This window comes from Croceibacterium selenioxidans (assembly GCF_018599195.1).
In the GTDB taxonomy this organism is placed as follows: Bacteria; Pseudomonadota; Alphaproteobacteria; order Sphingomonadales; family Sphingomonadaceae; genus Croceibacterium_A; species Croceibacterium_A selenioxidans.
The window spans coordinates 344,270-400,832 of record NZ_JAHFVK010000002.1 but is presented as its reverse complement, the minus strand read 5'-3'; the positions used below and the strand labels follow the sequence as shown (position 1 = coordinate 400,832).

Annotated in this window: 55 protein-coding genes (2 of these 55 cut by a window edge); 20 read left to right on the top strand and 35 right to left on the bottom strand. The window is 64.1% G+C overall.

Annotated elements, in window-relative coordinates:
* A protein-coding gene (locus tag KK137_RS10675) for a Xaa-Pro dipeptidase (protein WP_214536419.1) crosses the window boundary here: on the bottom strand, positions 1–682 show its 5' portion. It extends 572 nt beyond the left edge of the window; the window shows 682 of its 1,254 coding nt (coding positions 1–682); the start codon lies at positions 680–682; its stop codon lies off the left edge, out of view.
* Positions 683–700: 18 nt separating this feature from the next.
* Positions 701–1,438, bottom strand: a complete 738-nt coding sequence (gene ubiG / locus KK137_RS10670; protein ID WP_214536418.1) for a bifunctional 2-polyprenyl-6-hydroxyphenol methylase/3-demethylubiquinol 3-O-methyltransferase UbiG — start codon at positions 1,436–1,438, stop codon at positions 701–703.
* Positions 1,439–1,489: 51 nt separating this feature from the next.
* Between ubiG and KK137_RS10665 the strand changes: the two genes are divergently transcribed.
* Entirely contained in the window at positions 1,490–2,758 is a 1,269-nt protein-coding gene (locus tag KK137_RS10665) for an aspartate kinase (RefSeq protein WP_338028047.1), read from the top strand.
* A 40-nt stretch (positions 2,759–2,798) separates the two neighbouring features.
* Here the strand turns inward: KK137_RS10665 and KK137_RS10660 are convergent, their stop codons facing one another.
* Both KK137_RS10660 and katG read right to left on the bottom strand, forming a co-directional pair.
* Positions 2,799–3,194 (bottom strand): cupin domain-containing protein, encoded by a 396-nt coding sequence (locus KK137_RS10660; RefSeq protein WP_214536417.1) that lies wholly within the window; start codon positions 3,192–3,194, stop codon positions 2,799–2,801.
* Positions 3,195–3,306: 112 nt separating this feature from the next.
* Entirely contained in the window at positions 3,307–5,490 is a 2,184-nt protein-coding gene (gene katG, locus KK137_RS10655; protein ID WP_214536416.1) for a catalase/peroxidase HPI, read from the bottom strand.
* A gap of 302 nt (positions 5,491–5,792) precedes the next feature.
* Here katG and KK137_RS10650 point away from each other — a divergent pair, with 302 nt between their 5' ends.
* Positions 5,793–6,803, top strand: coding sequence for an NAD(P)H-dependent flavin oxidoreductase (locus KK137_RS10650; protein ID WP_214536415.1), 1,011 nt, complete (start codon positions 5,793–5,795; stop codon positions 6,801–6,803).
* A gap of 39 nt (positions 6,804–6,842) precedes the next feature.
* Here KK137_RS10650 and KK137_RS10645 read toward each other — a convergent pair whose 3' ends face one another.
* Positions 6,843–7,553: an alpha/beta fold hydrolase gene (locus KK137_RS10645; RefSeq protein ID WP_214536414.1), complete on the bottom strand. Its 711-nt coding sequence runs from the start codon at positions 7,551–7,553 to the stop codon at positions 6,843–6,845.
* A 254-nt stretch (positions 7,554–7,807) separates the two neighbouring features.
* A complete protein-coding gene (gene ligM, locus KK137_RS10640; protein ID WP_214536413.1) occupies positions 7,808–9,220 on the bottom strand; it encodes a vanillate/3-O-methylgallate O-demethylase in 1,413 nt (470 codons plus the stop codon).
* A gap of 128 nt (positions 9,221–9,348) precedes the next feature.
* On the opposite strand from ligM, the gene KK137_RS10635 reads away from it, so the two are divergent.
* Complete coding sequence (locus KK137_RS10635; protein ID WP_214536412.1) at positions 9,349–9,750, top strand: VOC family protein; 402 nt, start codon at positions 9,349–9,351, stop codon at positions 9,748–9,750.
* A gap of 501 nt (positions 9,751–10,251) precedes the next feature.
* Here KK137_RS10635 and KK137_RS10630 read toward each other — a convergent pair.
* The 10 genes from KK137_RS10630 to KK137_RS10585 all read right to left on the bottom strand — a co-directional run bounded on the left by KK137_RS10630 (position 10,252) and on the right by KK137_RS10585 (position 21,308).
* Positions 10,252–10,677, bottom strand: a complete 426-nt coding sequence (locus KK137_RS10630) for a flagellar basal body L-ring protein FlgH (RefSeq protein WP_214536411.1) — start codon at positions 10,675–10,677, stop codon at positions 10,252–10,254.
* An 81-nt stretch (positions 10,678–10,758) separates the two neighbouring features.
* Positions 10,759–11,658 (bottom strand): TauD/TfdA dioxygenase family protein, encoded by a 900-nt coding sequence (locus KK137_RS10625; protein WP_214536410.1) that lies wholly within the window; start codon positions 11,656–11,658, stop codon positions 10,759–10,761.
* Positions 11,659–11,661: 3 nt separating this feature from the next.
* Positions 11,662–12,906 (bottom strand): MFS transporter, encoded by a 1,245-nt coding sequence (locus KK137_RS10620; RefSeq protein ID WP_214536409.1) that lies wholly within the window; start codon positions 12,904–12,906, stop codon positions 11,662–11,664.
* Positions 12,907–13,017: 111 nt separating this feature from the next.
* A complete protein-coding gene (locus KK137_RS10615; RefSeq protein WP_214536408.1) occupies positions 13,018–14,025 on the bottom strand; it encodes a zinc-dependent alcohol dehydrogenase family protein in 1,008 nt (335 codons plus the stop codon).
* 145 nt (positions 14,026–14,170) lie between these two features.
* Entirely contained in the window at positions 14,171–14,944 is a 774-nt protein-coding gene (locus tag KK137_RS10610) for a glutathione S-transferase family protein (RefSeq protein ID WP_214536407.1), read from the bottom strand.
* A gap of 3 nt (positions 14,945–14,947) precedes the next feature.
* Complete coding sequence (locus tag KK137_RS10605) at positions 14,948–15,694, bottom strand: SDR family NAD(P)-dependent oxidoreductase (RefSeq protein WP_250893821.1); 747 nt, start codon at positions 15,692–15,694, stop codon at positions 14,948–14,950.
* Positions 15,694–16,155, bottom strand: coding sequence for a protein tyrosine phosphatase family protein (locus KK137_RS10600; protein ID WP_214536406.1), 462 nt, complete (start codon positions 16,153–16,155; stop codon positions 15,694–15,696). The genes KK137_RS10605 and KK137_RS10600 overlap by 1 nt, the downstream gene beginning before the upstream one ends.
* Before the next feature lie 236 nt (positions 16,156–16,391).
* The gene (locus tag KK137_RS10595) at positions 16,392–17,264 is read right to left on the bottom strand and encodes an amidohydrolase family protein (RefSeq protein ID WP_338028045.1); all 873 of its coding nucleotides are present in this window, start codon (positions 17,262–17,264) and stop codon (positions 16,392–16,394) included.
* 238 nt (positions 17,265–17,502) lie between these two features.
* Complete coding sequence (locus KK137_RS10590; RefSeq protein ID WP_214536404.1) at positions 17,503–19,017, bottom strand: aldehyde dehydrogenase family protein; 1,515 nt, start codon at positions 19,015–19,017, stop codon at positions 17,503–17,505.
* 128 nt (positions 19,018–19,145) lie between these two features.
* Positions 19,146–21,308 carry a PQQ-dependent dehydrogenase, methanol/ethanol family gene (locus KK137_RS10585; RefSeq protein WP_214536403.1) on the bottom strand — a complete coding sequence of 721 codons (2,163 nt, stop codon included), beginning with the start codon at positions 21,306–21,308 and terminating at the stop codon, positions 19,146–19,148.
* 219 nt (positions 21,309–21,527) lie between these two features.
* Here KK137_RS10585 and KK137_RS10580 point away from each other — a divergent pair, with 219 nt between their 5' ends.
* On the top strand, positions 21,528–22,658 hold the full coding sequence (locus tag KK137_RS10580; protein WP_214536402.1) for a 5-methyltetrahydropteroyltriglutamate--homocysteine S-methyltransferase: 1,131 nt from the start codon (positions 21,528–21,530) through the stop codon (positions 22,656–22,658).
* Positions 22,659–22,760: 102 nt separating this feature from the next.
* On the top strand, positions 22,761–23,918 hold the full coding sequence (locus KK137_RS10575; RefSeq protein ID WP_214536401.1) for a DUF418 domain-containing protein: 1,158 nt from the start codon (positions 22,761–22,763) through the stop codon (positions 23,916–23,918).
* Positions 23,919–23,965: 47 nt separating this feature from the next.
* Here KK137_RS10575 and KK137_RS10570 read toward each other — a convergent pair whose 3' ends face one another.
* The 4 genes from KK137_RS10570 to KK137_RS10555 form a co-directional block, all read right to left on the bottom strand.
* Complete coding sequence (locus KK137_RS10570; protein WP_214536400.1) at positions 23,966–26,314, bottom strand: TonB-dependent receptor; 2,349 nt, start codon at positions 26,312–26,314, stop codon at positions 23,966–23,968.
* Positions 26,315–26,531: 217 nt separating this feature from the next.
* Positions 26,532–27,665, bottom strand: coding sequence for an amidohydrolase family protein (locus tag KK137_RS10565; protein WP_214536399.1), 1,134 nt, complete (start codon positions 27,663–27,665; stop codon positions 26,532–26,534).
* 33 nt (positions 27,666–27,698) lie between these two features.
* Complete coding sequence (locus KK137_RS10560; RefSeq protein ID WP_214536398.1) at positions 27,699–28,133, bottom strand: nuclear transport factor 2 family protein; 435 nt, start codon at positions 28,131–28,133, stop codon at positions 27,699–27,701.
* Positions 28,134–28,254: 121 nt separating this feature from the next.
* A complete protein-coding gene (locus KK137_RS10555) occupies positions 28,255–28,953 on the bottom strand; it encodes a nuclear transport factor 2 family protein (RefSeq protein WP_214536397.1) in 699 nt (232 codons plus the stop codon).
* 74 nt (positions 28,954–29,027) lie between these two features.
* Between KK137_RS10555 and KK137_RS10550 the strand changes: the two genes are divergently transcribed.
* From KK137_RS10550 to KK137_RS10530, 5 genes are all read left to right on the top strand, one after another.
* The gene (locus KK137_RS10550) at positions 29,028–29,957 is read left to right on the top strand and encodes an SDR family NAD(P)-dependent oxidoreductase (protein WP_214536396.1); all 930 of its coding nucleotides are present in this window, start codon (positions 29,028–29,030) and stop codon (positions 29,955–29,957) included.
* Between the two features lie 117 nt (positions 29,958–30,074).
* Entirely contained in the window at positions 30,075–30,956 is an 882-nt protein-coding gene (locus KK137_RS10545; RefSeq protein ID WP_214536395.1) for a dienelactone hydrolase family protein, read from the top strand.
* A 236-nt stretch (positions 30,957–31,192) separates the two neighbouring features.
* Positions 31,193–32,080 (top strand): dienelactone hydrolase family protein, encoded by an 888-nt coding sequence (locus tag KK137_RS10540; RefSeq protein WP_214536394.1) that lies wholly within the window; start codon positions 31,193–31,195, stop codon positions 32,078–32,080.
* 50 nt (positions 32,081–32,130) lie between these two features.
* Positions 32,131–33,381 carry a serine hydrolase domain-containing protein gene (locus tag KK137_RS10535; RefSeq protein WP_338028042.1) on the top strand — a complete coding sequence of 417 codons (1,251 nt, stop codon included), beginning with the start codon at positions 32,131–32,133 and terminating at the stop codon, positions 33,379–33,381.
* Positions 33,382–33,447: 66 nt separating this feature from the next.
* The gene (locus KK137_RS10530; RefSeq protein ID WP_214536393.1) at positions 33,448–33,849 is read left to right on the top strand and encodes a GFA family protein; all 402 of its coding nucleotides are present in this window, start codon (positions 33,448–33,450) and stop codon (positions 33,847–33,849) included.
* 362 nt (positions 33,850–34,211) lie between these two features.
* On the opposite strand, the gene KK137_RS10525 is transcribed toward KK137_RS10530, so the two are convergent.
* The 5 genes from KK137_RS10525 to KK137_RS10505 all read right to left on the bottom strand — a co-directional run bounded on the left by KK137_RS10525 (position 34,212) and on the right by KK137_RS10505 (position 38,668).
* Positions 34,212–37,295, bottom strand: coding sequence for a TonB-dependent receptor domain-containing protein (locus tag KK137_RS10525; RefSeq protein ID WP_214536392.1), 3,084 nt, complete (start codon positions 37,293–37,295; stop codon positions 34,212–34,214).
* Positions 37,296–37,573: 278 nt separating this feature from the next.
* Complete coding sequence (infA, locus tag KK137_RS10520; RefSeq protein ID WP_214536391.1) at positions 37,574–37,837, bottom strand: translation initiation factor IF-1; 264 nt, start codon at positions 37,835–37,837, stop codon at positions 37,574–37,576.
* Between the two features lie 79 nt (positions 37,838–37,916).
* A complete protein-coding gene (locus KK137_RS10515; protein WP_214536390.1) occupies positions 37,917–38,114 on the bottom strand; it encodes a hypothetical protein in 198 nt (65 codons plus the stop codon).
* A gap of 36 nt (positions 38,115–38,150) precedes the next feature.
* Positions 38,151–38,402, bottom strand: a complete 252-nt coding sequence (locus tag KK137_RS16750) for an MbcA/ParS/Xre antitoxin family protein (protein ID WP_338028041.1) — start codon at positions 38,400–38,402, stop codon at positions 38,151–38,153.
* Complete coding sequence (locus tag KK137_RS10505) at positions 38,399–38,668, bottom strand: hypothetical protein (protein ID WP_214536389.1); 270 nt, start codon at positions 38,666–38,668, stop codon at positions 38,399–38,401. Before KK137_RS10505 ends, KK137_RS16750 begins: the two co-directional genes overlap by 4 nt.
* Positions 38,669–38,916: 248 nt before the next feature.
* Here KK137_RS10505 and KK137_RS10500 point away from each other — a divergent pair, with 248 nt between their 5' ends.
* Entirely contained in the window at positions 38,917–39,597 is a 681-nt protein-coding gene (locus KK137_RS10500) for an HPP family protein (protein ID WP_214537468.1), read from the top strand.
* A 3-nt stretch (positions 39,598–39,600) separates the two neighbouring features.
* Here the strand turns inward: KK137_RS10500 and KK137_RS10495 are convergent, their stop codons facing one another.
* From KK137_RS10495 to KK137_RS10455, 9 genes are all read right to left on the bottom strand, one after another.
* On the bottom strand, positions 39,601–40,404 hold the full coding sequence (locus KK137_RS10495) for a CmcJ/NvfI family oxidoreductase (protein WP_214536388.1): 804 nt from the start codon (positions 40,402–40,404) through the stop codon (positions 39,601–39,603).
* Positions 40,401–41,402: an aldo/keto reductase gene (locus KK137_RS10490; protein ID WP_214536387.1), complete on the bottom strand. Its 1,002-nt coding sequence runs from the start codon at positions 41,400–41,402 to the stop codon at positions 40,401–40,403. The genes KK137_RS10495 and KK137_RS10490 overlap by 4 nt, the downstream gene beginning before the upstream one ends.
* 182 nt (positions 41,403–41,584) lie before the next feature.
* A complete protein-coding gene (locus KK137_RS10485; RefSeq protein WP_214536386.1) occupies positions 41,585–41,953 on the bottom strand; it encodes a hypothetical protein in 369 nt (122 codons plus the stop codon).
* Positions 41,954–42,047: 94 nt separating this feature from the next.
* Positions 42,048–43,004 carry a Gfo/Idh/MocA family oxidoreductase gene (locus KK137_RS10480; protein WP_214536385.1) on the bottom strand — a complete coding sequence of 319 codons (957 nt, stop codon included), beginning with the start codon at positions 43,002–43,004 and terminating at the stop codon, positions 42,048–42,050.
* Positions 43,005–43,121: 117 nt separating this feature from the next.
* The gene (locus KK137_RS10475; protein WP_214536384.1) at positions 43,122–44,015 is read right to left on the bottom strand and encodes a class III extradiol dioxygenase subunit beta; all 894 of its coding nucleotides are present in this window, start codon (positions 44,013–44,015) and stop codon (positions 43,122–43,124) included.
* A gap of 1 nt (position 44,016) precedes the next feature.
* Positions 44,017–44,436 carry a protocatechuate 4,5-dioxygenase subunit alpha gene (gene ligA / locus KK137_RS10470; protein WP_214536383.1) on the bottom strand — a complete coding sequence of 140 codons (420 nt, stop codon included), beginning with the start codon at positions 44,434–44,436 and terminating at the stop codon, positions 44,017–44,019.
* Positions 44,433–44,747 carry a DUF2218 domain-containing protein gene (locus KK137_RS10465; protein ID WP_214536382.1) on the bottom strand — a complete coding sequence of 105 codons (315 nt, stop codon included), beginning with the start codon at positions 44,745–44,747 and terminating at the stop codon, positions 44,433–44,435. Before KK137_RS10465 ends, ligA begins: the two co-directional genes overlap by 4 nt.
* Positions 44,748–44,760: 13 nt before the next feature.
* Complete coding sequence (locus tag KK137_RS10460) at positions 44,761–45,786, bottom strand: amidohydrolase family protein (RefSeq protein WP_214536381.1); 1,026 nt, start codon at positions 45,784–45,786, stop codon at positions 44,761–44,763.
* Between the two features lie 21 nt (positions 45,787–45,807).
* On the bottom strand, positions 45,808–46,617 hold the full coding sequence (locus KK137_RS10455) for an NAD(P)-dependent oxidoreductase (protein WP_214536380.1): 810 nt from the start codon (positions 46,615–46,617) through the stop codon (positions 45,808–45,810).
* A gap of 132 nt (positions 46,618–46,749) precedes the next feature.
* Between KK137_RS10455 and ligK the strand changes: the two genes are divergently transcribed.
* The 3 genes from ligK to KK137_RS10440 all read left to right on the top strand — a co-directional run bounded on the left by ligK (position 46,750) and on the right by KK137_RS10440 (position 49,497).
* On the top strand, positions 46,750–47,424 hold the full coding sequence (ligK, locus tag KK137_RS10450) for a 4-carboxy-4-hydroxy-2-oxoadipate aldolase/oxaloacetate decarboxylase (protein WP_214536379.1): 675 nt from the start codon (positions 46,750–46,752) through the stop codon (positions 47,422–47,424).
* A gap of 142 nt (positions 47,425–47,566) precedes the next feature.
* Positions 47,567–48,631: a 4-oxalomesaconate tautomerase gene (locus KK137_RS10445; protein WP_250893819.1), complete on the top strand. Its 1,065-nt coding sequence runs from the start codon at positions 47,567–47,569 to the stop codon at positions 48,629–48,631.
* The gene (locus KK137_RS10440; protein WP_214536378.1) at positions 48,628–49,497 is read left to right on the top strand and encodes an amidohydrolase family protein; all 870 of its coding nucleotides are present in this window, start codon (positions 48,628–48,630) and stop codon (positions 49,495–49,497) included. The genes KK137_RS10445 and KK137_RS10440 overlap by 4 nt, the downstream gene beginning before the upstream one ends.
* On the opposite strand, the gene KK137_RS10435 is transcribed toward KK137_RS10440, so the two are convergent.
* Positions 49,482–50,795, bottom strand: coding sequence for an MFS transporter (locus KK137_RS10435; protein WP_214536377.1), 1,314 nt, complete (start codon positions 50,793–50,795; stop codon positions 49,482–49,484). The two genes, KK137_RS10440 and KK137_RS10435, sit on opposite strands and share 16 nt — an antisense overlap.
* Positions 50,796–50,962: 167 nt before the next feature.
* Here KK137_RS10435 and KK137_RS10430 point away from each other — a divergent pair, with 167 nt between their 5' ends.
* The 6 genes from KK137_RS10430 to KK137_RS10405 form a co-directional block, all read left to right on the top strand.
* Complete coding sequence (locus KK137_RS10430) at positions 50,963–51,730, top strand: MipA/OmpV family protein (RefSeq protein WP_214536376.1); 768 nt, start codon at positions 50,963–50,965, stop codon at positions 51,728–51,730.
* A gap of 87 nt (positions 51,731–51,817) precedes the next feature.
* Positions 51,818–52,276 (top strand): hypothetical protein, encoded by a 459-nt coding sequence (locus KK137_RS10425; protein WP_214536375.1) that lies wholly within the window; start codon positions 51,818–51,820, stop codon positions 52,274–52,276.
* 37 nt (positions 52,277–52,313) lie between these two features.
* Positions 52,314–52,748, top strand: a complete 435-nt coding sequence (locus KK137_RS10420; protein ID WP_214536374.1) for an META domain-containing protein — start codon at positions 52,314–52,316, stop codon at positions 52,746–52,748.
* 291 nt (positions 52,749–53,039) lie between these two features.
* Entirely contained in the window at positions 53,040–54,707 is a 1,668-nt protein-coding gene (locus KK137_RS10415) for a ShlB/FhaC/HecB family hemolysin secretion/activation protein (RefSeq protein ID WP_214536373.1), read from the top strand.
* Between the two features lie 32 nt (positions 54,708–54,739).
* On the top strand, positions 54,740–55,435 hold the full coding sequence (locus KK137_RS10410; protein ID WP_214536372.1) for a hypothetical protein: 696 nt from the start codon (positions 54,740–54,742) through the stop codon (positions 55,433–55,435).
* On the top strand, positions 55,432–56,563 hold the 5' end (the start) of the coding sequence (locus KK137_RS10405) for a hemagglutinin repeat-containing protein (RefSeq protein ID WP_214536371.1). The gene runs 9,332 nt beyond the window's last position; the window shows 1,132 of its 10,464 coding nt (coding positions 1–1,132); its start codon is at positions 55,432–55,434; its stop codon lies off the right edge, out of view. Before KK137_RS10410 ends, KK137_RS10405 begins: the two co-directional genes overlap by 4 nt.

Here is a 56,563-nt window from a genome sequence, read left to right as displayed (position 1 = left end):
TGGCGCGCAGCTCTTCCTCGGTGAGCTGTTGCTGGCCGGGTTCGGTATTGCGCGAGAACACACCGCCGGTGGCGCAGACCTTGATCACTTCGGCCCCATACTTGCGCTGCTCACGCACGTGGGCGCGCAGCTCTTCCGGACCGTCGCCCGCGCCAGGGCTCTTGGCGTGGAAGCTCGGCGGCAGGTAGGTCTCGTCGCAATGACCGCCGGTCGCGCCGAGCGCGTAGCCCGCGTTGACGATGCGCGGACCGGGCACCCAGCCTTCACCGATCGCCTGGTCGAGCCCGGCGATGTTGTAGTCTTCGTCCCCCACGTTGCGAACCGTGGTGAAGCCCGCATGCAGCATGCGGCGTGCGTTCTCTACCGCGAGCACGGTCCAGAACCGGTCGGTGAATTGCAGCGCGTTGTAGCCACCGTACTCAGGCCGCCCGTCGAGGTGCACGTGCATGTCGATGAGGCCGGGGAGGATGGTCTTGCCCGGAAGGTCGATCACCGTGGCGCCCGCCGGCGCGGGGCCGCTGGCGATTTCCGCGACTCTTCCGTCCTCAATCCGGATCAGGGGCGCTTCGACATAGCGGCCACGCTCGACGTCGAGCAGGCGTCCTGCGCTGACGTAGACGGTCTCTGCCTGGGCGGCACTGGCCAGGCCTAGGGCGGTCAGCCCAGCTATCAGGTAACGCATGCTGGAAAGCCCCCCGGTTTATGCCCTCGTAGCGGTGACGATATAGTTGAGTGAGAGATCGGTCGAGAGGTGCAGCCCCTTCAACGGCGAAAACGCGATCCCGCGCGGCTCGCTCATCGTGAGGCCGGTTCCGGCGAGCAGTTCGCGCAGGTCTTCGGGCGTGACGAAATCGTCCCAGTGGTGCGTTCCGCGGGGAACCATGCCGACGGCTTCCGCGACGCCGATCAACAGCAGGCGAGATTGCGGCGTGCGGTTCGGGGTCGAAAGAACCATCAGCCCGCCGGGCGCGAGATGGCTGGCAAGAGATCCGATAAAGGCGGCCTTGTCGGCCACGTGTTCGATCACTTCCATCGAGGTGACGAGATCGAACTGGCCGAGGCCAAGGGAGGCGAGTTCGCCCGCCATGTAGCGAATATCGAGCCCCGCACCTTCGCAATGTAGGGCCGCCGCTTCGACATTCTCAGGCGCCGCGTCGACCCCTGTCACGTCCGCGCCGAGCCGGGCGAGCGGTTCGCACAACAGGCCCGCACCGCAACCGACATCGAGCGCGCTCTTGCCCGCCAGCGGCTTCAGGCTGGTCGAATTGCCGTCCCAGTGCCGGTCGATCGCCTCGCGCAGAAAGGCCAGGCGCACCGGGTTGAGGCGATGCAACATGGCCGAGCTGCCCTTGGGGTTCCACCAGTCCTTGGCGAGCGCAGCGAAGTGCGCGGCTTCGTCCGGACGGATGGTTGCATTTGCGACAGTTGCATCAGGCATCGCTCACCCCTAACAGCGCGCGGAACTTGAGACCAGCAGGAGCGCAGATACGTGGCCCGCATTGTGATGAAATTCGGCGGCACCTCTATGGCCGGGACCGAGCGCATCCGCCGCGTGGCCAACATCGTGCGCAAGCAACAGGCCGCCGGACATCAGGTTGCAGTGGTCGTTTCGGCCATGGCCGGTGAGACCGATCGCCTGGTCAACTTCTGCCGCGAGGCGAATCCGCTTTACGATCCGGCCGAATACGACGTCGTCGTCGCCAGCGGCGAGCAGGTGACCAGCGGCCTGCTCGCGCTGACGCTGCAGGCCATGGGCTGCAGGGCGCGTTCCTGGCTTGGCTGGCAACTGCCGATTCACACCGCCGAAGCGCATGCCAAGGCGCGAATCATGGACATTGATGCCGAGACTTTGATCGAGGCCATGGAGGGCGGCGAGGTCGCCGTCATCCCCGGCTTCCAGGGTCTTTCCGCCGAGGGTCGCATCACCACTCTTGGCCGGGGCGGCTCGGACACGTCGGCTGTCGCTGTGGCAGCCGCGCTCAAGGCCGACCGGTGCGACATCTACACCGACGTGGATGGTGTCTACACCACCGACCCGCGCATCGTCGCTCGGGCGCGGAAGCTCAAATACGTCACTTACGAGGAGATGCTCGAGCTGGCCTCTGTCGGCGCGAAAGTGCTGCAGACGCGGTCGGTCAGCCTGGCGATGAAGGAAGGGGTGCGCGTTCAGGTGCTCTCGAGCTTCATCGACGAGGATGCCCCGCCGGCAGACGACCTGCCCGGCACGATGATCGTCTCCGACGATGAAATGGAAGGTTTGCAGATGGAAAGCCAGCTGGTCACCGGCATCGCGCACGACAAGAACGAGGCGAGGGTAGTGCTCACGCGCGTGCCCGACAAGCCGGGCGCCGTGTCGCATATCTTCAGCCCCTTGGCCGAAGCGGCGATCAACGTCGACATGATTATCCAGAATGTCGGCCGCGATAAGGGCGAGACGGACGTGACTTTCACCGTTCCGCAAGCCGACCTCGCCCGCGCCCAGGCCATGCTCGAGGACAAGCGCGAAGCGATCGGTTTCAATCGCATCATCACCGACAGCAAGGTGGCCAAGATTTCGGTCGTCGGCGTCGGCATGCGCAGCCACGCGGGCGTTGCGGCGACCATGTTCCGCGCGCTGGCCGACCGCGGCATCAACGTGCAGGCGATCTCAACCAGCGAGATCAAGATCAGCGTGCTGATCGACGAGGACGAGACCGAGCTGGCCGTCCGTGTGCTGCACACCGCTTACGGCCTCGACGCGGACGAACCTGCGGAATGAGCCAGTCCCCCTCCCGCTTGCGGGAGGGGCGTAAGCGACGCTACTCCGTCGTCTTCCCGTCGAAGTGCTCGTGCGCCTTGTGCGCATCCTCGCAAGTCACGTGCACCGTCTTGTCGATATGCTCGGGCGGACCGTAGATCGTGTAGAGCTTGAGCGGGGTCGACCCGGTCGCCTTGACGTTATGCCGCGCACCTTGTGGCACGATCACCGCATCGTCATCCTTGACCGCGTGGTCGACGCCGTCGATGGAGACGACGCCCTCTCCACTTTCGATGCGAAAGAACTGGTCGCGGTCGTGGTGGACTTCCGCACCGATCTCTTCCCCGGGATTGATCGACATCAGCACGAGCTGGATGTTGTGCCCGGTATAGATAACCCGGCGGAAGTCGGTGTTATCAATCGTCAGCTTCTCGATGTCGTCGACGAACCCCTTCACGCGAAATCTCCTGTCTGGTCGTGCAGGGAATATGCAGCAGGCGCCGGAATGGTTCCGGAAGGGCGGGCCAAACCCCCTCCCGCAAGCGAGAGGGGGACAGAGCGCCTTAGGCTCAGTCGAAGCGGCCCGCGTTCATCACCTTGGTCCAGGCCTTGACGAAATCCTTCACGAACTTCTCCTGGCCACCCTTCTCGGCATAGACCTCGGCGACGGCACGCAGCTCGGAATTGGAGCCGAAGACCAGGTCGGCGCGGGTCGCGCGCCAGGTCTCGTGTCCGCCCGCGCGATCGGTGGCGACGTATTCCTCGTCGTTCGAGCCATCGACCGCCTTCCATACGTTGGTCATGTCGAGGAGGTTGACGAAGAAGTCGTTTGTCAGCTGACCCGACCGCTTGGTGAAGTGGCCATGGCCACGCTCGCCGTGATTGGCGCCGAGAACACGCAGGCCGCCAATCAGTACGGTCATTTCCGGCACCGACAGTCCGAGCAGCGAGGCGCGATCGATCATCATCTCCTCGGTCTTCACTGCCAGCCTCTTGGGCAGGTAGTTGCGGAAAGCATCGGCTTGCGGCTCCATGACCTCGAAGCTTTCAACGTCGGTCTGTTCGGCGGTCGCATCGCCGCGGCCGCCCGTGAAGGGGACCTCGACACTGGAGCCCGCATCGCTGATGGCCTTTTCCAGGCCGACCACGCCGCCAAGCACGATCGCGTCAGCCATCGACAGGCTGCCGCGCAGGCTGTCGAGCGTGCCGAGCACCTTGGCGAGCATTTCGGGCTCGTTGACTTCCCAGTCCTTCTGCGGGGCAAGCCGGACGCGCGCGCCGTTCGCGCCGCCACGGAAGTCCGACTTGCGATAAGTGCTGGCCGAGGCCCAGGCGGTCTTGATCAGCTGGCTGACGGTGAGCCCGCTCGCGGCGATCTTTTCCTTCACCGCCCTGATTTCGACATCCGAAGGCCTCGAACCCGCCGGGACCGGATCCTGCCAGATCAGGTCTTCGGCCGGGACTTCGGGACCGAGATAGCGGGCCTTGGGGCCCATGTCGCGGTGGGTCAGCTTGAACCAGGCCCGGGCGAAGGCGTCCTTGAAGGCCTCGTGATCGTTGCGGAACTTCTCGCTGATCGCGCGGAACTCCGGGTCGATCTTGAGCGCCATGTCGGCCGTGGTCATCATGGTCGGAACCTTGATGTTGGGGTCCCACGCCGCGGGCGCCATGTCCTCCGGCTTCTGGTTCACCGGCTGCCACTGCTGCGCACCGGCGGGCGAGCGGACCAGTTCGTAGTCATAGTCGAGCAGGAGGCGGAAGTAGTTCTCGCTCCACTGCGTGGGGGTGTTGACCCATGAGCCTTCGATGCCGCTGGTTACGGCGTGCTGCCCGATGCCGCCACTCTCGTGACTGCTGACCCAGCCGAAGCCTTGTGCGGCCAGATCGCCACCGGCCGGAGCCGCGCCAAGCAGCGAAGCATCGCCATTGCCGTGTGCCTTGCCGAAGGTGTGGCCGCCCGCCGTGAGCGCCACGGTCTCCTCGTGGTTCATCGCCATGCGGTGGAAGGTTTCCTTGATGTCGCGCGCCGACTGGAGCGGGTCGGGATTGCCGCCAGGGCCTTCCGGATTGACGTAAATGAGTCCCATCTGGATCGCGGCCAGCGGACCTTCGATTTCGTGCAGCTCCTTTTCGGGGTCGATGCGGGTCTGCACGCCTTCGTTGACCCATTTGTCTTCCGAGCCCCAGTAGATGTCGCGTTCCGGCTCGAACACATCGGGACGGCCGCCGCCAAAACCGAAGACCGGGCCGCCCATGCTCTCTATCGCGACATTGCCGGTGAGGATGAACAGGTCGGCCCAGCTGATATTCTTGCCGTACTTCTGCTTGATCGGCCACAGCAGGCGCCGGGCCTTGTCGAGGTTGCCGTTGTCGGGCCAACTGTCGAGCGGGGCGAAGCGCTGCTGCCCGCTGTTGGCGCCGCCGCGACCATCCGCCGTGCGATAAGTCCCCGCCGCGTGCCAGGCCATGCGGATGAAGAACGGGCCGTAGTGACCATAGTCCGCCGGCCACCAGGGCTGGCTGTCGGTCATCAGCGCCGTCAGGTCGGCCTTCAGCGCCTTGTAATCCAGGGCGTTGAACGCTTCGGCATAGTCGAAATCTTCGCCCAGCGGGTTCGACGGCCCGTTGGGGTTAAGGATTTCGGTGGCCAGCATTTCGGGCCACCAGTCCCGGTTGGTGCGGCCGAGCAAGCTGCGTACTCCGCCCGAATGTCCCATCGGGCAACCGTCGATTGAGCCTGTCTTTGCATCCATGATCCGTCTCCTCTGAGTGGCGATTCTTTTGTCGAGGCTAGCTCCGCCTTTGCATCGAGCGAAGCGATTAACTTGCGTCACCGAGTGCGGAAAAAGCGATTAATCGTGGAGCAAGCTTCTCACATCCCCCTCCCGCTTGCGGGAGGGGTTAGGGGTGGGTGGGTGTGCGGCGCAGGCGACGCTTGGCCAGACAGGCCCACCCCCGGCCCATCCCGCGAGCGGGAGGGGAGTTGCCAGCGCCGTCCGGCACCGCGCATTTCACCGCGCTTGCAGCAAAAGCGAACGCCCACTAAGCGGCGCCGATGACTGCCTATCCCAAGACTTCAGCCCTGATGCGCCGTGGATCAGAGTTCCTCGGTAGCGAACATGCCATCTTGTGCGGCGCCATGAGCTGGGTCTCCGAACGCAACCTCGTTTCGGCGATCAGCAACGCGGGCGGGTTCGGGGTAATCGCCTGTGGCGCAATGACGCCCGAGCTGCTCGACGCGGAGATCGCCGCGACCAAGGCGCTCACGGTAAAGCCGTTCGGCGTCAACCTGATTACAATGCACCCGGACCTGTTCGAATTGATCGAGGTCTGCGGCAAGCATTCGGTTGGTCACGTGGTACTCGCCGGGGGCATCCCGCCGAAGGGCAGCGTCGAGGCGATCAAGGCGTTCGGCGCCAAGGTCATCGTGTTCGCGCCGACACTCGCGCTCGCGAAGAAGCTGCTCCGCTCCGGCGGTGACGCGCTGGTGATCGAAGGCATGGAGGCCGGGGGCCACATCGGTCCGGTTGCGACGAGCGTGCTGGCTCAGGAGTTCCTTCCGGAACTCGCCGAAGAGCATGTGGTCTTCGTCGCCGGCGGCATCGGCCGGGGAGAGGCGATGGCGGGCTACCTGGAGATGGGCGCGGTCGGTGTCCAGCTCGGCACCCGTTTTGCCTGCGCGACCGAATCCATCGCGCATCCCGACTTCAAGAAGGCCTTTTTCCGCGCCAACGCCCGTGACGCGGTGGCCAGCGTCCAGATCGATCCGCGCCTGCCGGTCATCCCGGTCCGCGCGCTCAAGAACAAGGGCACCGAAGAGTTCACCGCGAAGCAGCGCGAAGTCGCCAACCTGCTCGACGCGGGCTCGGTCGACATGGGCGAGGCGCAGCTGCTGATCGAACGTTTCTGGGCCGGGGCCCTGCGCCGCGCGGTGATCGATGGCGATGTCGAGAACGGCAGCCTCATGGCGGGCCAGTCCGTCGGCATGGTCAGCAAGGAAGAACCGGTTCCCGAAATCATCGCCTCTCTGATGGCCGAGAGCGAAGCGGCGCTGAACCGGCGATAATTGCCCTCCGCTTCAGGGAGGGCAGCGACGGGCTGGTCGCTAGGAGCGGGCCGGCGCGGGCGCGGGGACGAGCGCCAGATCCAGCAGGATGTCGCGCAGCTGCTCGGGCTGATCGGCCATGACGAAATGGCTCGAATGGCTGTCGTGGTACTCCCAGCCGCCTTCCGCCTGGACCTGATCGCGGAAGCGGCCGAAGGGTGAGGGCTCCCAGTTGCTGGCGAAGATATAGGCCCGGCGGGGGATCTTTTCTTCTTCGCCCGTGAGGCGCACAGCTTCGGTCAGGGTGAGAAGTGGGTGGCGGCCGATCTGGCCAGGCACCGGCTCGAAATCGACCGAACCGATCGGGGCAACCAGACCGGGCGTGTATTTCTGGCTGTCGATGTACCAGTTGTGCTCGTACTCGCCGGTAATGTCCCACAGCGATTGGCCGTCTGCCGGCAGGAACGCATCGATATAGGCGATCGCGTCGATCTTCGACCCGAGCCGGGCGGCCACACCCGTGATGACCATGCCGCCATAGGAATGGCCGGCCAGGATGAAGCGCTTGAAACCCGCGTCCGCGATCTGCTCGCAGACGTCGCTGATATGGTTGGATAGCGTAATGCCCGGATGGAGTTGGGCGGAACGCGTACCCAGGCCGGTGAGAGCCGCAACCAGGACCCGGTGGCCTGCCTCGCGCAGGTCGCCCGCCAATTGCTCATAGCCATGCCCACCGCCCCAGGCGCCGTGGACCAGCACATAGTTCGCCATCGCACGCTCCTCACTTACCATCCCCCCTGCGGGGGAGGAGCCGTCCCAGGAATAGTGCAGGAGCCGGAACAGGCTCGACGCGGCCCGCGCGCCGAACCTTCCCGCCATCCCGTGGATGCCCCGCCGTAACATGCCTTGATGACGGCTGTTGCCAAGGGGGACTTACCCCCAAAGCAATGGCCCATGAACCCGGGGGTCCATGGGCCATCTTCGGGTAAGGCCTCGGGGGGGAGTGAGGCCTCGCCTAGCTCTGGTTAGGCCGGAACGGCGTTCCGGCTGGTGCGCCAGCCCGTGGCGTAGGTGTCAGCCGCCATCTTGCCGTACGGAACCGGCGAAGCGATCGCACGGACGTTGAGCTGCTTGTGCGGCTCGACCGTGGTCTTCTTGGTGCCGCCGTTTTCCTCACCCCACACAACGTGGAGCTCGGTGCCGAGCGGGATTTCGTGATCGATCGTCGCCAGGCTGAGCGCCTTCTTCTCGTTGTACGAGTAGCCGGTGAACAGGGACAGGCCGACAACGTTGCCGTCGGCGTCCACGACCTTGTCGTAGTTGCTGTTGGCGTAGTTCGCGAGCGGAAGGTCGAAGAACTTGTACTGTTCGCCCTCTGGGTCGAACATCGAGCCCTGGATCTTCTTCATGTCGTCCGCGCTCCACTCGAGCGTGACCTTCTTGCGCTGGGTCGACGGATCGATCTTCTTCAGCGCGTCGGCGCCGATGAAGTCGTGGTCGAACTTCACGAACGGGCCGTAGCCGAGTTCCCACGGGTTCAGGTAGTAGTCTTCGATCGACTTGCCGACGAACGAACCACCGATCGCGCCGGTAGCTTCATAGCTGTCGGCACCGAGCCACTCGCGGTAATCCTTGAGTTCGTCGCCGGTGTAGATCGGAGGCAGCGGGCTCGGGATCCAGCCCGATTCCAGCGTGTTCGACGGATAGGCGCGCGAACCGACGGCGATCAGGCCGAATTCTTCACCAGCCTTGAGGATTTCGTCGCGGATGTAGTCCTGGTCTTCGTACGGACCCCAGAGCTCGAGGCCCGGCGAACCGGCCATGCCGTGACGCAGCGTGCGAACGGTCTTGTTGCCGATCTTCATCGAGCTCATGTTGAAGAACTTGAGCTTGTCGAGCTTTTCGCCGTTGAGCTTCTCGATCACGTCCCAAGCGCGCGGGCCCTGGATCTGGAAGCGCCAGGAGATGCGGTTGACCGGCTTGCCCATCGGGCGGCTCGGCGAGCGCGGATCGTTGATGATGTCGACGTTGTAGCCGCCCTTCTGGGCCTGGAACATCAGCCAGTTGGCAGCCGGCGCGCGGCCGACGTAAACGAACTCTTCTTCAGCCAGGTAGAAGATGATGCCGTCGCCGATGACGTGGCCGGCCGGGGTGGTCGGAACGTACTGCTTGGCCTTGTTGACTTCCCAGCCAGCGGGCGAGTTGACCATCGTGTCCGAAAGAAGCTTCAGCGCATCCGGACCCTTGATGTAGAGGTCGAACATGTGGTGCGACTGGTCGAACAGAACGGCGCTGTGCTGCCAGGCCCACTGTTCCGAACGCCAGTTGGAAAATTCGGGTGCAACGACCGGATAGACGTAAGCGCCGATCTGGGAATTGCGCAGCTTCGCCACGATATCAGGCGTATTCTGCAGGATCTGCTCAAGATTCTGGGCCATCAGAGTTCCTCTCATCTGTGAATGAATCACGTATGCGAAAATTGTATGCGCCGCATACAATATTGGGCTAGGCACGCAAGCGGAAAGCGGCTCTCCGATGCGAGAGGGCTGCGAGAGGACGAAGTGGCATGAACGTCGAAGCGCTCGATCACGTGAACATCATCACCGATAGGCTTGATGAGACGGCAGAATTCTACGGAAAGCTGCTCGGCCTGGTCCGCAAGGACGCGCCCCCGCCCCTCACTCCGGAGACGGCGACCTGGATGTTCGATGCCGGGAATCGGGCGATTATCCACATCAATTCGCTCGACTGTTATCGCACTTACGATCGCGAGGTGGAGCCGGGCTCGCTGACGGGAGCGCTGCATCACGTGGCGCTGAAGTGCGTCGGATATGACGAGGTGAAGGGGAGGCTCGACGCGATGGGAGCGGAGTATCAGGAGAACCTGGTGAGCGCGATCAACCTGCGGCAGATCTTCACGCCTGATCCGAACAACGTGCTGCTGGAGCTGAACTTCTTCGCCGATTAAGGCGTGCGCACTTGACATTTATAACCATATCGGTTACACGCTCCGCCGTCAGAATGCCACTGACACCAGCGACGGGTGCGGGAGCGGTTAGCGCTTCGCTTTCTCTCCCGCGCAAGGCCGGCGCCCTTTCCGACATCGTCAGAGGGTGTCCGTAGGATACGGGGATGACAACCGCTGGCGGGATCTGCGAGCCCTAACCGCCAGCACCTCGGGTCCGACAGGGCCGAGCAGCGAGGTTTGCCGCAGCCCTCGCCGCCGTTCGCACTCCATGCTCGCGCAAGGCAATCCTGTGACGCCCAGGACGCGCCGGCCTTTGCCCGTCTGCGGTTTTACTCTTCCGGCGTTAGGCCCGCACTCGCCCGCGGGTGGTTGGCTGTGCCTGCTCCCCTCCCGCAAGCGGGAGGAGGATACCCTCCAGATCCTCCCTGAGTTGGCTCGGGGAGGGGCGTTGTGTTGTTCCGCTTCCCCCTCCGTCACGCCTACGGCGCGCGCACATCGAGGTCAGGTTGCGGCGGCGGTTGGCGTGGCCGCTGGCGCGGGTCGTACTGTGACTGGATCGCCCGTCGTGGGTGTCGCCGTGAACGAGCCGTCCGCAGCCGTCGTGGATTCGGTGTAGCACATCGGCTCTACGCCCGAGGTGGTCGGGGTGAAGCAGGTCTTGCCATCGACCACGGCCCAGGTGCCCTGTGCTGTCACTACGCCCTTGGCGTCGGTATCGGTATAGGTGCCGTCGGGAGTCAGGACCGTGGTGGTCACGGTGCCGTCCTTTGCCGTCACCTGATACGTGCCTGCCGGAGAGCCGTTGGCCGAAACCAGCGCCGCAGGCTCCGGCGTCGCAGTGGGTGTTTCCGTGGCTTCGGGTTGGGCCGGCTGGTTATTACAGCCTGCCAGGACGAGCGGCAGCATCACCATGATCAGCTTGCGCATCAACGGTCTCCCAATTCAGGAAGCGACCGCGGCGACGCAGGTACCACGTTGCCGCCCCGGAACAAACCGACTTCGCGAAAATCAGACGGGCTTCGTCCCCGCAGTCGTGGTCCGGTACATCTCGCGCCGATAGCCGTCGTAGTCGTTCGGACCGAGGTGCATCGCGCTGCGGTTGTCCCACATCGCCACCATGCCGGCCTCCCACCGCAGCCGGCAGCAGAACGCGGCCTGCGTGCAGTGCGCCACCAGGAAGTCGATGATCGGCTTCGCCTCGAAAGTGGTCATGCCTTCGATACCGGCGGTGTAAGTGTCACAGATGTAGAGTGATTCTTCTCCTGTCTCCGGGTGAGTGCGCACGAGCGGATGGTAGGTGCCGCGCTGGCCTTGCTCGAACTGCTCCTTGTCGGCGAACGGGATTGCCTTCCCCATCAGCTTGGTCTGCGTGGCATAGTTATTGGCCGCGCTCATATGCACCTTCAGCGGGCGCAGCATGTCCTGATAAGTCTTGCTGAGGTGGCGGAAGGCGAGCGCGCAATTGGCCCAGCTCGTATCTCCACCGAAGGGAGGGACCTCGACTGCGCGCAGCGTGGTGATCGCGGGCGGTTCTTCGAGGAACGGCGAGTCGGTATGCCAGCCGCCGCCGAACAGGCTGGCGGACTTGGTCTCCGCTTCCTTGATGATGGGGTGCACTTCGCGATGGCCGGGCACGCCCTGGGTATAGGCGTCGACCGCGAAGGGTCCGAGCCGGGCGCCGAATTCCTCATGCTCGGCATGGGTGAGGAACTGGTCGCGCAGGTAGATCATCTTGTGGCGATAGAGCGCCTGCTTGAGCTCCTCGAAAGCCGCATCCGATAGATCGGGCAGGCGTACGCCGACCACTTCGGCCCCCATGGCGCCCGAAAGCGGCTCGACCTTGATGTGTTCGTATTCGAGGGCATGGTTGTCGAAGTCACCGGCCGGGGTGACGCGGATTTCCCACATGGTTCAGGCTTCCTTTGGCACTCCGGCGATCCGGGGGGCGGTCTCCTTCAGGAACAATGCCGCGAACCCGGCCAGCAAGGCAAGTGCGATGCAGATGATAAAGACTGCGGAGAGGCCGTAGCTATCGGCCACCTGGCCCGCGACCGGGGGCAGGATCACCCCGCCGACGAACTCGGCCGTGCCCATCGACAAGCCGACCGCCGTGGTCGCGAGGGCGGGGCTGACGCTCTCGGCGGGAACCGTGGCGCAATAGAGCGGGGCGATGCCGAGAGGCAGCCAGCCGATCAGGATCGCGCCTGCCAGCAGAGTCGGATCTGCCGGCAGCAGAAGCAACGCGAGCGGGGAGCCGATGCAGGCGAGCGAGCCCCAGATCAGTACCGGCTTGCGGCCAATCCGGTCGGAAAGGAACGGCAGCCCGATGCCGCCGACGATCCCGGCAATACCGCCCATCGAGATGACCCAGCCGGCGGTTGTGGGGGAAAGGCCCTTGTCCTCGGTCAGGAACAGCGAGAGGAAAGTGTTCTGCAGCACCAGCCAGGCAGTGACGCAGGCCGCGACGGCCAGGGCCACGCGCATGTTGCGCAAGGCAAGCAGGGTACGAAGCGCCTGGACGAAATTGTCTGCCGCTTCGTTGTGCGCCGGGGCGGTCTTCGGGTCGGGGCGCATGAACACCGCGAGGAGCAGCGCCAGCAACAGGCCTGGCAGGATCGAGAGGAACATCGCCGTGCGCCAGCCGTGGTCATCGGCCAACTGGGTCGCGACAATCGGGCCGAGGAAACCTGCGAGGCCGAAAGCACCGACCATCTGCATGAATCCCATGTTGACCCCGCGCCGTTCGGGCTGGCTGGTTTCGGCGATGACCGTCTGGCCGATCGGCACCATCGGTCCTTCGGCGATGCCGAGCGCGAAGCGCGCCGCCAGGAGCGTCGTGAAGGTCAAAGCCAAGCCGCCTGCGCCCGAGCCGAGCGAGAACACCAGCGTGCAGATGATCAAGATCGTCTTTCGCCGTCCGGTGCGGTCCGCCAGGCGCCCGCCGAAGAATGCGCTGAGGGCGACGGCGCCTGACAACGCACCGGCAAGCCAGCCGACTTCCGCGTTGGACAGTCCGAGGTCGCTGACAATGTACGGCGCCAGAAACGCCACCGTCAGCCGGTCGAAGGCGACCACCCCGTTCGCCAGCGTCAGAAGCAGCAGCAGCGTCAGTTCATAGCGCCGGCCGGCGGGCGCAGCCCGAGCGATTGTGGCCATGTCTCTCCCTCTCCCGTCGCTCGCCGATATGAGCGAGACAACCCGGGGCAGTTCTTTGCCGCCCCTGGATTGCTCAGGACGATGAGGGAGGGCCGGGCCCTCGTCAATCGGTCAGGCCAGTTCGATAACCGTCTTGGCGAAGCTCTCAGGGCCCCAGGCGTGAGCATAGGCATCCCTGGCCTGTTCGAAGCCGAAGCGCGCGCCAATCAGCGGCTTGATGCCGTTGGCATCGACCGCTGCGTTGAGGCGCCTGGCCATCGCCGCCGAGCCGACGAAAATACCGCGCATCGAGCCCGCGGTCATCATCAGCCCGCGCGGGTTGGGTCCGCCCTCGGGCGAAAGCACTCCGATGAGCGCCACTTCACCCTGGGTGCGCAAGGCGGCCATCGATTGTTCCGCCGTGCCCGCGCCGCCGACTTCGACGACCTTGTCCACTCCGCCCAGTTCCTGACCGACGAAGCGGCCCCAGTCGGGTATGGTCTTGTAGTTGACCGTGTGCGCGGCCCCGAGATCGCGGATGCGCTCCAGCTTCTGGTGAGACGACGAAGTGGCGATCACCTCGCACCCGCCAGCGCGGGCGAGTTGCAGAGCCAGCATCGACACGCCACCGCTGCCCAGGACCAGTACCCTGTTACCGGGGACGAGCGCGCGCGGCCCTTCGTAGAGCGCGTTCCACGCGGTCACCCCGGCGCAGGGCAGGCAGGCAGCCTCGGCATAGTCGAGGCTCTCGGCCATCGGCACGACGCCGCTCTCCGGCAGAACGACCAGTTCGGCAAGCATGCCCGGGGCAAAGCCGTCACCCAGGGCGGCGCTCATGCGCGGAGGACCATCGACCCAGTTCATGAAGAACGAGCCCTGGACCCGGTCGCCTTCCTTGAACTGGGTCACGCCTTCACCGACCGCGACCACCTGGCCCGCGCCGTCGCTGAGGGGAACCGCCGGCGCCTTCAGGGCGCCGCCGAAGTATTTGCCCGCCGCCACCGCGAAATCGCGGTAGTTGATCGAGCAGGCATGGACTTGAATCAGAACTTCGCCCGGTCCGGGCGTTGGGTCGGGCAGGGTCTCGACATAGAGTTTATCGAACCCGTCAGAACCTGCCGGCAACATCCATGCACGCATATATCGGTTTCCCCTTGGTCTTGCCCTTTGCCCTCCCACCGGAGAGGGAGAAGCGTCGCGGTCGGCAGTGTTCGGCCTGACCTGCTTGAGGAGGGGTAGCAGCGATGGCTCCCCTCCTCCAGTCATCCTTGCTGGGACGCCTTGGTCAGCGATCGCCGCTCCAGGTGCGCAAGCCGGGCGCTGTGCGATCCTCAGCCTTCAGGGCTTCCGCAACGGCGGGACGGGCGGTAACCCGCTCGCGCCAGTCGACGAGGCGGGGATACCGGGCGGCGACATCCTTCTCCGGGAACATCCGCTCCACCATCATCCCGCAGTGCGAGTAGAAGTTGATGTCGGCCAGAGTGTAGGCCTGTCCCGCCAGCCACGCCGTTTCGCCCAGCTGCTTTTCGATCTTGGCAAGCGCGTAGTCGATCTTGTCGCTGGCATTCTGCAGGTCGGCCTCGGAAAAGCCCGAGCGCGCCGTGGCCCACTTCTTGCGCTGGTCGGGCAGGGGGATATGGCTGAGCAGGTCTTCGAATGTCCCGTCATCGATGTTGCGTGCGATCACGCCGACCAAGCGATGCCAGCCGTGCATGGAGACGTGGTTCATCACGTGCTCGTCGACGAACTTGTTCCAATACCGCATCCGCGCCGCCCCCACGGGGTCGCGCGGGCGGAGTGGGCCCGAGTCCGGATTCGCATCGGGGAAGGCATCCTCGAGGTACTCGTTAATCACTGTGGTGTGGGTGATGATCGTGCCGTCGTGATCGAGCACCGGTACCTGGCCTTCGGGATTGATCGCCACGAACCAGTCGGAGTGCTGTTCGAACTTGTGCAGGTCGACATAGATGCTCTCATAGGCGAGCCCCTTCTCTTTCAAGGGGATCATCGACTTGAGCGAGTTCGCCAGCGGTTCGGCGTGGTAGTACTTTAGTGCCATTTGTCAGACCTCGATGCTTTCCAGAACGCCCCCGTCGACTGCCCAATCCTGCCCCGTCACGTGGCTCGCCGCATCGCTGAGCAGGAACGCCGCCACCTCGGCCAGTTCCTCAGGCGAGCCCATGCGCCTTTGCGGGATACGGGCTTCGATCTTGCCTTGCTGTTCGGGCGGGATGCGGTCGAGCGCTTCGGTGCGAATGAAGCCGGGGATGATGCAATTGGCGCGGACATTGTGCGGCGCCATCTCCACCGCGATCGCGCGGGTCAGGCCAAGTACGCCGTGCTTGGAAGCGACGTAGGCCGGGTTCATCGCCATGCCGCGCTTGGAGCCCATCGATCCGGTGACGAGGATCACGCCCTTCTTCGCCTCGATCATCGGCGGCAGGACCTTCTGGATCGCCCAGAACACACTGGTGAGGTTCACGCGGATGGTCTGTTCGAATACCTCGGGGTCGAAATGGACCGCGGGCGTGAAGCCCCCAGTAAGCCCGGCATTGGCGAACAGGCCGTGGATCGGACCGAAGTGCGAAGCGGCAGCGTCGAGCGCGGCTTCGAGCTGGACCTTGTCTCCGACGTCGGCCGCAAACCCGGCAGCGTTGGCGCCGATTTCGGCAACCGCTTCGTCTAGCATGTCCTGACGGCGGGCGAGTAGGGAAACCTTGGCGCCCCGACCGGCGAGCAGCTTGGCCGCGACCAGGCCGATGCCGCTGGATGCGCCGGTGATGACGATATGCTGGCCGCCGAAATCCATCAGGTATGCCTCTCCCGTATGAAGGCCGCCCAGGCCGGTGCGGCCGGGTGGTCGTTGTCCTCTGGCGACCATTGCCGCTCCATCAGGGCCCGTGCCTCAGGCTCCGCGATCCCGCAAGCGTCGCGGTGGTAGCGATAGAAGAAAGCCGACACACGCCAGTTCATGATGCAGTGGACGTGGACCGGACCCTCGGCGGTTTCGAGTGTGTCGAGGAAGGCCTGATAGTGCACCTCAGTCGGAGCGTCGAACGGGACGGGAATGTGGGTGTAGCCGAGGCCCGCCGCGGCGAAAGCGGCCTCGGCATCGGGTAGGGCTTCGGGATGATCGGCCAGCGCGAGGTTGATCACGTGGCGCACGCCGATCTCTGCCAGGCGCGCCGGGTCAGGCGCCTGAAGCCGACCGGATGTGGTGATGCGATCGGACAGCCGCTGCCAGGCGCGGATGTCGTCGAGGTCACGCATCGCAGGTTCTCCGTTTGCCGTGAGCTTGTCGAACCAGGCTTAGCGGCTGACTGTCCTTCGACAAGCTCAGGACCCACGGATGAAGCTAAAATCCTCCCCAAGCTTGCTCGGGAAGAGGGACGGTTCGCGAAGCGAATGGTGGAGGGGTGTCGCGTTCTTCCGCCTACCCCTCCGTCACGCTCCTGCGGAGCGCGCCACCTCCCCGAGACAAGCTCGGGGAGGATTGAGTCGCTACCTCACGCCAGCCCCAGCACTTTCGCCGCGTTGTCCTTCATGATCAGCGGCATGACTTCCTCGCGGAAGCCCACTTCCGCGGCGGCGGCCATCCACTTGTCCGGGTGGATCAGCGGGAAGTCGGTGCCGAACAGCATCTTATGCTTGAGCTGGGTGTTGGCGTACTGGATCACCTGCTTGGGGAAGTACTTCGGGCTCCAGCCGGACAGGTCGATGAACACGTTGTTCTTGTGCAGCGCCATCGACAGGCTCTCGTCTACCCAGGGCCAGCTCGGGTGGGCGAGGATGATCTTCATGTCGGGGAAGTCGACCGCGACATCGTCGATCAGGATCGGCTGGCCGTACTTGAGGCGCATGCCGCCACCGCCGCGCATGCCGGTGCCCATGCCCGAGTGGCCGGTGTGGAAGATCGCGGGCAGGCCGTATTCGGCGATCACCTCGTAGATCGGGTAGGCCATGCGGTCCGCCGGGTGAGCGTTCTGGGCGATGCCGTGGAACTTGAAGCCCTTGACCCCATAGTTCTCGATCAGGTCGCGCGCTTCGCGAGCGCCGTACTTGCCCTTGTGCGGATCGATGCTGGCGAAGGCCATGCAGATGTCGTCGTTCTTGGCGGCCTGTTCGGCGACTTCGTAATTGCTGACGCGCTTGGCGCCCATCGCGCTTTCGCAGTCGACCGTGAATAGCACCAGGGCGATGTTGGATTCGCGGTAAAGCTCGATGATCTCGGGCATTTTCGGCCGTTCGCGCGGCGCCTTGAAGTAGGCGCTGGCAGCGTCGAAGAACTTGCCCATGATCGGGTCTTCCGGATCGTGGCACGAGACCTCTGCATGGACGTGGACGTCGATGGCGCGGATCTTGGCGAGGTCGATGGGCACGTCTGCAGTTCCTGAATCGGTTCGGTTGCAGCCCCCATGCATTCGGGGGGCAGGTATGACAAGGCCGGCCTGATACGGAGAGCGATTGGGCGGCGGGGCCGCCGTCCCCCTCCCGCTTCCGGGAGGGGTTAGGGTGGGCGTGTGCGAAGCACACGCGGTGCTTGGCCTGACAGGCCCACCCCCAGCCCCTCCCGCAAGCGGGAGGGGAGGGACTCGGGTGCGCCCTAGATCCTCAGCGTTAGAGCTGGATGATGACCGTCTTGGTCTCCTGGTAGCATTCGAAGCCGGCCTGGCCCTGCTCACGGCCGAGGCCCGACTCCTTGTAGCCGCCGAACGGCAGCGCGGTGTCGATCGTGGCGTGGCAGTTGCCCCAGACAGTGCCCGATTTGATCTTCGAAGCCAGGCGATGCATCGCGCTGACGTCCTTGGTCCAGACACCGGCGCCGAGGCCGAAGTTGGTGTCGTTGGCCATCTTGGCGACTTCGTCGAGGTCTTCGAAGCGCTGCGCCACCACGACCGGTCCGAAGATCTCTTCGCGAACCACGCTCATCTGCGGGTTCACGTTGGCGAGGATCGTCGGGTTGACGTAGTAGCCGCCGTCGCTGGCCGGGGCGTCGCCGCCCATGACCACGCTGGCGCCGTCACGCTTGCCGGCTTCGATGTAGCCGAGCACCTTTTCGTGCTGTTCCTTCGACACGAGCGGGCCCATGTGGCCGGCCGGGTCGAGCGAAGCGCGCGGGCTCCAGAAGTCGGCGGTCTTGGTCATGCCTTCGAGCACGTCGTCGAAGATCGACTTGTGCGCGAACAGGCGCGAACCGGCGACGCAGACCTGACCGGCGTTGAAGAAGATCGCGCCGGCAACGCCCGGAGCGGTCGTGGCAACGTCGACGTCCGGCATGACGACGACCGGGCTCTTGCCGCCCAGTTCGAGCGTCACGCGCTTCATCGTGTCGGTGGCGTTCTTGTTGATCACCTTGCCGATCTCGGTCGAGCCGGTGAAGGCGATCTTGTTGACGTCGGGGTGCTTGACCATGCGGTCGCCGGCGGTGTGGCCGTTGCCGGTGATGATGTTGATCACGCCCGCCGGGAAGCCGGCTTCCTGCACCAGGTCGGCCAGCTTCAGCGCGGTGAGGCTGGTCTGTTCGGCCGGCTTGAGCACGGTACAGCAGCCCGCCGCGACCGCCGGGGCGATCTTGAGGCACGCCATCAGCAGCGGGAAGTTCCACGGCACAATTTGCGCGCAGACGCCGATCGGCTCCTTCACGGTGTAGCTGAACACGGTGCCGGTCGGCATCGTGTAAGGGTTGATCACCTGGCCGCCGGTCTTGCTGGCCCAGCCGGCCATGAAGCGGATCTGGCTGATTGCGCCCGGGATGTCGACCGCGCCGGCCATGCCCTTCGGCTTGCCGTTGTCGATGGCCTCGAGCTCTGCAAACAGGTCGGCGTCGCGTTCGAGCAGGTCGGCCAGGCGGTGCATGACGCGCTCGCGCTGCATCGGCGGGAGACCGTACCAGCGGTTGTCGTCGAACGCGGTGCGCGCGGCGGCGACGGCCCGATCAACATCCTTGTCCGATGCATCGACGATCTTGCCGACGATCTTGCCGCTCGACGGGTCTTCGACGTCGAGCGTCGCGTCGTGTGAGGAATCGACCCACTCGCCGTTGATGAACAGCTGCGGCTTGCGCGCCAGGAAGTCCTTGGCGGCCTGCGAATACTCCCGCTGGGTGCGGTCGATGGTGGTGACTTCGTTCATTTACAGGTCCTTTCCCGAAACGAATCCCTGTTTGCGGTCAGACTAGCAAACGGGGGACGGGCACGCCACGGCGCGCCTCTTGCTAACGGTCGTTACAATCGCGTGGCGGTCGTGTCGATTCCTAACCTTCAGGTGGTGGAGGGGCGAATGGCCGCCTTCCCCTCCAGCGCCTTGTCCTCGTTAGCGCGCTTGAGCACGTACTGACGGATGGCCTCGGCGTCGGCGGCGGTGACCACCTCCTTGAAGGACACCATGCCGTTGTGCTGCAGCGCGCCGTCTATCACGACCGAGCGGACCGCATCGGGGCTGCCGATCGCAGGCGAGTGGCGCAGGTCGGGATTGAGCGTGCCCGAAATGGCGGCGTCGCCGTGGCAGACCGAGCAGTAGCGGCCGTACAGCGATCCACCACGCGTCACCTGCGCCTGGGTGCCGGTGAAGGCGGGCGGATCGAGCACCAGTTCCTGCATGGGCGGGGCCGGGGGCAGCTTGGCCGTGCCGCCGAGCTTGAACACCAGCAGGCGGCTGATGTTGCGCGGGCGACCGGACTTGGAGGCAAGGATCCCGGGCGCGATGTCCCACACGCCGCCCCAACCGGCGAGGATTGCGACATATTGTTCGCCATCGACCGAGTAGGTCATCGGCGCGGCGATGATCCCGGTCTGCGCCGGGAACGACCACAGCTTGCGGCCACTGTTAGCGGCATAGGCGACGAACTGCTCGCGGGCATTGCCCTGGAAGACGAGGTTGCCTGCGGTGGACAGCGTGCCGCCGTTCCACGGACCGTCGAAATCGACCCGCCAGGCCTCCTTCTTCGCGACCGGATCCCACGCGACGAGCGAACCGGTGGTCGAGCCGAGGATCTGCTGCCGGACCTCGGCAACCGCAGGCATGGCGGTGGCCGCCGAGTTGATACCCGTCTGGAAGCCCATCGAGGATGGCTGCCAGTCTTCCTCTGCGAAATAGGGGAAGCCGGCGTTGTTCGCCGGAATGTAGACCAGCCCGGTCTGCTGGCTGTAGCTCATCGGCTGCCACGAGTGCGCGCCGCCGGCTCCCGGCAGCGAGACCCACTGCTTGCCTGTCACCTCGTAGCGGGCCTCCGGATTGATCGTCGGCCGTCCTGTGACCGCATCGATGCCGGTGGTCCAGTTCTGAGCGGTCCAGGCCGTCCCGTTGAGGAACTTCCCGGTCTTGGCGTCGAGAATGTAGAAATAACCATTCTTCGGCGCGTGCATCACAACACGTTGCTTCTTGCCGTCGAGGGTCAGGTCGGCCGTGGTGATCTGGGCGTTGGAATCGTAGTCCCAGCGATCTTCCGGGGTTTCCTGGAAGTGCCACACGTATTCACCGGTGTCGGCGTTCACGGCGACGATCGAGGAGGTGTAGAGGTTATCGCCCGCGCCTTTGGTACCGGCAGCCTTGTCACGACCGTTGGCGGCCGGGTTCCAGGGCTCGGCGTTGCCGGTCCCGAAGTACACCAGGTTGGTGACGGGGTCGTAGGTGATCGAATCCCACACGGTCCCGCCGCCGCCGAGTTCCCACCACTTGCCACCCCAGGTCTTCGCGGCGCTTTCCATCGCCTCGTTCTCGAAGCCCTTTTCGGGATTGCCGGGGACGGTGTGGAAGCGCCACAGTTCTTCACCGGTGTTCCAGTCGAAAGCGGCGAGGAACCCGCGGGCGCGATACTCCGCCCCGGCCGAGCCGATCAGGACCTTGCCCTTGGCCACTCGCGGCGCGCCGGTGATCGTGTAGCTCACCGCATCGGGCACGACGTTCTTCGACCAGACTTCCTTGCCGGTGGCCTGGTCGAGCGCGATCAGCCGCCCGTCGAGCGCGGCGACGTAGACCTTGTCGCCATAGAGCGCGACGCCGCGATTGACCGCGTCACAGCAGGCGCGCGCCAGCGTCTCGCGCGGGACCTTGGGATCGTACGACCACTTGAGCGCGCCTGTCTTTGCGTCGAACGCCTTCACCATCGACCACGCGGTCGCGACGTAGAGCGTACCGTCATGCATTAGCGGAGTGGCTTCCTGACCTCGGGCCGTGTCCATGTCGGCGTACCAGGCGAGGCCGAGCTTGGAGACGTTGGCGTCGGAAATCTGCGTCAGCGGGCTGAAGCGCTGTTCGGCATAGTCGCGGCCATAAGTGAGCCATTCGTTGGGATCGGCCGCAGCGATCTTTGCGTCGGTGACGCCGGTCGTGGGCAAGGACGAAGGCTCTGCCGCGCTGTCCTTCTTGCATCCCGCGAGCGCCAGCGCGGCGCAGGCAGCGACGATCCACTTAGCAGACTTCATGCAGTACTACCCTCTCCCGCCGCTCTCGTGCGGAACGGCCTCTTCTCTCGATCTCATGCCTAGAGTTCCCGCGCCCGTCCGGTCAAGCCGCGCGACCGGCGCGACATTTCCCCGTTGCGGCGCAGCATGACTTGGGCTTATCAAGTGCACGTCAGTCGAGCGCGAGCCCGCGTTATGACCCTGGCCTAGCTTTGAACACTAGCCAGACAGGACACTTCCATGCCTACAAAGCTGCCATCTCGCGCCGACCACGTCGGCTCGTTCCTCCGTCCCCGCAGCGTGATCGAAGCGCGCGAGCATCGCTCGGCGGGCAACATCGACTACTCGGAACTGCGCGCGATCGAGGATCGGGCGATCGCGGACCTGGTGAAATGGGAAGAAAGCCTCGGCCTCAAGGCCATTACCGACGGTGAGTTCCGCCGGTACTTCTTCCATACCGACTTCCTCCTCCAGCTCGACGGAGTCGAAGAGCATGGGGGCATTGCCAAGGCCTTCAAGAACGACACCGGCAAAGATGTCCACTTCGCCCCGCCGAAGATGGTCGTTTCGGGCAAGGTGCGCCACAAGAAGCCGATCCAGCTGGCGGACTTCCAGTACCTCGCCAGCCTGACGAGCGGCACCCCCAAGGTCGCGATCCCGAGCCCGACGATGCTGCACTTCCGCGCCGGCCGCGAAGGCATTCCCCAGGATGTCTACCCGACGATGGAAGAGTTCTATTCGGACGTTGCCGCCGCCTATCGCGCCGAGGTCGAGAGCCTCGCCGCCGCCGGTTGCCGCTACATCCAGATGGACGACACCAACCTCGCCTATCTGTGCGACGACACCCACCGCGCGGACGCCGCCGCGCGCGGGGTCGATCCGAACGACACGCCGCGCCAGTACGCCAAGCTCATCAACGAGAGCTTCAAGAGCGCCCCCGCCGACATGATCAAGGCCGTGCACCTGTGCCGTGGCAACTTCCGTTCGAGCTGGGCGGCGGAAGGTGGATACGAGCCGGTGGCAGAGATCATGTTCAACGAGCTCGATATCGACGCGTTCTTCCTCGAATACGACGATCCGCGCTCGGGCGACTTCGCGCCGCTGCGGTTCCTGCCGAAGGGCAAGACCGTGGTGCTTGGCCTCGTCACCACCAAGCTCGGCGAACTTGAGAGCAAGGACGACATCAAGCGCCGGATCGACGAAGCGACCAAGTACGCGGACATCGACCAGTTGGCCCTGAGCCCGCAATGCGGCTTCGCCTCGACCGTCCACGGCAACGACATCACCACCGAGCAACAGGCCGACAAGATCCGCCTGGTGATCGAGGTGGCCGAGGAAGTCTGGGGCTCGGTCCCGGCGATGGCGGAGTGATCTAAATCTCCCCCTCCCGCTTGCGGGAGGGGGGTTATGGGTTGCCCTCTCCCGCAAACGAAAGTCGAATGATACACCTCCCCAAAACCTGGGGAGGGAAGAATGCCGAACAACCGCATCGACATGGTCGATGCCCTGCGCGGCTATGCGCTGCTGGGGCTGTTCCTGGTTCACTGCGTCGAGCGGTTCGAGCTCTACTGGCTCGACCCGATGCCGGACCCGTGGTTCGACGGAGTCATGGCGGTGTTCGCGGGCAAGTCGTTCGCGATTTTCGCGCTGTTGTTCGGCTTCAGCTTCGCCACGATCATGGCCAACGAGCGGGCGCGGGGGAAGGACTTCACCCTACGCTTCATCTGGCGGCTGGCGCTGTTGTTCGGGATCGGCACGCTGCATGCGCTGGTCTATCGGGGCGACATCCTGCAGGTGCTGGCGGCGGTCGGTCTTCTGATGATCCCATTCGATCGAGTGCGGTCGGACAGAGCTCTGCTGGCGATCGCTTTCCTCCTGTTCCTGCAGATACCGCTGCTCGCCCGGGTGGGGTTTGCGGGCAGCGCCGACTGGGCTTCGGCGTCGCCGTACTTCTTCGGTGATACTGGCCTCGGAACCTTGGCGACCGGATCCTTTGCAGACGTACTCAACATAAATGCCGGGCCCGGGATGACTGGCAAATGGTCATTCTACCTCGAAACCGGCCGCGTGCTGGAGGTGGCAGGCTTGTTCCTGATCGGCATGGTGCTCCAGCGGCGCAAGCTGTTCGCACAGGCGGCGCAGCAGCGTGAGGCGTGGCTGGCGATCGCCGCGGCTGGGGCGGGAGTTTGGGTGCTGCTCAGCCTGATAGAGCCGCACATCCTGCCCCCGGGTTCCGACGCGGGCGGCCTGCCGATGCAGCGCCAGGCGATGGAGTGGTTCACCGGCCAGTGGCGGGCCCTCTCGGCCATGGCGCTTCACGTATCGCTGTTCGTGTTGGCCTGGCACTCTCCGCTAGGCCGGGTGCTGGCCACGCTGGCTCCGGCAGGGAAGATGACACTGACACTCTACGTCGGTCAGTCGCTGGCGGCGGCGCCCCTGCTTTACGGGTTCGGGCTAGGGCTGTTCGACGACTTCTCCTCGGCCCAGCTCGTCGGGCTGGGCCTGGCGACATTCGCTGCGCAAATGGTGCTAGCCGAGCTGTGGTTCCGCCACTTCCGCTACGGCCCGCTCGAATGGCTCTGGCGGGCCGCGACCCGCACTGATTTCAGCCTGCCCCTTCGGGCAAAGTAAAAGGGCGGCCCCGAGAGGCCGCCCTTCCACTTTTTGCCGAAGCTAGATCAGAACGTCTTCTTGACGCTGACCGCCCATTCGCGCGGCCGTCCCGGCAGGCCGGTCACGAAGCCGGCGCCAGCGCGGGTGAGATCGAACAGGGTCTGGAAGTAGTACTTGTCGAACAGGTTGGTAACTTCCAGCCCGACTTCCAGATCGCCATCCTCGTTCTTCCACGTCAGCCTGGCGTTGGCGACGGTGTAGCCCTCGATCAGGTTCGTCGGTGCGTTCACGGCGTTCGTGTAGACCGAGCTCTGATAAGCGGCGTCGACACGCGGGGTGAGCGACCCGGCCGTACCCAGCGGCACTTCGTACTGCGCGCCGACCGACCACTTCCACTCGGGCGTGTAGGAGGACACCATGCCCGCCGTGATCCCGCTCGCCGGATCCAGAGAGTCGGCGACGTAGTCGAAATCGGTGTAGCTAGCCGAACCGTCGATCAGGAGGCCGTCGATCGGCTTGATCGTGGTTTCCAGCTCGATACCCTTCACGTGGGCGTCGCCCGCGTTTGCCGGCAGTGCGCAGGGCACGGCATAGCCGGCGCCTGCCTGCGGGCAGTTGCTGAGAGCGAGCTGGACGTCGTTGTAGTTGCTGTAGAAGGCCGCAACGTTGAACCGCACGGCGCGATCGAACATCTGCGTCTTCACGCCAACTTCATAGGATTCCAGCGTTTCCGGATCGAACGGCAGGACCTGCTGGGCAAAGAACGGACGGGGGTTGATGCCGCCACCCTTGAAGCCCGTGGACCACTGAGCATAGGCCGAAACGTCCGGAGTGATCTCGTACATCGCGTTGAGACGGTAATCGACCCGGCTGTTGTCGTAGTTGCCGGTCACGCCGTTCAGAGCGCCGAGCTGCGGGTGGAGCTGCCCGTCGGGGGTGAGCCGAACGTAGGTGTAGTCCTTGTGCTCGTCGGTATAGCGGATGCCGCCGGTCAGGGTCAGCGGATCGATCGGCCTCCATGCAACGTGCAGGAACGCCGCCTTCGTGTCGGCATTGACCGGATCGTTACCCACGAACGGATCCAGCCCGGCGTAACGCAGAACCTGCTCCGTGCCGTAAACCGAACGCTGGTCCATGTAGAAACCGCCGACGGTGTACTCGAGCGCATCGTCGAGCGCCGTGCCGTTGAGGCGCACTTCCTGGCTGAACGACCAGAACGACAGGTCGCCCGAACCGAGGCTGTGGGCCAGCGGCGAGAGGTCGTCGTCGTTGCTGAACTGCGAGCGATAGTCGCGGTAAGCGGTGATCGAGGTCAGGTTCAGGTTGTCGGTCAGATCCCAGTCGACCTGGCCCGAAACGCCCCAGCCCTTGAAGTGGACACGGCCGTCGACGATCGAGGTCGGCTGTCCGTTGTCTGCCAGCGACATGTAGGTCGCATAGTTACAGAACTGGCCGCAGACGAAGCGCGAATCGTACGGGATTTCCGCGCCGAACGGATTGATGTCGAACACGCGTGCCGCCGGGTTCGGCGGGGACGGATAGTTCGGGCTGACAATCGCGCCGGCAGCGTTCCGGCGTTCCAGCAGGACCGAACCGCCGGTGGTGCGGTTATCGTTCGTGAAGTCGGCGGAGACGTTCACGTCGATGCGGTCGGTGGGCTGCCAGCGGAGCTGTCCGCGCACGGCCTGGTAGCCGACTTCACCTTCCTTCGCGAGGACGCAGTCCGAATTGGCCGGAAGGATGCGCGGCACGCCGTTCGCCGGGTTGAGCGGGTCGCTACCGGCGGGGTGGACGCAGCCGAAATCCATGCGGCTGATATAGCCATCCTGCGACTTCGAAACGCCGGAAATCCGCGCCGAGATGTTGTCCGTCAGCCCCAGGTCGGCGCTGGCGCGCAGGTCGATGCGGTCACGGCTGCCGTAGGTGGCCGACACGGTGCCCGTGTTCGAGCCGGTCGGACGCTTGGAGTAGAGCTTCACCGCGCCGCCGATCGAGTTACGGCCGGCGAGGGTCCCCTGCGGACCGCGCAGGATTTCGACACGGTCGAGATCGAGCAGGTCGAACAGCGAACCAGTCAGGGTCGCGTAGTAGACGTCGTCGATGTAGAGGCCGACGCCCGGCTCGAGCGCGGGGTTGAAGTCGTACTGGCCGATGCCGCGAATGCTGGCGGTCATGGACGGGCCGTAAGCGGTGCCCTGCGGCTTCAGCGTGACGGACGGCGCCTGACCCGCAACCTGGGCGATGTTGGTCTGGCTGCGCGCTTCCAGCATCTGGGAGTTGACCGCGGTGATGGCCAGCGGCGTGTCCTGCAGATTCTGTTCGCGGAACTGCGCGGTCACAACGATTTCATCGCCATCGGTGGCGGGCGCCGGAGCTGCGGCGTTATCCTGAGCCAGGGCTGGGGCAGCGACCATTGCCGCAGCAAGGGCCACAGCACTTGCTACCGGGAAATTGACAATACGGGAACGCTGGCGGAAACTCGCCATTCCTCTCTCTCCTGCATGTAAGGCGACGGCGGGGGGGTGCCGTCAAATTGATCAGTAGTGCATACAAATTAGGCGCGGCAAGTGCCGCGCCCAAAGACGCTGAACATGGCCGCCGAGGTGATGCAATTGTGTTACATCGCCACAATCAGACCGGCAGGCGGAAGACCTTCTCCGCGTTCGTCTGCATGAGCATCGTCTTGAGTTCAGGGGATATTTTCATTCGGTCGTAAGCGGCGACCTCGTCCGAGCTCTGCTGGTAGGGGTAGTCCATCGCGTAAAGCACGCGTTCAGGTCCGAGAACTTCCATGCAGAATTTGATCGCCGGCTCCCAGCCGACGCCGCTGGTGGTGATCCAGATATTGTTGCGGAAATAGTAGCTGACCGGGTGCCGCAGCTTGACCGGCTCCTGGCCTCCGCGCAGCCCCTGTCGGTTGTCGGCATTCCCCTGCATCCAGTCGAAGCGATAGAGCTGCAGCGGCATGCATTCGCCCATGTGGCCAATGACGAGTCGCAGCTTCGGGAATCGGTCGAATGCGCCTGAGAAGATCAGGCCCATCGTGTGCAGCCAGACATCGTGCGGAAACCCGCCGAGCGCTCCGAAGAAGCCGCGCGATTCATAGTGCGGCGCGTTGAACGGCGCGGTCGGATGAATGTAGAGCGCGGCGTCCATCGCCTCGAGCGCTTCCAGAATCGGGAAGTACTCGCGCTCGTCGATGTAGTGGCCCTGGAAGTGCGAATTGAGCACCGCGCCGTTGAGGCCGAGAGTGCCCATCGCTCGCTCGATCTCCTTGACCGAACCCTTCACGTCGCGCGGGTCGAAGGCGGCGCAGGCCGAGAAGCGGTCGGGGTGGCGCCGGCAGGCGTCGGCGGCGATGTCGTTGGCTTCGCGGGCGAGGGCGGTGCCTTCCGACGGCCGCACCACCTGAACTCCCGGTGCGGTCAGCAACAACAACTGTCGGTCGATCCCGTACTCGTCCATGTGCGACAATCGCAGGTCGCCGAGGTCCTGCATCATCTCCTGCAGAGACGGCATCCTGGAGAACATGGCCGCCATCTTGAGACTGTCATCGTTCGGCGCCTGGCCGCTTTCGAAGTACTCGACTTGCGCCTTCACCAGCGCCGGGAAAGTCCAGGCCTCCTCAGTGGCGATGCGCTTGTACGGCGGGTTACGATCGACGTGCCCGGCACGCGGGGCCATGCCGATGCGTGTGCGGTGGCTGAAGTCTTCCTTGAAGTGACCCTTGAGGCCCTTCTCGCTCCCATCCTCGAGCAATGGCATCCGAAATTCCCTCACTTGCCGGCGTTGAGCCGGTCAAAACATGCTGTTGTCGTTCTTGGTCGTCGAAGGGTCGGGCACTTCCTGCAGCACATCCCAGTGTTCGACGACATAGCCGTCCTTGATCCGCAGGATGTCGACCACCGCGTATCCGCGTTCGTCCTTCGTGCGGCGGAAGTGGTGGTGGACCGCGACCAGTCCCTCGCCATCCTTCTCCTCGCCGTAGATCACTCGCTTCACGTCATGAGTGAGATCGGGGTTTGCGGCCATCGTCGTGCGCATCATGCCCAGCGTGGCGTCGCGTCCGGTCGGAGCGTTGGGATTGTGCTGGATGTAGTCCGGGTGGACCCACGTCATGAACGCGTCCTCCGGATTGTCCTGGTGGTGGAACAATTCGATGAAGCGCTCCGCGATCTCGCGCACGGAGAGGTTGTGGCGGTTCGAATTGTCCCGGGGATCGAAGCCGGCCATCACTCCCCTCCCGCTTGCGGGAGGGGTTGGGGGTGGGTGTGTTTCCCACCTTCGCTCTGGCCCACCCCTGGCCCCTCCTGCAAGCGGGAGGGAAACTTGTTGAGTGAGCCTGGCGAGTTCATCAGGCCTTCTCCTGTCCGGCAAGCAGCGCACCGAACTTGGGGTGCGCGAAATGCATTGGAACGTCCTGGCGATGCGGCCAGGTCTTGCGAATTTCTTCCTTGGGCAGCAGCCGGTCCGGACCGAGCGGGTCTTCCGGGAACAGCTTATCAGCCGGCTGAAGATGCGCTGTGGTGTGCGCCCAGCCGGCTTCGTAGTCGCCCTGCCATTGCATCTTGTAGTCGAGCCGCTTGATCTTCCACACGCCGTTCTCGCGCACGTAGTCGTTCTCGTAGATGCCCGCTTCCATGAACTGCTGCGGCATCATCTCTTCCTTGGTGTCCTGGAAGTCGTCATGCCAGCCACCGAACAGCACGCCGCGGAAGCGTCCCTTGGCGGTCTGCCGGTCGGGCGCGACGGTAATGATGTCCTGCATCTGGAAGTGGTCGAGCAGCAGCCCGTCGACCGGGCCCGGCTTGCCGCCGGTAAAGCGGCCGGCGATCCAGTCGCCATAGAGGCGCACCACGCCGGCGCGGCCGACGTATTCGCCCGAGAGGAACACGACCACGCCATCTTCGGCGAAAAGGTCGGCCACTTCCTCGGGGCGGTTGAAATCGATGTAATAGCCATAGGCCCAGTGCAGGCGGCGGATGGCGTTGATGTCCTCCAGCTCGCCGACACGATGCTCGAGCGCGGCAAGGCGCTGTTCGACGTCACTCATTGATCGACTCTCCCAAAAAGCTTTGTATGCAACACTAACGATCGTGACTGTTTTGGCGAGAGGGTTTGGCAAAAATGAGTGACACAGGACGTCCCTGGGAAGGGCGGGTAGCCTTCGTAACCGGCGCGGTGACGGGTATCGGTCTCGGCGTGGCGCAGGCCTTCGCCGATGCGGGCATGCGTCTTGCGCTCAGCTATCGCAATGAAGACGACAAGGCCCGTACGGCTGATTGGTTCGCGGCCAAGGGTTATGAGCAGCCTTTGTTTCTCAAGCTCGACGTGACCGACAGGACGCGCTTTGCCGAAGTGGCGGAAGACGTGGTCGCTCACTTTGGCGAGGTCCACGTGCTGGTGAACAACGCTGGCGTCTCCGTTTTCGGCCCGACCGACGAGGCGAGTTACGACGACTACGACTGGATCATGGGCGTCAACTTCGGGGGCGTGGTCAACGGCCTGGTCAGCTTCCTGCCCAAGATCAAGGAAGCGACTGGACGGCGTCACGTCGTTAATGTCGCCTCGATGGCGGCGTTCCTGCCCGGTCCGCAGGCGGGCATCTATACAGCCAGCAAGTTCGCCGTGCGCGGGTTGACCGAGAGCCTTCGTTATAACCTCGCCCCATACAAGATCGGCTGCTCGCTGTGCTGCCCGGCGCTGACGCGCACCAACGCCTGGACCAGCGCTCTGAAGCGCCCCGACGGTTTTGGGGAAAGCGGCTTCCCGGACATGCCGAAGGAGGCGCTGGAGCAGTTCGGTACCGCCTTCGAAGAGGGCATGGACCCCTACGAGGTCGGCACGAAGATCCTCAACGGCATGACCGAGCAGCGCGGCTTGATCCTGACTCACCCGGAACACGGTCCCGACTTCGAGGAGATTCATGCCGCCGTGATGGCCGCGCTGCCGATTGAAGAAGCTCCTGAGGGACGGCTCCGGATCGAGCAGCTTCGGCGCGATGCCATGAAAGCGGCGGAGGAAGGCCTGCATTACAACATCGACGACTTGACCTGACGCTCGGCATGGCGGGCCGCCTTCTGCGCTGAGGGCGCCCGCTCAAACCCCTGCTGGACCTCTCGCCCCAAGCCGCTATCCTCCTGCCCCGAAGGGAAATCTTGAGGAGCGTCGGAAATGTGTGAGCTGGATCAGTTGAGCGATATGAGCCGCGTGAGCCGGCGGCAGTTCGGAACCCTTGGCGCCGTGGCCGGTCTCGGCGCAGCGTTTACTCCCTGGGCCGTGGCGAACGCGCAAGGCGCGGGCGGCCTGACCGAGAACATGGTCAGCTTCGCCGCACCGGGCGGAACCATGGATGCGTTCTTCGTCCACCCGTCGTCGGGCAAGCATCCTGCTGTCATCCTGTGGCCGGACATCGCAGGCCTGCGTGATGCAAAGAAGGCCATGGGCCGGCGCCTTGCCAGCTCGGGCTACTCGGTTCTGGTGGTCAATCCCTTCTATCGCAGCTTGCCGGCGCCGCAGTTCAAGGACTTCGCAGATTTCCGCGACAATGGCGGCTTCCAGAAGGTTGGCCCGTGGATGGCGCGGAACAGCCACGAGAACGTCACCGAGACCGCCAAGGCAGTCGTCGCCTGGCTCGACCAGCAGGCGTCGGTCGATACCTCCAAGGGCATCGGCAATCAGGGCTATTGCATGGGCGGACCGTTCACCGTTCGCACCGCGGCGGCCGTACCTGGCAGGGTCAAGGCCGCAGCTTCGTTCCACGGCGGTGGGCTGGTGACCAATCGTGCCGATCCCAACGACCCCAACGTCCCGATCAAGCTGATCCCCCAGACCCAGGCGAGCTTCCTGATCGCGATCGCGAAGAACGACGACGCGCAAGCGCCGACGGAGAAGGACGAGCTCAAGGCCGCCGCACAGGCCGCCGGGCGTCCGGCGGAGATCGAGGTCTACCAGGGCGACCACGGTTGGACCGTGCCCGACAGCCCGGTCTACAACGAGGCCGAGGCTGAGCGTGCCTGGGGCCGGTTGCTGAACCTTTACAAGACCGCGCTCTGATTGGAGCTCCCATCCTCTCCGAGCTTGTCTCGGGAGGGTGGCAGACGCTGCAAGGTGGCTGACGGAGGATAGGCGGAGGCACGCGAAAGCCCCTCTGCCCTCTGCTGCGCGGACGGTCCCCCTCCCCGAGTGAGATCGGGGAGGATTTCCCACTTTCAACAAGTTGTCGGCCTCTTTGAGGACGCGCCGCAATGGGTTATTCTCGCACCGGGAAACGGATGCGAGGGAGGGGAGTCATGTGCGACCAAGACCATCTTGCTGACATGGATGAGCGCGGGGACAAGCGAACTAGCGCCAAGGGCATGAACCGTCGGGAGTTCGCGGCGATGGGCGCAGTGGCGACGTTGATCGCCTGCACCCCGATGGATGACGTCGACGCCGCCGGGGGTGCAACTGAGGAGACCGTGAAGTTCGACGCGGCTGGCGGGAGGATGGATGCCTTCTTCGCCCATCCCGTAGAAGGGAAGCACCCCGCTGTCGTAGTCTGGCCGGACATCGCCGGTGTGCGCGACGCTTTCATGTCGATGAGCCGCCGTTTGGCGAGCGAAGGTTATGCCGTGCTGGTGCTCAACCCCTATTTCCAAGATAAGGAAGCGCCGCAGTTCGAAGACTTCGACGACTGGCGCACGCAAGGCGGGATGGAGAAAGTCGGCCCTTGGCGCGCCAAGCTGACGCCTGAGGCAGTCGCAGAGACCGCAAAGGCCGTGGTCGCCTTTCTTGACAAGCAGGATTCGGTCGACACCTCCAAGGGGGTTGGCGTGCAAGGTTACTGCATGGGTGGTCCGCTGGCGGTATGGACGGCTGCGGCGGTGCCCGAGCGGGTCAAGGCCGTGGCGACCTTTCACGGCGGCGGGCTAGTCGGCGAAGACGCAACTTCGCCTTCGAAGATGCTGGGGCAGACACAGGCGAGTTTCCTGTTCGCCATTGCCCGCGATGACGACAAGAAAGCGCCCGGCGACAAGGATGCCCTGAAGGCCGCCGCCGCGGCAGCCGGGCGACCGGCGGAGATCAAGGTCTATCCGGCCGATCACGGTTGGACGGTCGTGGATTCTCCGGTCTACGATTACGATCAGGATGACGCCTCGTGGGCGCGGCTGCTTAACCTCTACAAGACCGCTCTCTAGTGTCCCCGCAGCGCTGTGGATCGGGCGGTCGCCGATGGCGTGCCGCTGCCGTGTCACTTTGCCTTGTCCTGGCGACGTCGCTGGCGGCCCAACCGGCGGTCGAGCCGGGCGGGAGCGTCGGTGCGGCCGCCTTTTCTCTGGACGGCGCCCGCATCGATACCGAGCTGCGCGGCATGGTCGAGAGCGGCCGGGTGGCCGGGGCGGAGGTCCTGGTGTGGAAGGATGGGCGGGAAGTCCATTACGGGAGCGCCGGCCTCGCCGACCTCGAGGCCAAGCGCCCGTTTGCCCGCGACACGTTGGTGCAAGTGTTCTCGATGACAAAGCCGGTCACCGGCGTCGCGCTGATGCAGCTGTGGGAGCAGGGCAGGTTCGGTCTCGACGATCCGCTCGATCGCTATTTGCCGCGGTTCGCCCAGGTGCGGGTCTACGACGAGGCCGCACCCAACAAGCTTCGTCCGCCGAGCCGCGCGATCACCATCCGCGACGTGCTGCGCCAAACCGCCGGGTTCACCTACGGCGGCGCCAATCATCCCACCGACGCGATCTGGAACGCCCTCCAGCCGCTTTCGCCCGATCATACGCTGGCCCAGTTCGCCGAGCTGATGCCCAAAGTGCCGCTGCTCTACGATCCCGGCACCCACTGGCACTACAGCGCGGGTGTCGACGTCCAGGCACGCCTGGTCGAGGTGTTGTCGGGCCAGCCGTTCGACCAGTACGTGGTCGAGCACATCTTCCGGCCGCTCGGGATGACGCAGTCGTGCTGGAAATGCAGCCCGGACCTACTGCCGCGCCTCGCCGCCATTTACAGTGTCGGCAAGGGCGGTTTCGAACGCATGCCGCGCGAGACCTGGCTGGAGCCGAACTTTGCCGACAAGCCGATGACCATGGGCGGTTCAGGCATCGTCACCACGATCGATGAGTACATGCGATTTGCCCGCATGCTCCTGAACCAGGGCGAGCTGGACGACACGCGCATTCTTCAGCCAGCGACAGTTCGCTTGCTGTCGACCGACCAACTCGATCCGCGGATCGAGGACAAGGACCGCTTGTGGCTGCCGAGCAAGGGTTCTGGCGGTTTCGGCTTCGATGTCTTCGTCCGCACCCGCCCGCCGCAGACCGCGCAGGAAAACCGCGGCGCTGTGGGTGAGTTCTTCTGGGATGGCTATCCCTCGATGCTGTTCTGGGTCGATCCCTTGAATGACATGGCCGTGGTCTTCGCTACGCAGAAGATCCCGTTCGACGGCACGCTGCATCACGACATCAGGGATGCGGTTTATGGGGCCGGTTACCGGGGATGGTGAGAGGGCTGGACTTCAAGCCGGCGAGACCGCCTTTCGCTCTGAAGGCACCCGCCTTAAGATAGGCGAATGACCAACCGAGTGGCGTCATGCAGCTGCGGACAGCTTCGCGTTACCTGCGAGGGTGAGCCCGTGCGAATATCCATTTGTCATTGCCTGGAATGCCAGAAGCGGACCGGCAGCGTTTTTGCGGCGCAGGCGCGCTTCCCACGAGAAGGGCTGACGATGGAGGGCCGCTCGACGCAGTGGACGCGACGAGGCGATAGCGGGGAATCGGCCACTTTCCATTTCTGTCCGATGTGCGGCTCGACGGTGTACTGGGAGCCGCATGGGTTGCCGGGTTTCGTATCGATCGCCGTAGGCACGTATGCTGACCCCGGTTTTCCGCCCCCGCACGTCTCGGTCTACGAAGAGCGGCAGCACCCGTGGGCGTTGCGCGCCCACCAGCTCCCGCTTGAGCATGAGTTCTAGCCAGCGCCGATGGCTATTGCCGTCTCCCGAGTCGTAGTCATGCACGAATCGCTAAGTTGGGAGCACTTGGTAGCCGGCTAAATGCGATAACCTACGTTAACTCTGCGTGAGAGGAGGGGACGCGCAAGGCCGAATGGGCCGAAATATTAAGTTCTGAGCCACGTAATTTACGCCAGATTATCAAAAGTTACTGGATCATTCGCAAAATCGGGGTCTTAATGCTCGTGCGACCCAAAGGGCTCGAAGCAGCGATGCGGCGGGTTCTACTCGTACAGGGCGGCCCTCCAGAGAGCCGCCCTTTTTTTGGGGTCGGCCTTCTCTACGCGGTCGGCAACGGCGCCCCCTCAGGGGCGCCGTCCGGATCAGAAATTCACGCGCGCACCGATGCGGAAGCTCCGGCCGAACGTGTCAAAGTAGACCGGGTTGGTCGGAAAACCATTGCCGCCCGGCGCTATCACGGGATCGCGATCGAACACGTTGTTCAGCGACGCGAACACCTGGACTTCCTTGGTGATGTCGTACGATCCCGAAAGGTTGAAGTAGATGGCATCGCCGACGCTGTTGTCATTGATGCTGTTGGGATCGGCCGTGTCGTAGCCCGGATCGCTCGGGTCGATCGGCGCGCCACCACTGGCGGTCACGGTCAGGTACCGCCCCCCGCCGACGTAGCGAGCCTGTATGGTACCGGTGAACGGGCCCTGATTGAACGTGACGAACGCGTTGCCTTGCCACTTCGGTGCCGTGTTGAAGCTGCCGAAGGCGGCTGTCGGACCCGACTGGCCGGCGTAGTTGGTGGGCGGCAGAGGCTCGCCCGTGGCCACGTTGGTCAGGCCGGTATCGAACAACTGGTCGTAGAGATAGGACGCCAGCATGCGCACCAACAGCGAGCCTGTGCCAAGCGAAGTCTGGTACTGCGCTTCGAAATCGACGCCCCTGGTGGTGAAGCCCTGTAGGTTGGCGGCGCGGTTATCGATGTGGATGATGTCCGGCGTTCCTTCGCCTTCCATCAAATCGCAGAAGGTCTGGTTTCCCTGGAAGCAGCCCGTGACGATGTTCTGCGCCCCGATGCCGAACGGAGGTCCGATGATCGCGTCTTTGATCTTGATTTGATACCAGTCGGCAGAGAAGCGGAAGCCGCTGAATAGGTCTTCCGGCGCCAACACCGCCCCGACAGTCAGCGTGTCCGCTTTCTCCGGCCGGAGATTGACGTCACCGCCGCTGTCGATGTTGACCGGATCGCTTGGGCTGCCGCCTGGCCAGGGGTTGCTGACCGAGCCGAACGGACCACCAACGGTTGTGGCATATGTCTGGAACAACTCGCGGAACTGCGGCGCGCGAACGTCGCGCGACCGGGTGGCGCGAAAGCGCAACCAGTCCGTAACGTCCCAGATGCCGCTCAGCTTCCAGGTGACGAACTCGCGGCTGGCCGACAACCCGTCATTTGCGCCGAGAGTGCCGGTGTTCTTGTTGTGCGTCAGGCGAGCGGCGGCATCGACTTCGAGATATTTGCCTACCGGCGAATCCCGGAACACTGGGACATTCAATTCGGCGTAGCCTTCCATGACCTCGGTCTTGCCGCCGTAGTCGAGGCCGTAACTCAGCGTATAACCCGAGTACCAGGGCTGGTTGTCCAGGTCGTGGGTCACGGTGCCGCTTTCAGTGCGCCATTCGACGCCGCCCGCCAGCTTGACTGTGCCCGCGCCGAAACCGCTGAACAGGTCGCCGCGTGCGTTGAGCGCGATGACGTCCTGCTTCTGGGTAGAGAACTCCACCAGCGTGCGGAACGCGTAATCGATCGCCGCCTGGTCGGCTTTGCTCGCCCCGAACAGGTTAAGCGGCGTGCAAGGGCCGGAGGCGTCCGCCAGTTCAAGGTCGGCCGCGGTGTAGGGGAGGCCGGTGTTGGGGTTGATATGTCCCGGCACGTCGATGCCGCAGACGATTCCGCCTGGCGTGTTGACCGCATCGAGAGCGAACCGCAGCAGCGGATCGACCACGTTATGGTACAAGTGCTGGTCGTTCTTGTTCACCCCATGCGAGTAGTAGGCGTCCCAGTTCCAGCCACCACCGAGGTCTCCGTCGAGCGCGGCGACAACGCGCCATGTTTCGTTGTTGGTGTCGTTCTCCGCGGTCTGGAGGTTGTTCATATTGCGGCCGATGAATGCGCCCCCCGGTCCCATGGTGGCTGCCACGCTGGCGGGCAGGAAGGCGTTGTCGGGCGCGATGTGGTAGCCGACGAGCGCTCCGCCACCGACGTCGAAGGCATAAGGACCAATCGCTCCGGTCGCGACCGGGTTGTTGGCTTCGCTGCGCGCATATGATCCTTCCAACGAGGCGGTGATCGAAGAACCGACCTCGTATTCAACACGGGCGAGGGTGCTTAGCTTCTGCACAGCCACTCGCATTGTGGTGGCATCATAGGCACCTACCGAAAGGTCGTCGCCGCCCTGCCGGAATCCGAAGATGCCTGCACCGGACGAGTACAGCCCGTGATCGAACGGAACGGTCCCGGTACCGTCAGGCGTGAACTGGACGGCCGGTCCGGTGACGGCGGGCGCGTAGATACACACCCCCACGAAAGCCAGGCAGGGTATGAGCACGCCCGTGGAGCTGGTGTAGGCCGGGCTCGCGTTGGGGCCGATGATGTAGTGCGGCTGGCCATTCGTGGCGTGGTCCTCGTTGGTGAACATCGCATAGTTCTGCGCGCACCAGCCGCGTTCTTCGGAGCAATTGCCGATGGCCGAAGTGTCTTGGAACTCGGCGCCGACGATGAAGTGGCCCCGGTCGTCCGCAAAGGCGGTGCCATAGGCGCCGGTGACGTGGAAATCGTCACCGTCCCCGTGGGTAGTGACCGTGTAGTCGGCCTGCGCCTTTATGCCTTCAAGGTCCTTGTCGAGGATGATGTTGACCACCCCGGCAATCGCGTCGGAGCCATAGACAGCGGAGGCGCCGCCAGTGACCGTCTCGACTCGGCCGACCAACATCGAAGGAACCAGCGAGATGTCGACACCGCCACCGGTCGTGGTCGGCACGACACGGCGGGTATCGATCAGCGTCAGCGTACGCGTGCCGAAGAACGGATTGAGTCCGCGCAGATTCACTAGCTGCGCACCGACATTGAAGTTGCCGAGGCCGACGTTGTTGGCGGCGAAGAAGTTGGAGTTCGAAGGCAACTGCGAGACGACTTCGGCCACGTTGTTGAGGCCGAGGGCCTGAATATCCTCGGAATCCAACACCGTGACCGGGTTCGGCGTTTCGAAAGTGCTGCGGGTCACGCGCGAACCAGTGACCACGATCTGGTTTTCGCTCTCCGAGGCGGCGGGCGGGGTCGGAGGGGCCTGTTCCTGCGCCATCGCGGCAGCGGACCAGCCCGCAGCGAGGCCGATGGTGAGTGCAATTCTGCTGAGCTCGCGGCACATCCTTGCGCCGCGGTGTCTGTAGACCCGCATGTCTTCCCTCCCCTAAACCACCCATTTTTGGGCGAATCTTAGCGGCCTTCTTCCGCGGCTCGTACCGGACTGAAAGCAATCCGAGCGGCCGCAGGGGCGTGTCTTGGGGAAAATAATGCCTTAACTGCGTTCAATTTCAATAGCTGTTTGTAAACAGTGCTCTACGCCATGCCAGACTTAATGAAATTGGTGCAGCGCAGCTAGCGTCTCTGCTGCAGAAGCACACAGGGCTGGTGGACGCCGCGGACCCGGCCGATCGGCCAGATCGGCCAGCGTCCTCAGCGCCGGAAGGGGCCTCGCCGGGGGGCCGGACCTTGCCCGGGAGTGCGTTCGCGAAAAATGATCCGGCCCTTGGACAGGTCGTAGGGCGTCATTTCGACATGCACCCGGTCGCCAACTACGGAGCGAATGCGAAACTTGCGCATCTTTCCGGCGGTGTAGGCGATAATCCGGTGATTATTGTCCAGCATCACGCCGAAGCGGCCGTCGGGCATGACCTCGTCGATATTACCTTCGAGTGTCATCAATTCTTCTTTGGCCATTCGGAGTCCTCAATTACAGGTGGTGGTCGCTGCGCATGGCATCGAGCCGTGCTTCATGCTCGCAGCGCATGGAAAAGTGTCAGCGTCCGGAATCCGATCGCGAAGCCGAAGCTTTCTTGAGGTTCACGTCATCCCGCCGTTCCTGCTTGGCGCGTTCGCGAGCAATTCGTCGGGCATGGGTATTGTGCCGGGCCCACAGAATCCCTGCGACGGCGGTCAGCAACAGGACACCGATCAAACTGCAAGCGAATAGCAAGCGGGCCGGGAGATCGGACATTACGCGGCTCGAGCCGTTGCTCTGCCACGTTGTTCGCTAGTCACGTGAGCTCACCGGAGTTGCGTAGGCCATGCGGCCAAGTTCGGCCTCGACGCTGTTACGGCCTTCGTCGCTCAGAGTAGCCAGGTCGAGTGGTCTCCCGCCCAGCGCAGCATGCTCTGTGTTGAGAAAAGCGATGGCTCGATCCTTGCCGAGCACCTGAAAGGCCAGCCGAGCGATATGGCCCTGACGCACGGCAGCCTCGCGCTCGAGACGGGGCGTGGCTGTGGAGCTGCGGAACCGCGTCACGATGCGCCGGCTCCGCTCGGCGCTTTGCCGGCCAGCATATCGAAACTCTTCGCTGTCAGAGAGGAGCACAACGCGGCACCTGGGAGCGCCGCCAGGCTTTCCCAGCCTGTGGCGGCAATAGCGCCACTGTGGCGCTGGATCGAACCGATGCGGTCGGCAATTCGCCGGGCGGACGTCTCATAGCTCAGACGCGCGTCGCCCGAACTCGCGCCACCCGCTTGCATCAGCAAGACCTGGTGATCGAAGTAGAGTTTGTTGAGGTCCATACAGGCGCTCCTCTGCGTAAGCGGGAGCACGAACGGGTCTCTCAGCCACAGGCGCCTACAAGGACGATAGCCTGTGATGGGGCCGATATGGGGTTGCCGGCGCACAATTGTAAGATGGGGATTGCGCAAAGCGGCTTCCCGCGATTCTTCTTGTCGGCCGGAAAGACGGAACGGCAGCCCTTCCCCAATGGCACTGACGCCAGTAAGCGCGCCCCGCGGACTACCTGGGCCTCGGAGAATACATGCCTATCGCGGTTTTCAAGCCGATGCTCGCAGGAGCACGACTGCCTGATCGTATCGTTGCTTGCGTCGGGGCGATGATTTGCATTGCGCTGACGATCGTCGTCTGCAGTCAACTGCCGATCGCGCTCGACAAGCTTCCGATCATTGTGGCCCCCCTGGGTGCTTCAGCGGTCCTGGTGTTCGCAGTGCCGGCCAGTCCGCTCGCCCAGCCGTGGTCGGTAGTTGGAGGGAACACATTATCCTCGTTGGTCGGCGTGTTCGCCTTCCAGGTTGTGCCTGATCACACCATGGCAGCGGGTGTGGCGGTAGGTTTGGCGATCCTGGCGATGACGCTATGCCGCTGTCTGCATCCGCCCGGCGGAGCGGCCGCGCTGACGGCGGTGATCGGGACCAACGATATCCACGCGGCCGGCTACTACTTCGCTTTCGCTCCGGTGGCGCTCAACTCGATCGCTCTCGTTTCTCTGGCGATGTTCTTCCACCGGTTCTCGGGCCACAGCTATCCCCACGTCCCCCTGCCGCCCGGAGACTCGCTGGAAGCGTCAGGCCTGCACCTTGAAGACATCGACAAGGCGCTGGCCGACTTGCCCGACCATTACGACATCAGCCGCGAAGACCTCGACGTGCTGCTCACGCACGCCGAGCTTCATGCGATCGAACGGCGCCAGGGGCCGAAAAAGTCCTGATCGTCAGGCAAACCAATAGCAGGTCCCGCGCATCTCCAGGCTGACGCGAGGCGGGGCGTCCTTGCCCGCGAGCGGATTATCGAACGCGCCGTGCGGCATGCACTGGGCGCGGTTGGGGTCGCTTTCGCTGGTGGTGAACACGATGGCCTCGTCCGGCGTCATGTTGGAATAATAGTACCAGCGGTGGTTTGGGTTGGGTGCCAGCAGGTAGTTGGGGAAGCCCCATTCCGGGCTGCCGTCTGGCGGATCGAAGATTGCGTCGCAATCGAGCAGGTCTTCGGGAGCGACGCTGGGATAGGCGCAGAGACCGAGCGGCACGTCCTGTGGGGCGCCTGAAAGCGCGCGCCAGACGTTGTATTGGGCGCTGCGGACCACGGTCTTGCCTGCGGGCGCGGCCTTCTCGCGCATGGCGGCGGCGGCTTCCTTGGCCATGTCGACATGGACGAAGCGGGCGGGATGCGAGTTGTCGTGCGCTTCGTTCTCGCCAAGCTTTTCGGAGAAACGCAGGATGCCCATCGGCGTCATCACGACTTCGTCGCAGCCGGTCAGCTGTTTGAGCATATCGGCGATCTCGCCGCGATGGATCTCGGCCACCGCGTTGAGATCGGTGAGGTCCGCGACGGCGCTCTTGTGCTCGACAAGGGTGAAACCTTCGCGATCGAGCGTGCAGCCGAGCCCGCGAGCATCGGCGATGGCAACTTCTTCCGGAGCCAGCGGGACGAAGTCCTTCTCGTGCGCGTTGGCGTAGAAATAGGGCTTCTGCTCGGTGCGTTCCGAATAGCCGATCTTGGCGCGGACGTCTGTCATGCTGGTTCGAATTCCTCGGTGTCGATCGTGGGCCTTATGGCTTCGTGATAGCGGTGGCCAGCGACCGTGTCCTCGTTGATCAGGGCATCGGCGGCGCTGAGCACCTCCTCAGGCAATGGCAGGTCCCAAGCGGCATGGTTGTCCCCCAGGTGCTGCAGGCTCGTGGTCCCGGGAATCACGTGGACATGATCGCCACGCGAAAGAACCCAGGCGAGGGCGAGTTGGCCGGGCGTGACCCCCGCTTCCTCGGCAAGCGCGACGAAGCTCTCGATCAGCGCCAGGTTGTGCGGCCAGTTCTCCGCGTTGAAGCGCGGCATTTTGGTGCGCAGGTCGCTCTCCTCGAGCGTCGAGGGATCGCGCAACACGCCGCCGAGTGCCCCGCGGCCAACCGGTGAGAAGGCGACCAGCGGCACTCCAAGCTCGCGACAGGTGCCGAGCACGGCGAGTTCGACGTTGCGGGTCCAGAGCGAATACTCGGTCTGGACCGCACCTACGGGGTGAACACTGTGCGCCTCCCGAATGTGGGCGGCCGACCATTCGGACACGCCATAGGCGCCGATCTTCCCCGCCTCGATCGCACCGGCGAGAGCGCCGACCGAATCCGAGATGCCGACCTTCGGATCGAAGCGGTGCATGTAGTACAGGTCGATGTGGTCGGTGCCCAGCAGACGCAGGCTCTCGTCGATGGCCTGGTCGATCGCATCGGGGGAGCAATCCACGCCGCGCTTCGGGCCGTCGACGACGATGCCGCACTTGGAGGCGAGGAAGAACTCGTTGCGGCGACCCTTCAACGCCTCGCCAATCAGCGCCTCGTTCTTACCACCGCCGTAGATGCGCGCGGTGTCGAGGTGGTTGTAGCCAAGGTCGAGCGCGCGGTTGAGCAATTTGATCCCATCCTCGTGGCTCGGCGGTGTGCCGTAGGCCCAGGACAGGTTCATGCAGCCAAGGCCCACCGGGTGAAGCGTCTTGCCGGAAATCGTGCGGATTTTGTCAGTCATGGGTGCCCCTCTGCCGGAGGAGGCGGAGGGATGGCAACCCCGTTTAGAGGGCTTCAGCGGATGGTGGAGGGGGGGATGCGGATGGTGGAGGGGGGATGCGGATGGCCGCTTGCCCCTCCGTCACGCTCCTGCGGAGCGAGCCACCTCCCCGAAACGAGCTCGGAGAGGATTTTGGCCTTGGGTTAAAGCTCCGCCAGTGCCTTCTGAGCCCAGTTGTAGAACGCATCCTGCTTGCGCCCGAGTTCATCGGTCGAGCGCCGGTAGCCTGCATGGTCCTCGTCGATCTGGGTGCTGCGCCACTTGGACTGGTGCTGAGCCAGCGCCTGGCGCATTTCGAAGAACTGGCTTTCGAATTCGTGGGCGACTTCCGGGCGGGCCTTGAGGCGGGTGTCCGCCTTGATCGATCCCATCATCTCGGCAATCAGCGTCGCAAAGCGCGTGCGCAACCGCACGATGTCGCGCACAGCCCGCTCTTCAGTGGACTTTGCGGCTTTTTGCATCAGCAGGTGCGTTTCCTGAGCTTCGCTCAGGATCCGATCCAGTTCAGCCATTGGGCTCCCCAAACTTGTTCTCGTTTTCGTTGGAGAGCCCTTAGCATACTATTGAGTCAACAATACCTTAACGGCACGCCGAACCGAGTTTGGCTCAGGACCAGCCGTCCTGAGCTTCCAAGCTCGCGGCGAGCTCGCCGATCACCCGGTAACAGTCGAGCACCTGGGCGACCGAGCTGTTCGGCTCACGCCCTTCGCGGATCGCGGCGATGAATTCGCGGTCCTGCAGCTCGATACCGTTGTTCGAGACGGTCACGCCGGTCAGGTCGATCGGCTCTTCCTTGCCCGTGACCAGGTCGTCGTAGCGCGCGATGTAGGTCGCGGTGTCGCCGATGTAGCGGAAGAAGGTGCCGAGCGGGCCGTCGTTGTTGAAGCTCAACGACAGGGTGCAGATCGCGCCGCTTTCGCTCTTGAGTTGGATCGACATGTCCATCGCGATGCCGAGTTCAGGATGCTTGGGACCCTGGATGGCATTGGCGGTGACGATCTTGCCCGCCTGATAGGCGAACAGGTCGATCGTGTGTGCGGCGTGGTGCCACAGCAGGTGGTCGGTCCACGAACGGGCTTCACCCTTGGCGTTCATGTTCTTGCGGCGGAAGAAGTAGGTCTGCACGTCCATCTGCTGGACCGCGAACTCGCCGGCGACGATGCGGTTATGGACGTACTGGTGGCTCGGGTTGAAGCGGCGGGTGTGGCCGACCATGCAGACCAGGCCGGTCTCCTGCTGCTTCTTGAGCACGGCCTCGGCATCTGCCCAAGTGTCCGACAGCGGAATCTCGACCTGGACGTGCTTGCCGGCGTTCATGCAGGCGATCGCCTGTTCGGCGTGCATCTGCGTCGGGGTGCAGAGGATCACCGCGTCGACGTCGTCACGCTCGAGCGCTTCGCTCAGTTCGGTGCCAGAGTGCCTGGCGCCGTACTTGGCGGCCACTTCCGCGGCCTGTTCGGCGCGGCGGGAAATGATCGAGACGATTTCGACGCCGTCGATGTTCTTGAGGCCGTCGAGGTGCTTTTCACCGAAGGCGCCGGCACCGGCGAGAGCAATGCGCATGGGGGTCTCCATAGATCCCCCTCCTGCTTGCAGGAGGGGTTAGGGGTGGGTGTATGAGGGGTGGCGCTTTACTCGCCCACCCCCGGCCCCTCCCGCGAGCGGGAGGGGAGTTTGGCTTTAGGCGTCGACCTGCTCGCGCACCGAAGGCGGAGCGGCGCCGATGCCCTCAGGCTGCAGGATCAACGCGCCGAGCGCGGTGTTCGACGCGGGGATGTGGTAGAAGCGATAGAGCTCTTCTACGCCCTTGTCGCCGAGCGCGCCGCGCATAATCAGCCACATGACCAGCTCGATGCCTTCCGAGCCCGCTTCACGCAGGTACTCGATGTGCGGCATCTTGCGCAGGCGTTCCGGGTCTTCGATCAGATCGCGGATGAAGGCGAGGTCGAAGTCCTTGTTGATCAGACCGGCGCGCGGACCCTGGAGCTGATGGCTCATGCCGCCGGTGCCCCAGACCTGCACATTGAGGTCTTCTGGATAGCTTTCGACTGCGGCGCGAATGCTCTCGCCCAGCGAGTAGCAGCGATTGCCCGAGGGCGGCGGATAAGTGACCACATTGACCGGGAACGGGATGACCTTGCACGGCCACTTGTCGGGTTCGCCGAAGATCATGCTCAGCGGCACGGTGCAGCCATGGTCGACGTCCATCTGGTTCATGATGGTCATGTCGAATTCGTCGAGGATCAGGCTCTGGGCGATGTGCCAGGCGAGGTCCGGATCGCCGATAACGTCCGGCACCGGGCGCGGGCCCCAACCTTCGTCGGCCGACTTGAAGCTTTCGGCGCAGCCGATCGCGAACGTCGGGATGATGTTCATGTCGAACGCAGAGGCGTGGTCGTTGTAAACCAGGATCACCACGTCGGGCATGTTGCCCGGCTGCTGGATCCACTCCTTGATCGGCTCGTAGCCCTTGAACACCGGGCCCCAGTAGTCGTTGCCCGAAGTCCCGGTCTGGATCGCCGCGCCCAGCGCGGGGATGTGGCTCGAGGTGATGCCGGCGGTAATGCGGGCCATGTCAGTAACCTCCCTTGATCGAGCGCTGCCCCTGCGGCGAACGGCCGCCCTTGAGCATCATCTCGGCATATTCTTCCTGGGTCATGCCGGTCATCGAGCCGGCTGCGAACTGGAAGCTCTTCTTGTCGGTCGAGAACAGCTTCGACAGGAAGTAGATGTTCCCGCCTTCGTCGATCATCGCGTTGTAGTCGCGGTTCAGAACCGCCTGCTTCGCGGCTTCCGAAATCTGCCATTCGTCGAGATAGGCCCGCTCGTCCGCCAGGAAGCGTTCGCGGTTCTCGGCCTTCATCAGGCTCATCGCGAACTGATTCAGATGATAGCCCTGGCGAGCGCGCTTCGCGGTGAAGACACGGGTGCCGGGGATGTCATCGAATTCCGCGAGGTATTCGTGGATGTCGATACGCTCTTTCTTGTCGCTCATTGGTCTTTCCATTCGTAAGTGAGCGGCGCTTCGCGAAAAGCGAAGCGGTCGATATGCCGTTCGATCACGCCGCGCATGTGCACATTGCGCTCCGCGTCGCCGGTGGTGAGGGTAATGGCAATGCCTTCCGGCCGCGCGGTCATGATCGCCGTCTCGGTGTCCGAGAACGGGAACACGCCCATCCCATCGCCGTCGTCATAACTGGTCGCCATCTTGTGGCTCCAGTGGCTGACGAGCTGCTGGATGTACCGTTCGGGTTTGGCGCACAGGGCCAAGCCTGTCGCGGTGAAGGAGGTCTCCGCCTCGGTCATTCTACAGTTCCGGTCATTTTCCCATTGCCTTCAATTTTGCATCAAGCCGTGGGAACACCTTACGCGCATTGCCCTCGAAAATGGCGTGTTTCTGTTCGTTAGAGATATCGAGCGCGTCGATATAGCGCTTGGTATCGTCGAAATAATGGCCGGTGGTCGGGTCGATCCCGCGCACCGCGCCGACCATTTCGCTGCCGAACAGGATGTTCTTGGTCTCGATCACGTCGGCCAACAGGTCGATGCCCGGCTGATGATAGACGCACGTGTCGAAATAGACGTTGTTCATCAGGTGGGTATCGAGGCTCGGCTGCTTCAACATGTCTGCAAGTCCGCGATAGCGGCCCCAGTGGAATGGCACGGCACCACCACCATGCGGTATGATGAATCTCAAAGTCGGGAAGCGGCTGAACAAATCGCCCTGCAGCAGCTGCATGAAGGCCACCGTGTCGGCGGCGAGGTAGAAGCCCCCCGTCGCGTGCATCGCCGGGTTGCAGCTGCCCGAAACGTGGATCATCGCCGGCACGTCGAGTTCGGCCAGGACCTCATAGATCGGGAACCAGGATTCGTCGGTCAGCGGCGGATGGGTGAAGTGGCCACCGCCCGGATCGGGGTTGAGGTTGCAGCCGATGAAGCCGAGTTCCTCGACGCAGCGGCGAAGTTCCTTGATCGAGGCCGTGAGATCCGCCTTCGGGCTCTGCGGCAGCATGCACACGCCGGTGAACACGTCCGGATAGAGCTCGGTCACGCGGTAGATCAGGTCGTTGCAGGCGATCGACCAGGCTTCGCTGACCGACTGGTCGCCGACATGGTGCGCCATGGTCGAGGCGCGCGGCGAGAAGATTGTGTGGTCGGCGCCGCGCTCACGGATCAAACGGAGCTGGTTCTTCTCGATTGTCTCGCGAATCTCGTCGTCGCTGATCGCGGGGTAAGGCGGGGGAGCCGATCCGTCCTTGAAGGCGGCCTTCTGCGCATCGCGCCAGACGTCATGCTGGGACGGGGCAGTGGTGTAGTGACCGTGGCAATCGATGATCAGCGTCATATCCGCTCAGTTCCTCTTATCTTATGTTCGCTCGGCTGCGCGGCGCTGCCGCTCAGCCGTGTTGCGAGTCATCAAGGGCTCAACGCCCAGCGCTTCGAGCGTCCGGGCCGATTCTTCCATTTCCGCCGCGCGGCGCACGCCGTGGAGGTGCATCCGTTCGAGATTGTAGGCGATCTGGTCTGCCCAGCCGCGCTTCTTGTCCGAAGCGTCGAGCGAGGCCACGACCTCATCGAATACGCCCGCGGCCCTGGCGGCGGCGGCGCATTCGTCGCTCAGCGCTTCGATGCCTTTGACCATGACCGAGCGGATCAGCTTGATAGAGGAGGCGCGGCCGACCTCCTCACCAACTACGCGGACGTTGGTGAAGCCGATGTCCCGGAGCAGCTTCTCCGCCGCAACGCCGTGCGGGCCGGAGACCAGCAGCGGCACCGCGAGGTCGCGGTTGATCGGGGCCATGACCGCCACGTCGACGTAGCGTCCGCCCGCGGCCTCGACGATCCTGGCAGCGGCCTGCTTGGTGTCCGGCGCGATCGAATTCATGTCGCACCAGACCGCGCCGGTGCCCAGCAGCGGAGCGCATTCAGTGGCGGCCGCGAGCGCGGCGTCGGCGGTGACGAGCGAGATGGCGATCCCGGCGCCTTCGAGCGCGCCGCGCGCATCGTTGGCCGTTTCAACGCCGTACCGCGCCATGATCTCGCGACGATCCGGCTTGATATCCCACCCGCGCGCACGGCCACCCCAGTGTCCGGCGCTGGCAAAGCCTTCGCCGGCCTCGCCAAAGCCGATCAGCGCCACACGCGGCGCGGGGGAGGGTGCATTCGAGTCAGACATCCTAATCGCTCCGCCGTTACTGAATGTATGTGTTGCTTACAAGTTTGCCAGAGTTCGCTCGGGACCCTTGACGCAAGGGGCCGCTCGGGTCCACCGGGCACCGCGTAACTGCTGCCCGGAGGAGTCGCACAGATGAGCGGTGTCGTCGTCCAGAATATCGAACGCGCGGACCTGGAGGTGGTCAATGGCCTCGGCGCCTGCGGGGTCGCGACCGTCCATGAATCGCAGGGCCGCACCGGCCTGCTCGCCAGCTACATGCGTCCGATCTATCCCGGTGCCCGCATCGGCGCGACCGCGGTGACGATCAGCGTCCCGCCGGGCGATAACTACATGGTCCACGCCGCGATCGAGCAGTGCCGCGAAGGCGACATCCTGGTGATCGCGCCGACCAGCCCGTGTGAGGATGGCTACTTCGGCGATCTTCTCGCCACCAGCGCCCAAGCGCGCGGTTGCCGCGGCCTGATCATCGACGCCGGTGTGCGTGACGTGCGCGACCTGCACGAGATGAACTTCCCCGTGTGGTCGAAGCGCGTGTTCGCCCAGGGCACCATCAAGGCAAGCCTCGGCAGCGTCAACGTGCCGGTGGTCTGCGCCGGAGCCTATATCGAGCCGGGCGATGTGATCGTCGCCGACGATGACGGCGTCTGCGTGGTCAAGCGTGCCGATGCAGCCAAGGTGCTGGAAAAGGCCCGCGCCCGCGAAGCCAACGAAGGCGACAAGCGCGCGCGCCTCGCTTCGGGTGAGCTCGGTCTCGATATGTACGGCTTCCGCCAGAAGCTGACCGACATGGGGCTCAAGTGGATCTGATTTGAATTCCCCTCCCGCTTGCGGGAGGGGTTAGGGCTGGGTGAGTGGGCCGCGACAGGCCCACCCCCGACCCCTCCCTTAGACGGGAGGGGAGGAGCTGGTGGAGCTCTCTCGCAAGCGGGAGGGGAGAAGGACGAGGCGAATGGTTCAATCATCAGCCCCAGTAATGTGGATGCGGGGAGGCACGTCCAAGGGCGGCTACTTTCTCGCTTCCGACCTGCCGCAAGACGTGGCCGAACGCGACGCGTTCCTGCTCGGCGTGATGGGTTCGCCCGATCCGCGGCAGATCGACGGCATGGGCGGCGCCGATCCTCTGACCAGCAAGGTCGCGGTGGTCCAGAAATCGGAGCGCGAGGGGATCGACGTCGACTATCTGTTCCTGCAGGTCTTCGTCGACCAGGCGATCGTCACCGACGCGCAGAACTGCGGCAATATCCTGGCCGGCGTCGGCCCGTTCGCGATCGAGCGCGGGCTGGTCTCGGCCACGGGTGACGAAACCGGCGTGGCGATCTTCATGGAGAACACCGGCCAGGTCGCCATCGCCACCATCCAGACACCGGGCGGCGTGCCGACCTACAAGGGCGAGGCCAAGATCGACGGTGTGCCGGGCAGTCATGCGCCGATCCCGCTAGAATTCCGCGACACCGCCGGTTCGAGCTGCGGCGCGCTGCTCCCGACGGGCAATGCGGTCGATGTGATCGAAGGCGTGCGCTGCACCCTGATCGACAACGGCATGCCGTGCATCGTGTTCAAGGCGCAGGATGTCGGTGCGACCGGCTTCGAAACCCGCGAGGAGCTCGAGTCCGAGGTCTTCGCCGACCTCCGCACCAAGATCGAGGATATCCGCCTGGCCGCCGGCCCGCTGATGAACCTGGGCGACGTGAAGGAAAAGTCGGTACCCAAGATGATGCTCGTCGCCCCGCCGCAGCATGGCGGTGCGGTAACCGTGCGCAGCTTCATTCCGCACCGTGCCCACGCCACCATCGGCGTGCTCGGCGCGGTCAGCGTGGCGACGGCTTGCCTAGTCGAGGGATCGCCTGCCGCCGAGGTGGCGAATATTCCCGAGGGCAGCCGCAAGACGCTTTCGGTCGAGCATCCGACCGGTGAGATGAGCTGCGTGCTCGAAGTGGACGAAACCGGTGCGGTCCAGAGCGCTGCCCTGCTGCGCACCGCCCGCAAGCTGATGGATGGAGTAGTCTTCGCGTGACCGATCGCATCGTTTCCTGGCACCCCAATCCCTCGAAGCCCAAGTTCACCCCGCCCCCGGGCGCGGTCGATGCGCACTGTCACGTATTCGGGCCGATGGCGCAGTTCCCCTTCAGCGCAAAGGCCAAGTACCTGCCGGAAGACGCCGGGCCGGATAAGCTGTTTGCCCTGCGGGACTACCTCGGCTTCTCGAAGAACGTGATCGTCCAGGCGAGCTGCCACGGCACCGATAACTCGGCCACGCTCGACGCGATCGCCAAGTCCAACGGTAAGGCGCGCGGTGTCGCGGTGGTCGATCCGGCGATCTCGGAAGCCGAACTCGCCAAGCTGCACGAAGGCGGCATGCGCGGCATCCGCTTCAATTTCCTCAAGCGCCTGGTCGACGATGCGCCGAAGGACAAGTTCCTCGAAGTCAGCCGCCGTCTGCCCAAGGGCTGGCACGTAGTGATCTACTTCGAAGCCGACATTCTGGAAGAACTGCGACCCTTCATGGACGCGATCCCGGTGCCGCTGGTGATCGACCACATGGGCCGTCCCGATGTGACCCAGGGCCCCGATGGTGCCGACATGCGCGCTTTCCGCGCCCTGCTGGACAGCCGCCCGGACATTCACTTCAAGCCCACCTGCCCCGACCGGCTCGACGGGACCGGCGATCCGTGGAACGCCTTTGCCGAGGCCGTGGCGCCTCTGGTGGCGGACTATTCGGACCGCTGCATCTGGGGCACCGACTGGCCACATCCGAACATGCAGGACAATACACCGGACGACGGCCACCTGGTCGACATGATCCCCCGCATCGCGCCGACGGTCGAGCTTCAGCGCAAGCTGCTGATCGACAACCCGAACGCGCTCTACTGGGCCGACTGAGGGTCAGCCGGGGCGGCGTAGGCTTCCGATAGCTGGCGGTAATAGCGCGAATTGAATGCGACGATTGCCGCCACAACTCCCAGCACTCCGGCGATACTGAACACCAGCGCCATGCCGCGCTCGGGTCCGGTGCCGTACCAGTAGCCGATGGCCTGCGCACCGGCGCCGGTGGTCATGAACGGGATCACGAGGAACTCGGTCAACGGGCCGACCACGAACGCGGTGAGGGGCGAGGCCGCCTGCTCGACCGATTGCGCGAAGCCGAACACACGGCCCTGCCGCTCGAACGGGACGACCTTCTGCAGTGTGGTCTGCTCTGCCGCTTCCGCGAAGGGATTGAGGAACAGCCACAGGAAGCAGGCGATCGCGAGCATCACCACCGAGGATTGGATGGTGAACACCGCCGCGATGGACCACACGATCAGGTTGACCAGCAGCAGCGTGCGCAGAGGGTTCTTGCCGAGGCCCGTCTTGGCGATGACCAGCCCGCTGATGACGAAGGCGCACGAGGCGAAGGCCCACAGCAAGCCCCACTCCTGCACCTCGAGGAGCGACAGGCCATAGGCGTCCATCAGCGCCATGAAGACGCCGCCGAGCAGGTTGTTGAAAGAGGCAAACACGATCAGCGCGAACAGGCCGGGAACCGCGGCAATGACCTTGATCGTGCCGCGCACGTCGACTTCCCGGGAAGTGCCGTGTGTCTCGGCATGTGGCGGGGGCTCGTCCAGACGCACCAAGAGTAGGTGGAAGAAGGCGAGCGCCGTTAGACCGAGGGCGAAGGCGAGCGTGGCACCCATGCCGCCCCACGCGACCAGGAACCCGCTGATGGCCGAAGTCAGTACGAAGCCAATCCCCGTCACCTTGCCGACGAGCCCATTGGCCTTGTCGCGCCGGTCCTCGGGGATCAGCGCGGTGACCAAGGTGGGCAGGGCGATCATGCGAATGTTGCCGCCGATGACGCCGAGCATCACCAGCAGGATGAACAACCATAGCTCGACGCCATCGACATGCGTGAAGGCCGGTTCGGGCATCACGTAGTAGTACGCGAACGAAGCTCCGTAGAGCCCGAAAGAGACCGCGCTGGACGCGAGCATGATCCTGCGCTTGCGATGGTGGTCGACCAGGCTTCCGAACCAGATCGCGAGCCCGGCGGTCATGATCAGGTAGATCCCGCCGATCGTCCCGGTCACGAAGACCGAGCGCGTTTCGAGGAATGCCCAGAACACCAGCGCGAACCAGACCGTGAAGTTGGTCACATTCTGAATCAGGTTGGCAAGAATCTTGTGAAACGCCGTCATCGGGTGCAGCTATCGGCATCCGGAACCACAACGCAAGTTGCGGGTACATAGTCCGGACGGCTGACGAGGGTGAAATAGGCCAAAAAACAGGGAGTAATACACTGCCCCAGACCTCACTTCTCCGCCGTGCGGCTTTGATCGCCGGCCCATTCGCTATCCTCCTTGCGGTGCCTGCAGCCGCGCAAGATGAGGATGCCTCTCAGGAGGTAAAGGAGCCGCGGCGTTACCGCCTGACCGGCGGCATCCAGTTCTTCCCTCGCTATCCGGGCTCGGACGAACTCCAGCCGAGCCCCATGATCAACTTTGATGCGGTCCGTGGCGACGATCCGTTCAAGTTCGAAGCGCCAGATGATGGGTTCGGCATCGAGATCATCAACGTTGGAGGGTTCGCCTTCGGGCCTATCCTCAACTTCGAAGATTCTCGAACCGCCAAGGATGTTGGTGCCGAATTGCCCAAGGTTGGCTTCAGCTTCGAGGCCGGAGCCGTCATTAAGTACGACCTCGGCGACCACTTCCGCATCCGCGGTGAAATTCGTAAGGGGCTTACAGGTCACAAGGGTTGGGTCGGCACGGCCGGAGCCGATGTGATCCTGCGCGATCACGACAAGTGGCTGTTCTCGATCGGCCCGCGCCTGACATGGAGCGACAACCGGTATCAGGACGCCTATTTCAGCGTCGCTCCGGCCGATGCGGGTCCCAGCGGCCTCCCGGCGTTCGATGCCAATGGCGGCATCCAGGCTTATGGCGCAACAGCCTCGTTCCTAACCCAGTTCTCGGAGAAATTGGGGATCGAGGTCTTTGCCAAGTACGACCGGCTGACTGGAGATGCGGCCAATTCTCCGATCGTCGAGACCTTTGGATCCCGCGACCAGTTCGCCGGCGGCCTGGCCTTGACCTACACCTTCCGCGACGCGAACCTCGACAAGATGTTCTAGACTGGGCCCCTCGGGGGAGGGATTCCCCTGACTGACAGCGGCCCAGCCCGTGTCCTATTGTGCGCATCGTGCCAGGAGAGCGTGGCGATGCGCATGACATGGCTGATTGCAGCGGCGCTGGGCGTAGGGACAGGCGTCTTGGCGCAGGAAATCGTCGAGATCCCTGCCAGCGAAGTCGACGTCTCGAAACCGGAGGATCTCTACAAGCTCGAGCCTGACCAGTGGCATTTGGCCCGTCAACTCTGGGCCGGATCGGAACCGTGCTCCCCTACACAGTGCGAGGCCGGGTTCACTTCTGGCGATCTCGTCGTCAGCGCCGAGCACAATGCGGGTACGGTGACGATTATCGCCGCCTTGCGCGGTTGTCCGTCGACCGCGTTCAGCGAACTGGATGTCGGCGACAAGGCTTCCAAGTCAGAGCGCGGCAAGGTCGCCAAACAAGTTCAGCGCGTGGTCAAGGGACTCGCCAAGACCTGCAAGATCACTCCTCCGGTCGTGCCGGCGCTCGCCGGCGACTGGCTGTTCCCGAGTTCCACCTCCGGTTGAGACCGTTCCCCCGACGGGGACATTGAAGGAGATCGTGATGCGAGCAGTCAAAATCCCTACCATTCTCTTGCCGTTACTCGCGGCCACGGCCTGCACGACCGCCGACCAGTCAGCCACCGGTCCACAATCGCTTTCAGGGAACGCCTGGAAACTCTCCTATTTCCAATCCGCCGACGAGGCAAAGGGCCGCGAAGTGCCACCGAACCCCGGCAATTACTCGGTCGAGTTCATGACTGACGGAACTGCGGCATTTCGCCTCGACTGCAACCGGTTGACCAGCCAGTGGGCCAGCACGACGAGCGGGACGATCTCGTTCAGTCCCGGCGCGATGACCCGGGCCTTCTGTGGCGAGGCGGCGTGGGATACGCGGATCGCGCGCGACCTTGGGTCTGTCCGAAATTATACGATCGTCGGGGACACGCTCAGCCTGACGCTTGCCAACGAGGCCGGGACGTACGTGTGGAAGCGCTGATTACGATGGAATTCCCCTGCCACGTCCGAGGGGAATGAGGGCAGGCAAAGGCGCGAACGCGCGAAGAGCAGGCGCTTGCGGCGCGCCCCAGCTTTCCGAGCCCACTCTGGGACGATTGGGAGCTGCGCTTCCACCGCCCTTGCCCGACGTCCAGACGACAGAGGATCTCGGTAAAGCTACGTATTGATGCGTCCGCCCCTTGGCGACATCGCTCCCGATGTCTTTGTTTTATAACGTAAAAGGGGAGGACATTCTTTGGGGGCGCCTGCTCGCCGCAAGTTCTTGCGGGAGGTGATATCGCTTGCGCGATATGGTCTTCTGACTGTTGTCGGCCTGGCGGGCGTGGCTGCTTTCGCGCAGCCAGCCACGGCGCAGACCGGCGAGGTTCTTGCGAGGGAGCGCGCGCGGCTCGAAGCGGAACGCCAGGCGCAGGAACGGGCGGCGCGCGAGCAGGAGCCAGAGGTCAGTTTGCCAGAACCAGGCAAGCCGGTGCTGGGTCCGTTTCCCGAAGAGCACCCCTGCTTCGTGATCGAGCGGCTGGAGATCGAAGGGGCCGAGCGGCGCGGCCTGCGCTGGGTGGCGCGGCACCTTGATCAATATCGGGGCCGCTGTGTCGGTGCCGCTGGCCTCGATCATATACTCAAGAGCCTGCAGGCCGCGTTTCTCGATCGCGGGCTGGTGACCACGCGGGCCGGCCTGCCGGAGCAGGACTTTGCCCGTGGGACGCTCAAGGTGGTCGTCGTGCCGGGCGTGGCGAGCGGTGTGCGGACCAATGGCCAGGACGGGGCGCGGACCTGGGAGGCGGCATCTCCGATCGATGCGGGGGATTTGATCACCCTGCGTGGGCTCGAACAAGGTCTGGAGCAGCTTCGCCGCGTGCCGGGCCGCGAGGTCAATGTCGACATGACGCCTGGCGAGGGGCCGGGTGATACGGTCCTTGACGTCACGCTGGGCCGGGCGAATCCGTTTTCGGCCTCGTTTTCGATCAACAACTTTGCCGGCCCGACGGTTGGGCGTTGGCAGGGATCGGGGCAGCTCGCCGTGATGGGGTTGCTGGGCTTTTCCGAAGTCGTCAGCCTGTCCTACAACCAGCGCGTTAAGGCACCGGGCATTCCAGCAAACAGCAAGGGAAGCTCTGCGAGCGTCTCGGTTCCCGCGGGATGGTGGACCTTAGGCGCGAGTGCTTCGGCCAACCGCCACGGCCAGCGGGTGATTGGCGAGGTGGCTTCTTTCGAGACGCGCGGCAAGCTGAGTGCCCTGTCGGCCTATGGCGAACGCGTGATCCATCGCGATCAGGTGTCGAAGTCGGCAGCCAGGTTGACGCTCTCGCGGCGTTGGGGGCGCAACTTCATCGACGATATCGAGATCGGCATCCAGCGGCAGGACTTGTCCGACATCGAACTGGCTCTGAGCGACCGGCGGAGCTTGGGACTAGCACGGCTAGACAGCATGATCTCGCTGAGGGTCGGGACCGACTGGTTCGGCGCGCAGGAGGAAACCGCAGATCGGCCCCAGGCGCTGCCGACCGCCCGTTATCGAATTTTCAGCGCCGATTTTGGCCTGACAGTCCCGCTTCGCGCGGGTGTGCTGGAAAGCTGGCGAGCGGACTTCCACGGGCAGTTCAGCCACCGCAACCTTTACGGATCGGACACGATTTCGGTTGGTGGTCCCTACACTGTCCGAGGGCTCGACAGCGACACGGCCGAACTGGGCCGAAGTGGCTGGTTCGTCCGTCAGGAACTTGGCTTGCGGATCGCCGACCAGTTCAGGCCTTATGCCTTGTTCGATGCCGGGGCGGTCCACAAAGGCTCGGGCGTGCGCGGCGGCCTGGGTCTGGGCCTCAGGACCGGCCGGGGACCGTTCAGTCTCGACGCCTTCGCCGCCCGTCCGGCTTTCGGGAAGAACATCAGCGACCGCCGCCGGGCTCGGTTCGGCGTCTCGGCGGCGATGGGATTCTAGCGATGGATTTCAGCAATCGGCTCAAGAAGGAAATGAGCGAAGGCATCGTGCGCGCGGTGCTCGAAGATGCCGGCTATCGTGTGACCGACTTTGGCATCGAGAAGTTGATACCGGGCCTCAACCGCCACCCCCTGGAACACTATCGCGCGCTCGCCTATCCGGCCGCGATCCGCAAGCTGCCCGATTTTGTGGTCACGGCAGGTGATGAACAATCCAAGCAGCTGGTCGAGGTCAAATACCGGACCGACTGGCAGCTCGAGGTGTTGACCGAGCTCCGCGAACAAGTCGCGGCGATGCAGGAAATCGTCCTGGTTTCCTTCAACGCCTCGGCCCCCAATCCGCAGAACTTGGAGAACAGCCCGGCTCGTTTCCTGCGTTGCTGCCGCTTGCGGCACCACCAGGAAAAATACGAGGTCGAGTTGCGGGGCCGCGGCGGGCTGCCGCGCGCCTGGTATCCGGTAGACAGTCTCAATCCCTGCGACAGGCTGTGGTGGCAGCTTTGGCCACTGCATGAAGTGTTCCTGCAATTGGCTGACGAGAAACGCACGAGCCTTCGCTCGGCGGTGAACGCCATCAAGGGCATTCTGGGCGACATCGATGAAGTTCAGCCGCCGAACGACGCGGCCTCTCCATCGCCAGAGGTAACGCCGAAGAAGAATCGGCGCAGGTGGCACGGGAAACGTCGCCGCACTCCCACGACATCGAAAGCAAAGGGACGTAAGTCATGAGCAGCACAGGGCAGCAAGCGCGGCATCGGTTTGGAGCGTCCTCGTCGCTGGCGGCGATCACCCGGCACCTGCTCTATACCAGCCTGGCCGGCTCTCTGGCCGCGGCACCTGTTGCCGCGCAAGTCGTCCCCGGAGGGCCGGATGCCCCTTCGCTAGACATGTCGGCGAACGGCACGCCGGTGGTCAAGATCAGGACACCGAACCGGGGGCGCGTCAGCTACAACACCTATCGTGACTTCAACGTCGATGCCCGCGGGCTAATCCTCAACAACAGCGGCCAGATCGTTACTACCGACCTTGGCGGATACATCGACGGCAACAGCAACCTGAAGAGTTCGGGCTCCGCGCGAGTCATCCTCAACGAGGTGGTGAGCACCAATCCCTCACGGCTCCTCGGTTACATTGAAGTCGCCGGGCCGGCGGCGCAGGTCGTCCTCGCCAACGCGAATGGCATCCTCTGCAAGGGCTGCGGCTTCATCAATACGCCTCGGGCGACGCTGACTACCGGCAGGGCCGTGTTCGGGCCGGACGGGAGCGCGACGGGATACGCGGTGGATGGCGGAGCTATCACTGTTGGCGGCAAAGGACTCGATGCCTCAGGCGCGCGCCTCGATCTATTTACCCGGGCTCTCAACATCAACGCGGGTATCTGGGCCGATCGGATCGAAGCCAGCGCGGGCGCAGGCAATGTCGCAGCGGGCGGGCCGGACGATCCGATCGTCGTGACCGCGCGGCGCGGCGCGGTCGAGACGGCACCTGCCTTTGCGATTGATGTTGGTGCGCTCGGCGGCATGTACGCCCGCTCGATCCGGCTGATCGGGACCGAGGCCGGGCTCGGGGTGAACGTCGATGGCACGCTGGCGACCCTCGAACAGGGTTTCGCGCTGACGGCCGATGGACAAATCCGTATTGGCGGAACGGTAACAGCCAACACGGTCGCCGCCCTCAAGACGACCGGCAGCGTTGATGTGGTGGGGCAGCTCTACGCCGCTGGCGCGGTATCCGTGACCAGTGGGGGCCTCACGGGGTCGGGTCTCCTTGCCAGTGGCGGCGATGTTTCGGTTGCATCGGGACATATCGACACGAACGGAATCTTGGGGGCGGGCCTGGGCCGGGATGGCAGGATCG

Coding starts and splice junctions, on each gene's coding strand:
- ubiG (WP_214536418.1), bottom strand. CDS start 1,438: ATGCCTGATGCAACTGTCGCAAATGCAACCATCCGTCCGGACGAAGCC.
- katG (WP_214536416.1), bottom strand. CDS start 5,490: ATGGATGCAAAGACAGGCTCAATCGACGGTTGCCCGATGGGACATTCG.
- KK137_RS10650 (WP_214536415.1), top strand. CDS start 5,793: ATGACTGCCTATCCCAAGACTTCAGCCCTGATGCGCCGTGGATCAGAG.
- KK137_RS10645 (WP_214536414.1), bottom strand. CDS start 7,553: ATGGCGAACTATGTGCTGGTCCACGGCGCCTGGGGCGGTGGGCATGGC.
- ligM (WP_214536413.1), bottom strand. CDS start 9,220: ATGGCCCAGAATCTTGAGCAGATCCTGCAGAATACGCCTGATATCGTG.
- KK137_RS10635 (WP_214536412.1), top strand. CDS start 9,349: ATGAACGTCGAAGCGCTCGATCACGTGAACATCATCACCGATAGGCTT.
- KK137_RS10630 (WP_214536411.1), bottom strand. CDS start 10,677: ATGCGCAAGCTGATCATGGTGATGCTGCCGCTCGTCCTGGCAGGCTGT.
- KK137_RS10625 (WP_214536410.1), bottom strand. CDS start 11,658: ATGTGGGAAATCCGCGTCACCCCGGCCGGTGACTTCGACAACCATGCC.
- KK137_RS10620 (WP_214536409.1), bottom strand. CDS start 12,906: ATGGCCACAATCGCTCGGGCTGCGCCCGCCGGCCGGCGCTATGAACTG.
- KK137_RS10615 (WP_214536408.1), bottom strand. CDS start 14,025: ATGCGTGCATGGATGTTGCCGGCAGGTTCTGACGGGTTCGATAAACTC.
- KK137_RS10610 (WP_214536407.1), bottom strand. CDS start 14,944: ATGGCACTAAAGTACTACCACGCCGAACCGCTGGCGAACTCGCTCAAG.
- KK137_RS10605 (WP_250893821.1), bottom strand. CDS start 15,694: ATGGATTTCGGCGGCCAGCATATCGTCATCACCGGCGCATCCAGCGGC.
- KK137_RS10600 (WP_214536406.1), bottom strand. CDS start 16,155: ATGCGTGACCTCGACGACATCCGCGCCTGGCAGCGGCTGTCCGATCGC.
- KK137_RS10590 (WP_214536404.1), bottom strand. CDS start 19,017: ATGAACGAAGTCACCACCATCGACCGCACCCAGCGGGAGTATTCGCAG.
- KK137_RS10585 (WP_214536403.1), bottom strand. CDS start 21,308: ATGAAGTCTGCTAAGTGGATCGTCGCTGCCTGCGCCGCGCTGGCGCTC.
- KK137_RS10580 (WP_214536402.1), top strand. CDS start 21,528: ATGCCTACAAAGCTGCCATCTCGCGCCGACCACGTCGGCTCGTTCCTC.
- KK137_RS10575 (WP_214536401.1), top strand. CDS start 22,761: ATGCCGAACAACCGCATCGACATGGTCGATGCCCTGCGCGGCTATGCG.
- KK137_RS10570 (WP_214536400.1), bottom strand. CDS start 26,314: ATGGTCGCTGCCCCAGCCCTGGCTCAGGATAACGCCGCAGCTCCGGCG.
- KK137_RS10565 (WP_214536399.1), bottom strand. CDS start 27,665: ATGCCATTGCTCGAGGATGGGAGCGAGAAGGGCCTCAAGGGTCACTTC.
- KK137_RS10560 (WP_214536398.1), bottom strand. CDS start 28,133: ATGGCCGGCTTCGATCCCCGGGACAATTCGAACCGCCACAACCTCTCC.
- KK137_RS10555 (WP_214536397.1), bottom strand. CDS start 28,953: ATGAGTGACGTCGAACAGCGCCTTGCCGCGCTCGAGCATCGTGTCGGC.
- KK137_RS10550 (WP_214536396.1), top strand. CDS start 29,028: ATGAGTGACACAGGACGTCCCTGGGAAGGGCGGGTAGCCTTCGTAACC.
- KK137_RS10545 (WP_214536395.1), top strand. CDS start 30,075: ATGTGTGAGCTGGATCAGTTGAGCGATATGAGCCGCGTGAGCCGGCGG.
- KK137_RS10540 (WP_214536394.1), top strand. CDS start 31,193: ATGTGCGACCAAGACCATCTTGCTGACATGGATGAGCGCGGGGACAAG.
- KK137_RS10530 (WP_214536393.1), top strand. CDS start 33,448: ATGACCAACCGAGTGGCGTCATGCAGCTGCGGACAGCTTCGCGTTACC.
- KK137_RS10525 (WP_214536392.1), bottom strand. CDS start 37,295: ATGCGGGTCTACAGACACCGCGGCGCAAGGATGTGCCGCGAGCTCAGC.
- infA (WP_214536391.1), bottom strand. CDS start 37,837: ATGGCCAAAGAAGAATTGATGACACTCGAAGGTAATATCGACGAGGTC.
- KK137_RS10515 (WP_214536390.1), bottom strand. CDS start 38,114: ATGTCCGATCTCCCGGCCCGCTTGCTATTCGCTTGCAGTTTGATCGGT.
- KK137_RS10505 (WP_214536389.1), bottom strand. CDS start 38,668: ATGGACCTCAACAAACTCTACTTCGATCACCAGGTCTTGCTGATGCAA.
- KK137_RS10495 (WP_214536388.1), bottom strand. CDS start 40,404: ATGACAGACGTCCGCGCCAAGATCGGCTATTCGGAACGCACCGAGCAG.
- KK137_RS10490 (WP_214536387.1), bottom strand. CDS start 41,402: ATGACTGACAAAATCCGCACGATTTCCGGCAAGACGCTTCACCCGGTG.
- KK137_RS10485 (WP_214536386.1), bottom strand. CDS start 41,953: ATGGCTGAACTGGATCGGATCCTGAGCGAAGCTCAGGAAACGCACCTG.
- KK137_RS10480 (WP_214536385.1), bottom strand. CDS start 43,004: ATGCGCATTGCTCTCGCCGGTGCCGGCGCCTTCGGTGAAAAGCACCTC.
- KK137_RS10475 (WP_214536384.1), bottom strand. CDS start 44,015: ATGGCCCGCATTACCGCCGGCATCACCTCGAGCCACATCCCCGCGCTG.
- ligA (WP_214536383.1), bottom strand. CDS start 44,436: ATGAGCGACAAGAAAGAGCGTATCGACATCCACGAATACCTCGCGGAA.
- KK137_RS10465 (WP_214536382.1), bottom strand. CDS start 44,747: ATGACCGAGGCGGAGACCTCCTTCACCGCGACAGGCTTGGCCCTGTGC.
- KK137_RS10460 (WP_214536381.1), bottom strand. CDS start 45,786: ATGACGCTGATCATCGATTGCCACGGTCACTACACCACTGCCCCGTCC.
- KK137_RS10455 (WP_214536380.1), bottom strand. CDS start 46,617: ATGTCTGACTCGAATGCACCCTCCCCCGCGCCGCGTGTGGCGCTGATC.
- ligK (WP_214536379.1), top strand. CDS start 46,750: ATGAGCGGTGTCGTCGTCCAGAATATCGAACGCGCGGACCTGGAGGTG.
- KK137_RS10445 (WP_250893819.1), top strand. CDS start 47,567: ATGGTTCAATCATCAGCCCCAGTAATGTGGATGCGGGGAGGCACGTCC.
- KK137_RS10435 (WP_214536377.1), bottom strand. CDS start 50,795: ATGACGGCGTTTCACAAGATTCTTGCCAACCTGATTCAGAATGTGACC.
- KK137_RS10425 (WP_214536375.1), top strand. CDS start 51,818: ATGCGCATGACATGGCTGATTGCAGCGGCGCTGGGCGTAGGGACAGGC.
- KK137_RS10420 (WP_214536374.1), top strand. CDS start 52,314: ATGCGAGCAGTCAAAATCCCTACCATTCTCTTGCCGTTACTCGCGGCC.
- KK137_RS10410 (WP_214536372.1), top strand. CDS start 54,740: ATGAGCGAAGGCATCGTGCGCGCGGTGCTCGAAGATGCCGGCTATCGT.